At 48.9% G+C, this 54172-nt stretch carries 72 protein-coding genes (1 of these 72 cut by a window edge); 30 read left to right on the top strand and 42 right to left on the bottom strand.

From position 1 onward, the window contains the following. The 6 genes from HQN60_RS00340 to HQN60_RS00315 all read left to right on the top strand — a co-directional run. Window positions 1-372 carry the 3' portion of an arginyltransferase gene (locus HQN60_RS00340; RefSeq protein ID WP_173531822.1) on the top strand. It extends 357 nt beyond the left edge of the window, so the window shows 372 of its 729 coding nt (coding positions 358-729); the start codon falls outside the window, past its left edge; the stop codon is at window positions 370-372. A gap of 129 nt (window positions 373-501) precedes the next feature. Next, complete coding sequence (locus HQN60_RS00335) at window positions 502-1002, top strand: DUF697 domain-containing protein (protein ID WP_173531821.1); 501 nt, start codon at window positions 502-504, stop codon at window positions 1000-1002. A 48-nt stretch (window positions 1003-1050) separates the two neighbouring features. Next, window positions 1051-2052 carry a nucleoid-associated protein gene (locus HQN60_RS00330; protein WP_173531820.1) on the top strand — a complete coding sequence of 334 codons (1002 nt, stop codon included), beginning with the start codon at window positions 1051-1053 and terminating at the stop codon, window positions 2050-2052. 195 nt (window positions 2053-2247) lie between these two features. Beyond that, on the top strand, window positions 2248-2622 hold the full coding sequence (locus HQN60_RS00325; protein ID WP_173531819.1) for a hypothetical protein: 375 nt from the start codon (window positions 2248-2250) through the stop codon (window positions 2620-2622). A 146-nt stretch (window positions 2623-2768) separates the two neighbouring features. Further along, window positions 2769-4436 carry an energy-dependent translational throttle protein EttA gene (gene ettA / locus HQN60_RS00320; protein WP_173531818.1) on the top strand — a complete coding sequence of 556 codons (1668 nt, stop codon included), beginning with the start codon at window positions 2769-2771 and terminating at the stop codon, window positions 4434-4436. A gap of 271 nt (window positions 4437-4707) precedes the next feature. Then, on the top strand, window positions 4708-7764 hold the full coding sequence (locus tag HQN60_RS00315; protein ID WP_173531817.1) for a bifunctional diguanylate cyclase/phosphodiesterase: 3057 nt from the start codon (window positions 4708-4710) through the stop codon (window positions 7762-7764). A gap of 144 nt (window positions 7765-7908) precedes the next feature. On the opposite strand, the gene HQN60_RS00310 is transcribed toward HQN60_RS00315, so the two are convergent. Further along, the gene (locus tag HQN60_RS00310) at window positions 7909-8175 is read right to left on the bottom strand and encodes an acyl-CoA-binding protein (protein ID WP_173531816.1); all 267 of its coding nucleotides are present in this window, start codon (window positions 8173-8175) and stop codon (window positions 7909-7911) included. A 139-nt stretch (window positions 8176-8314) separates the two neighbouring features. Here HQN60_RS00310 and HQN60_RS00305 point away from each other — a divergent pair, with 139 nt between their 5' ends. From HQN60_RS00305 to HQN60_RS00285, 5 genes are all read left to right on the top strand, one after another. Then, window positions 8315-9190 carry a D-amino acid aminotransferase gene (locus tag HQN60_RS00305; RefSeq protein ID WP_173531815.1) on the top strand — a complete coding sequence of 292 codons (876 nt, stop codon included), beginning with the start codon at window positions 8315-8317 and terminating at the stop codon, window positions 9188-9190. Between the two features lie 5 nt (window positions 9191-9195). Continuing rightward, complete coding sequence (locus tag HQN60_RS00300; RefSeq protein ID WP_173531814.1) at window positions 9196-9495, top strand: YbeD family protein; 300 nt, start codon at window positions 9196-9198, stop codon at window positions 9493-9495. 9 nt (window positions 9496-9504) lie between these two features. Next, window positions 9505-10140 (top strand): lipoyl(octanoyl) transferase LipB, encoded by a 636-nt coding sequence (gene lipB / locus HQN60_RS00295; RefSeq protein WP_173534541.1) that lies wholly within the window; start codon window positions 9505-9507, stop codon window positions 10138-10140. A 22-nt stretch (window positions 10141-10162) separates the two neighbouring features. Beyond that, window positions 10163-11155 carry a lipoyl synthase gene (lipA, locus tag HQN60_RS00290; RefSeq protein ID WP_173531813.1) on the top strand — a complete coding sequence of 331 codons (993 nt, stop codon included), beginning with the start codon at window positions 10163-10165 and terminating at the stop codon, window positions 11153-11155. Between the two features lie 206 nt (window positions 11156-11361). Further along, entirely contained in the window at window positions 11362-11817 is a 456-nt protein-coding gene (locus HQN60_RS00285; protein WP_173531812.1) for an acyl-CoA thioesterase, read from the top strand. A gap of 325 nt (window positions 11818-12142) precedes the next feature. On the opposite strand, the gene HQN60_RS00280 is transcribed toward HQN60_RS00285, so the two are convergent. The 6 genes from HQN60_RS00280 to HQN60_RS00255 all read right to left on the bottom strand — a co-directional run bounded on the left by HQN60_RS00280 (window position 12143) and on the right by HQN60_RS00255 (window position 18666). Further along, window positions 12143-13051 carry an ankyrin repeat domain-containing protein gene (locus HQN60_RS00280; RefSeq protein WP_173531811.1) on the bottom strand — a complete coding sequence of 303 codons (909 nt, stop codon included), beginning with the start codon at window positions 13049-13051 and terminating at the stop codon, window positions 12143-12145. 120 nt (window positions 13052-13171) lie between these two features. After that, the gene (locus tag HQN60_RS00275; protein ID WP_173531810.1) at window positions 13172-14779 is read right to left on the bottom strand and encodes a sensor domain-containing diguanylate cyclase; all 1608 of its coding nucleotides are present in this window, start codon (window positions 14777-14779) and stop codon (window positions 13172-13174) included. A gap of 8 nt (window positions 14780-14787) precedes the next feature. Further along, window positions 14788-15204 carry a hypothetical protein gene (locus HQN60_RS00270; protein ID WP_173531809.1) on the bottom strand — a complete coding sequence of 139 codons (417 nt, stop codon included), beginning with the start codon at window positions 15202-15204 and terminating at the stop codon, window positions 14788-14790. Between the two features lie 6 nt (window positions 15205-15210). Next, complete coding sequence (locus HQN60_RS00265; RefSeq protein ID WP_173531808.1) at window positions 15211-16488, bottom strand: porin; 1278 nt, start codon at window positions 16486-16488, stop codon at window positions 15211-15213. 166 nt (window positions 16489-16654) lie between these two features. Continuing rightward, window positions 16655-18295: a chaperonin GroEL gene (gene groL, locus HQN60_RS00260; RefSeq protein ID WP_173531807.1), complete on the bottom strand. Its 1641-nt coding sequence runs from the start codon at window positions 18293-18295 to the stop codon at window positions 16655-16657. A gap of 86 nt (window positions 18296-18381) precedes the next feature. Next, window positions 18382-18666 (bottom strand): co-chaperone GroES, encoded by a 285-nt coding sequence (locus tag HQN60_RS00255; protein WP_173531806.1) that lies wholly within the window; start codon window positions 18664-18666, stop codon window positions 18382-18384. Window positions 18667-18973: 307 nt separating this feature from the next. Between HQN60_RS00255 and HQN60_RS00250 the strand changes: the two genes are divergently transcribed. Beyond that, window positions 18974-19474, top strand: coding sequence for a TlpA disulfide reductase family protein (locus HQN60_RS00250; RefSeq protein ID WP_173531805.1), 501 nt, complete (start codon window positions 18974-18976; stop codon window positions 19472-19474). 340 nt (window positions 19475-19814) lie between these two features. On the opposite strand, the gene ltaE is transcribed toward HQN60_RS00250, so the two are convergent. Continuing rightward, window positions 19815-20843, bottom strand: a complete 1029-nt coding sequence (gene ltaE, locus HQN60_RS00245; RefSeq protein ID WP_173531804.1) for a low-specificity L-threonine aldolase — start codon at window positions 20841-20843, stop codon at window positions 19815-19817. A 308-nt stretch (window positions 20844-21151) separates the two neighbouring features. Between ltaE and bioA the strand changes: the two genes are divergently transcribed. Together bioA and HQN60_RS00235 are read left to right on the top strand one after the other, a co-directional pair. Next, window positions 21152-22483, top strand: coding sequence for an adenosylmethionine--8-amino-7-oxononanoate transaminase (gene bioA, locus HQN60_RS00240; protein ID WP_173531803.1), 1332 nt, complete (start codon window positions 21152-21154; stop codon window positions 22481-22483). An 18-nt stretch (window positions 22484-22501) separates the two neighbouring features. Further along, on the top strand, window positions 22502-24067 hold the full coding sequence (locus HQN60_RS00235) for a cyclic-di-GMP receptor FimW-related protein (RefSeq protein ID WP_173531802.1): 1566 nt from the start codon (window positions 22502-22504) through the stop codon (window positions 24065-24067). 332 nt (window positions 24068-24399) lie between these two features. Here HQN60_RS00235 and HQN60_RS00230 read toward each other — a convergent pair whose 3' ends face one another. The 13 genes from HQN60_RS00230 to dusA all read right to left on the bottom strand — a co-directional run bounded on the left by HQN60_RS00230 (window position 24400) and on the right by dusA (window position 35358). Continuing rightward, the gene (locus tag HQN60_RS00230) at window positions 24400-25350 is read right to left on the bottom strand and encodes a tyrosine recombinase XerC (RefSeq protein WP_217390182.1); all 951 of its coding nucleotides are present in this window, start codon (window positions 25348-25350) and stop codon (window positions 24400-24402) included. Further along, window positions 25347-26060 carry a DUF484 family protein gene (locus HQN60_RS00225; protein WP_173531801.1) on the bottom strand — a complete coding sequence of 238 codons (714 nt, stop codon included), beginning with the start codon at window positions 26058-26060 and terminating at the stop codon, window positions 25347-25349. The genes HQN60_RS00230 and HQN60_RS00225 overlap by 4 nt, the downstream gene beginning before the upstream one ends. 15 nt (window positions 26061-26075) lie before the next feature. Then, window positions 26076-26906 (bottom strand): diaminopimelate epimerase, encoded by an 831-nt coding sequence (dapF, locus tag HQN60_RS00220; RefSeq protein WP_173531800.1) that lies wholly within the window; start codon window positions 26904-26906, stop codon window positions 26076-26078. A 145-nt stretch (window positions 26907-27051) separates the two neighbouring features. Beyond that, window positions 27052-27483 carry a CoA-binding protein gene (locus HQN60_RS00215; protein ID WP_173531799.1) on the bottom strand — a complete coding sequence of 144 codons (432 nt, stop codon included), beginning with the start codon at window positions 27481-27483 and terminating at the stop codon, window positions 27052-27054. Between the two features lie 16 nt (window positions 27484-27499). After that, complete coding sequence (locus HQN60_RS00210) at window positions 27500-27883, bottom strand: Rid family detoxifying hydrolase (protein ID WP_173531798.1); 384 nt, start codon at window positions 27881-27883, stop codon at window positions 27500-27502. 598 nt (window positions 27884-28481) lie between these two features. Beyond that, window positions 28482-29693: an ammonium transporter gene (locus HQN60_RS00205; RefSeq protein WP_173531797.1), complete on the bottom strand. Its 1212-nt coding sequence runs from the start codon at window positions 29691-29693 to the stop codon at window positions 28482-28484. Window positions 29694-29997: 304 nt separating this feature from the next. Then, window positions 29998-30564 carry a flavin reductase family protein gene (locus HQN60_RS00200; protein ID WP_173531796.1) on the bottom strand — a complete coding sequence of 189 codons (567 nt, stop codon included), beginning with the start codon at window positions 30562-30564 and terminating at the stop codon, window positions 29998-30000. Window positions 30565-30957: 393 nt separating this feature from the next. Beyond that, window positions 30958-32142, bottom strand: a complete 1185-nt coding sequence (gene hemW, locus HQN60_RS00195) for a radical SAM family heme chaperone HemW (protein ID WP_173531795.1) — start codon at window positions 32140-32142, stop codon at window positions 30958-30960. Between the two features lie 121 nt (window positions 32143-32263). Beyond that, window positions 32264-32788 (bottom strand): hypothetical protein, encoded by a 525-nt coding sequence (locus HQN60_RS00190; RefSeq protein ID WP_173531794.1) that lies wholly within the window; start codon window positions 32786-32788, stop codon window positions 32264-32266. Between the two features lie 82 nt (window positions 32789-32870). After that, a complete protein-coding gene (locus HQN60_RS00185; protein ID WP_173531793.1) occupies window positions 32871-33092 on the bottom strand; it encodes a hypothetical protein in 222 nt (73 codons plus the stop codon). Next, a complete protein-coding gene (rdgB, locus tag HQN60_RS00180) occupies window positions 33089-33688 on the bottom strand; it encodes an RdgB/HAM1 family non-canonical purine NTP pyrophosphatase (RefSeq protein ID WP_173531792.1) in 600 nt (199 codons plus the stop codon). The genes HQN60_RS00185 and rdgB overlap by 4 nt, the downstream gene beginning before the upstream one ends. After that, entirely contained in the window at window positions 33689-34348 is a 660-nt protein-coding gene (locus HQN60_RS00175; protein ID WP_173531791.1) for a retropepsin-like aspartic protease family protein, read from the bottom strand. 5 nt (window positions 34349-34353) lie between these two features. Continuing rightward, window positions 34354-35358: a tRNA dihydrouridine(20/20a) synthase DusA gene (gene dusA, locus HQN60_RS00170; RefSeq protein WP_173531790.1), complete on the bottom strand. Its 1005-nt coding sequence runs from the start codon at window positions 35356-35358 to the stop codon at window positions 34354-34356. 157 nt (window positions 35359-35515) lie between these two features. Here dusA and HQN60_RS00165 point away from each other — a divergent pair, with 157 nt between their 5' ends. Next, window positions 35516-36673 carry an integrase gene (locus HQN60_RS00165; RefSeq protein ID WP_173531789.1) on the top strand — a complete coding sequence of 386 codons (1158 nt, stop codon included), beginning with the start codon at window positions 35516-35518 and terminating at the stop codon, window positions 36671-36673. On the opposite strand, the gene HQN60_RS00160 is transcribed toward HQN60_RS00165, so the two are convergent. Continuing rightward, a complete protein-coding gene (locus HQN60_RS00160; protein WP_173531788.1) occupies window positions 36641-36892 on the bottom strand; it encodes an Arc family DNA-binding protein in 252 nt (83 codons plus the stop codon). The two genes, HQN60_RS00165 and HQN60_RS00160, sit on opposite strands and share 33 nt — an antisense overlap. A gap of 220 nt (window positions 36893-37112) precedes the next feature. On the opposite strand from HQN60_RS00160, the gene HQN60_RS00155 reads away from it, so the two are divergent. Next, window positions 37113-37343 carry a hypothetical protein gene (locus HQN60_RS00155; RefSeq protein ID WP_173531787.1) on the top strand — a complete coding sequence of 77 codons (231 nt, stop codon included), beginning with the start codon at window positions 37113-37115 and terminating at the stop codon, window positions 37341-37343. Between the two features lie 33 nt (window positions 37344-37376). Here HQN60_RS00155 and HQN60_RS00150 read toward each other — a convergent pair whose 3' ends face one another. The 19 genes from HQN60_RS00150 to HQN60_RS00070 form a co-directional block, all read right to left on the bottom strand. Beyond that, window positions 37377-37880, bottom strand: coding sequence for a hypothetical protein (locus tag HQN60_RS00150; RefSeq protein WP_173531786.1), 504 nt, complete (start codon window positions 37878-37880; stop codon window positions 37377-37379). Window positions 37881-37913: 33 nt separating this feature from the next. Next, the gene (locus HQN60_RS00145; protein WP_173531785.1) at window positions 37914-38546 is read right to left on the bottom strand and encodes a BRCT domain-containing protein; all 633 of its coding nucleotides are present in this window, start codon (window positions 38544-38546) and stop codon (window positions 37914-37916) included. Window positions 38547-38647: 101 nt separating this feature from the next. Then, on the bottom strand, window positions 38648-39367 hold the full coding sequence (locus HQN60_RS00140) for a Rha family transcriptional regulator (protein WP_217390179.1): 720 nt from the start codon (window positions 39365-39367) through the stop codon (window positions 38648-38650). A gap of 399 nt (window positions 39368-39766) precedes the next feature. Continuing rightward, window positions 39767-40387, bottom strand: coding sequence for a hypothetical protein (locus tag HQN60_RS00135; RefSeq protein ID WP_173531783.1), 621 nt, complete (start codon window positions 40385-40387; stop codon window positions 39767-39769). A 2-nt stretch (window positions 40388-40389) separates the two neighbouring features. Then, complete coding sequence (locus HQN60_RS00130; protein ID WP_173531782.1) at window positions 40390-40641, bottom strand: hypothetical protein; 252 nt, start codon at window positions 40639-40641, stop codon at window positions 40390-40392. Beyond that, window positions 40631-40822, bottom strand: coding sequence for a hypothetical protein (locus HQN60_RS00125; protein WP_173531781.1), 192 nt, complete (start codon window positions 40820-40822; stop codon window positions 40631-40633). Before HQN60_RS00125 ends, HQN60_RS00130 begins: the two co-directional genes overlap by 11 nt. Continuing rightward, a complete protein-coding gene (locus tag HQN60_RS00120; RefSeq protein WP_173531780.1) occupies window positions 40819-41208 on the bottom strand; it encodes a hypothetical protein in 390 nt (129 codons plus the stop codon). Before HQN60_RS00120 ends, HQN60_RS00125 begins: the two co-directional genes overlap by 4 nt. Continuing rightward, the gene (locus HQN60_RS00115; protein WP_173531779.1) at window positions 41205-41771 is read right to left on the bottom strand and encodes a 3'-5' exonuclease; all 567 of its coding nucleotides are present in this window, start codon (window positions 41769-41771) and stop codon (window positions 41205-41207) included. The genes HQN60_RS00120 and HQN60_RS00115 overlap by 4 nt, the downstream gene beginning before the upstream one ends. A gap of 163 nt (window positions 41772-41934) precedes the next feature. Beyond that, complete coding sequence (locus HQN60_RS00110; RefSeq protein ID WP_173531778.1) at window positions 41935-42534, bottom strand: hypothetical protein; 600 nt, start codon at window positions 42532-42534, stop codon at window positions 41935-41937. A 5-nt stretch (window positions 42535-42539) separates the two neighbouring features. Continuing rightward, the gene (locus HQN60_RS00105; RefSeq protein WP_173531777.1) at window positions 42540-42773 is read right to left on the bottom strand and encodes a hypothetical protein; all 234 of its coding nucleotides are present in this window, start codon (window positions 42771-42773) and stop codon (window positions 42540-42542) included. Next, window positions 42770-42901: a hypothetical protein gene (locus HQN60_RS16295; protein WP_256435133.1), complete on the bottom strand. Its 132-nt coding sequence runs from the start codon at window positions 42899-42901 to the stop codon at window positions 42770-42772. The genes HQN60_RS00105 and HQN60_RS16295 overlap by 4 nt, the downstream gene beginning before the upstream one ends. A 90-nt stretch (window positions 42902-42991) precedes the next feature. After that, on the bottom strand, window positions 42992-43246 hold the full coding sequence (locus HQN60_RS00100; RefSeq protein WP_173531776.1) for a pyocin activator PrtN family protein: 255 nt from the start codon (window positions 43244-43246) through the stop codon (window positions 42992-42994). Further along, entirely contained in the window at window positions 43243-43686 is a 444-nt protein-coding gene (locus HQN60_RS00095) for a hypothetical protein (protein WP_173531775.1), read from the bottom strand. The genes HQN60_RS00100 and HQN60_RS00095 overlap by 4 nt, the downstream gene beginning before the upstream one ends. Further along, window positions 43673-43882, bottom strand: a complete 210-nt coding sequence (locus HQN60_RS00090; protein WP_173531774.1) for a hypothetical protein — start codon at window positions 43880-43882, stop codon at window positions 43673-43675. The genes HQN60_RS00095 and HQN60_RS00090 overlap by 14 nt, the downstream gene beginning before the upstream one ends. Next, window positions 43879-44055: a hypothetical protein gene (locus HQN60_RS00085; RefSeq protein WP_173531773.1), complete on the bottom strand. Its 177-nt coding sequence runs from the start codon at window positions 44053-44055 to the stop codon at window positions 43879-43881. Before HQN60_RS00085 ends, HQN60_RS00090 begins: the two co-directional genes overlap by 4 nt. Before the next feature lie 110 nt (window positions 44056-44165). Then, complete coding sequence (locus HQN60_RS00080) at window positions 44166-45011, bottom strand: DUF2303 family protein (RefSeq protein ID WP_173531772.1); 846 nt, start codon at window positions 45009-45011, stop codon at window positions 44166-44168. Between the two features lie 7 nt (window positions 45012-45018). Further along, on the bottom strand, window positions 45019-45351 hold the full coding sequence (locus tag HQN60_RS00075; RefSeq protein ID WP_173531771.1) for a YfdP family phage-associated protein: 333 nt from the start codon (window positions 45349-45351) through the stop codon (window positions 45019-45021). A gap of 15 nt (window positions 45352-45366) precedes the next feature. Continuing rightward, window positions 45367-45489, bottom strand: coding sequence for a hypothetical protein (locus HQN60_RS16290; protein ID WP_255587593.1), 123 nt, complete (start codon window positions 45487-45489; stop codon window positions 45367-45369). Window positions 45490-45648: 159 nt separating this feature from the next. Next, window positions 45649-46383, bottom strand: a complete 735-nt coding sequence (locus HQN60_RS00070; protein WP_173531770.1) for a S24 family peptidase — start codon at window positions 46381-46383, stop codon at window positions 45649-45651. A gap of 75 nt (window positions 46384-46458) precedes the next feature. Between HQN60_RS00070 and HQN60_RS00065 the strand changes: the two genes are divergently transcribed. The 4 genes from HQN60_RS00065 to HQN60_RS00050 all read left to right on the top strand — a co-directional run bounded on the left by HQN60_RS00065 (window position 46459) and on the right by HQN60_RS00050 (window position 47822). Beyond that, complete coding sequence (locus tag HQN60_RS00065) at window positions 46459-46737, top strand: YdaS family helix-turn-helix protein (protein ID WP_173531769.1); 279 nt, start codon at window positions 46459-46461, stop codon at window positions 46735-46737. 111 nt (window positions 46738-46848) lie between these two features. Beyond that, complete coding sequence (locus HQN60_RS00060; protein ID WP_173531768.1) at window positions 46849-47301, top strand: phage regulatory CII family protein; 453 nt, start codon at window positions 46849-46851, stop codon at window positions 47299-47301. 132 nt (window positions 47302-47433) lie between these two features. Continuing rightward, window positions 47434-47640, top strand: a complete 207-nt coding sequence (locus HQN60_RS00055) for a hypothetical protein (protein ID WP_173531767.1) — start codon at window positions 47434-47436, stop codon at window positions 47638-47640. Then, the gene (locus tag HQN60_RS00050) at window positions 47637-47822 is read left to right on the top strand and encodes a hypothetical protein (protein WP_173531766.1); all 186 of its coding nucleotides are present in this window, start codon (window positions 47637-47639) and stop codon (window positions 47820-47822) included. Before HQN60_RS00055 ends, HQN60_RS00050 begins: the two co-directional genes overlap by 4 nt. On the opposite strand, the gene HQN60_RS00045 is transcribed toward HQN60_RS00050, so the two are convergent. Beyond that, complete coding sequence (locus tag HQN60_RS00045; protein WP_173531765.1) at window positions 47808-48149, bottom strand: hypothetical protein; 342 nt, start codon at window positions 48147-48149, stop codon at window positions 47808-47810. The two genes, HQN60_RS00050 and HQN60_RS00045, sit on opposite strands and share 15 nt — an antisense overlap. Window positions 48150-48538: 389 nt before the next feature. On the opposite strand from HQN60_RS00045, the gene HQN60_RS00040 reads away from it, so the two are divergent. From HQN60_RS00040 to HQN60_RS16050, 10 genes are all read left to right on the top strand, one after another. Continuing rightward, entirely contained in the window at window positions 48539-49009 is a 471-nt protein-coding gene (locus HQN60_RS00040) for a primase/helicase family protein (RefSeq protein WP_173531764.1), read from the top strand. A 44-nt stretch (window positions 49010-49053) separates the two neighbouring features. Beyond that, entirely contained in the window at window positions 49054-49704 is a 651-nt protein-coding gene (locus tag HQN60_RS00035; protein WP_173531763.1) for a hypothetical protein, read from the top strand. Beyond that, window positions 49697-49831 carry a hypothetical protein gene (locus HQN60_RS16285; protein WP_256435131.1) on the top strand — a complete coding sequence of 45 codons (135 nt, stop codon included), beginning with the start codon at window positions 49697-49699 and terminating at the stop codon, window positions 49829-49831. The genes HQN60_RS00035 and HQN60_RS16285 overlap by 8 nt, the downstream gene beginning before the upstream one ends. After that, a complete protein-coding gene (locus HQN60_RS00030) occupies window positions 49804-50130 on the top strand; it encodes a primase-helicase family protein (protein ID WP_173531762.1) in 327 nt (108 codons plus the stop codon). Before HQN60_RS16285 ends, HQN60_RS00030 begins: the two co-directional genes overlap by 28 nt. A gap of 22 nt (window positions 50131-50152) precedes the next feature. Continuing rightward, the gene (locus tag HQN60_RS00025; RefSeq protein ID WP_173531761.1) at window positions 50153-50527 is read left to right on the top strand and encodes a primase-helicase family protein; all 375 of its coding nucleotides are present in this window, start codon (window positions 50153-50155) and stop codon (window positions 50525-50527) included. Between the two features lie 10 nt (window positions 50528-50537). Next, complete coding sequence (locus HQN60_RS00020; RefSeq protein ID WP_173531760.1) at window positions 50538-50777, top strand: hypothetical protein; 240 nt, start codon at window positions 50538-50540, stop codon at window positions 50775-50777. Between the two features lie 454 nt (window positions 50778-51231). Beyond that, complete coding sequence (locus HQN60_RS00015) at window positions 51232-51486, top strand: hypothetical protein (protein ID WP_173531759.1); 255 nt, start codon at window positions 51232-51234, stop codon at window positions 51484-51486. 353 nt (window positions 51487-51839) lie between these two features. Next, a complete protein-coding gene (locus HQN60_RS00010) occupies window positions 51840-52424 on the top strand; it encodes a hypothetical protein (RefSeq protein WP_173531758.1) in 585 nt (194 codons plus the stop codon). Between the two features lie 323 nt (window positions 52425-52747). Continuing rightward, window positions 52748-53167 carry a terminase gene (locus HQN60_RS15985; RefSeq protein WP_217390177.1) on the top strand — a complete coding sequence of 140 codons (420 nt, stop codon included), beginning with the start codon at window positions 52748-52750 and terminating at the stop codon, window positions 53165-53167. A 49-nt stretch (window positions 53168-53216) separates the two neighbouring features. After that, entirely contained in the window at window positions 53217-54143 is a 927-nt protein-coding gene (locus HQN60_RS16050; RefSeq protein ID WP_254456647.1) for a phage terminase large subunit family protein, read from the top strand. Window positions 54144-54172: the final 29 nt, after the last annotated feature.

The raw sequence follows: 54172 nt of genomic DNA, 5'->3' as shown, positions 1-54172 counted from the left end.
CAATCGCGGCATAGCGGCGGTGGTATGGATCAAGACGGGCATGAGCAATACCGGGGGTTTATTTTAAAAAGCCAGGTCGCCAGTTTTTTGGCTGAATTTACCGAAAATGGCGTGGTCGTGATGGTCAGTTTGATTGATCAACTCGATGATGGGCTTTCGTCGGTGTATACCTTTTTTGATCCCGATTTACCTGCGCGTAGTTTGGGGGTTTTTAATGTGTTATGGCAGCTTGGTTTGGCCAAGCAGCTGGGTTTGCAATACGTGTATTTGGGGTATTGGATTAAAGATTGCCGCAAAATGGAATACAAAACTCAGTATCGACCGATTGAAGGCTTGCTCAATGGTAAATGGCAACTGCTAAAGGGTATTTAGTTCGCTACCAATATTGATATAGCCTAGAGACCAACACCGGCTAAAACCCTATGGGGAGCGCGGCATTGTTGGAACTCTTGATGGTTTGTTGAGTCTATCAGTCAGTGAATTTTGAAAAAAAGGCCCACAATGCAAACGATGACTTTGTCTGAAATCGAACAGCTTCGCGTTGAATGCCGCAACATGGTGGCCAAGCAATCGATGGTATCGGGCGCGATTGCCATTGTGCCGATCCCTGGACTGGATGTCGGTGCCGACGTTGCCATTATGTCGCGGATGATCGATCAGATTAATCAAAAGTTTGGTTTAACCCCCGCGCAAATTGAGCAACTCAATCCATTAATGAAACAGCGTGTTTTCGTTATTGTCAGCTCGTTAAGCTCGAGTTTAATTGGTAAATATCTCTCTAAAGAACTGTTGCTGTTGGCGCTCAAGCGTGTTGGGGTGCGATTGGTTAGTAAACAAGCCGCCAAATTTGTGCCGTTTTTAGGCTCAGCCATTGCGGCTGGAATTAGCTATGGTGCGATGCGTATGCTGGGTAATGCCCATATTGATGATTGCTGCCAAGTGCTGATTCAGTTGCAAAGCAGTACGACCTTTGAGCATGAAACGACAGCTCGCGATATCTAGTCACTGCATTCGGTGGGATAATGGGGAATCTGATTTAAGGATTCTTGCATGTCGACCTCACCCAATACCATCCAGCATTTAATCATTCATCAATTACATAAAGAGCCCAATGGCCCGGCGCGAGTGGCATTGAGCTCGACTGAAATGCCGATCAATAGTGCGGCGCAGCGTTTGGTCGACCATCTATGCCAACTTTACGGCAGTCGCAATGGCAAAGGCTTTGGCAAGTTTGAAGAGGACGAGCACGAATATCCAATGCCGGCCTTGGTACGGCGCTACGTGGATAGCTCGGATTTTCTTGGGTTTTCTCAGCAGGCGATCGCGCAGTTGCAAGTGCGTGCCGAGCAAGAACCAGAGGCCAGCGGCGCTTATGTATTGATGGCCCACGTGAGCAATAGCGCGATGGACTTTCTCTTTTTCGCCTTGGTCGGCGAAGTGATTGGCACCGCCGTCAATGCTGATATGCACCTTGAAGACAGCATTCACTTGGATATGGATCATTTGCGCGTTGCAGGGCGAATTGATTTGGGCGTATGGCAAGCCGGTGGCGAGCGTTATGTGAGCTTTTTGCGCGGGCGCGGTGATGTGGCAGCGTATTTCAAATTGTTCTTAGGCTGTAACGATATGGTGACGCCGCTTAAAGAAACCCAAAAACTAGTTAAAGGGCTGGAACAATTTGTCGAGCAGCAGGCCCTCAGCGCACAAGATCGTGACGAAGTGTTTCAGCGGGCGCACAATTTACTCGATGAAATGGGCAATGAGCAGGGCGAAGTGAATTTAGCCGAGGTCGCCAGTCAAATTTACCCGGATGCGCCACAGGCATTACAGGATGCACTACAGCATGACGACCTTGGGCTCGTTGATGGTTTTGTTCCGGATCGCCGAGCGATTAAACCACTGATGCGCTTTAAAGCCGCAGCGCCAGAATGGAAGCTGGAGTTTGATCGTGCCAGCTTACGCTCGGGCGCAGTCATTTACGACAAACACAGTGATACGCTGGTGCTGTCAAATATCCCAGACAAACTCAAAAAAGCCTTATTAGAGCAATAATTCAATCTACTTCGGGTATACGCTGCTTAAGCTTTTATACAGAGGCTTGGCAGCAAATACCCTGAATAAATTGTAATTTACCTACGATTCATCCTTGGTGACGCTGTTGTTTTGTAGAACAAACGTTCTTTTTTGGCTTGCGCCGATGGCGCGGCTCTTGTATTGTGAACGTACGTTCTATATGGAGTCGCCGTCATGTCAATCCGCTTTCGCTTGTCCGACCATGCCTTTTTGCAACAACAAGCTTTACGTATCCCGTTAGCACTGCTTGAAGTTTGGGTGCAACCGGCTTGGCGTGGCTCGGCGCAACTCTTATCAGCAAGGCATATTGCCCAATTGCCCGCCGCATTACGTCCGATGGCGCGGCGTTTTATCGGGCTGTATATCGTCAGTGATGGGCAAGGCACGATTACTCATATTGCGCAAATGACGCATCGCCTCGCGAACCCGGCACAAGAAGTTGACTATATCGCTACCCCACGATCGATCAAGCTGGCCAATGCGCTCACAGGCACTCAAGCCATGGTTTGGGGGCGCAATTCATTTAATGGCTCGGGTATTGCTTGCTGAGTAATTAAAAGTAAAGGCCACCGAGCAATACAGCGCTGCTGATTCAAAATAAGCCTTGGCTAAGACCGATATGAAAGATAGCGCGGCATGTACTGGGACTGGTAAACTCTAGCCCTATTATATTTCCGACTTTTTATAGGTTACTCATGGCTCAATATGTGATGTCTATGCTCCGAGTGAGCAAGATTGTTCCGCCAAAACGTCAAATTATTAAAGATATTTCATTGTCTTTTTTTCCCGGCGCAAAAATTGGTTTGCTGGGTCTGAATGGTTCGGGTAAATCGACTGTTCTAAAGATTATGGCTGGGGTTGAAAAAGAATTTGAAGGTGAAGTTCAGCATTTACCAAACATCAAAATTGGCTACTTAGCACAAGAACCTGAATTGAATGCTGAAAATACCGTGCGCCAAGAAGTTGAAAGTGGTCTCGGTGAAGTCTTTGAAGCGCAAGCCAAATTGGAAGCGGTCTACGTTGCTTACGCTGAAGAAGGCGCTGATTTTGATGCCTTAGCCGAAGAACAAGGTCGTTTAGAAGCAATTATTTCGGCTGGTGCCGGCGATAATTTAGAGTTGCAACTTGAAATCGCTGCCGATGCGCTGCGCTTGCCAGAATGGGATGCAATCGTTGGCCAGTTGTCTGGTGGTGAAAAGCGCCGCGTTGCTTTGTGTAAATTGCTGCTGTCTAAGCCAGATATGTTGCTGCTCGATGAGCCAACCAATCACTTGGATGCTGAATCGGTTGAATGGCTCGAGCAATTTTTGGTGCGCTTCCCAGGTACCGTCGTTGCCGTAACGCATGATCGTTATTTCTTGGATAACGCCGCTGAGTGGATTTTGGAGCTAGACCGTGGGCATGGTATTCCTTGGGAAGGCAATTATTCGACTTGGTTGCAAAAGAAAGAAGAGCGCCTCAAGTTAGAAGAATCACAAGAGTCGGCACGTCAAAAAGCCTTAAACAAAGAATTGGAATGGGTGCGTCAAAATCCAAAAGGGCGTCAAGCGAAATCAAAAGCACGTATTGCGCGCTTTGAAGAGCTCTCTAGCTTTGAGCATCAAAAGCGCAATGAAACGCAAGAAATCTTTATCCCAGTTGCTGAGCGTTTGGGCGATAAAGTCATCGAATTTAAAGGCGTCAGCAAAGCCTTTGGTGAGCGTTTATTGATTGATGATTTAAGCTTTAACGTACCCGCTGGCGCGATTGTCGGCATTATCGGGCCTAACGGTGCCGGTAAGTCCACCTTATTTAAGATGATTGCTGGCAAGGAAGCGCCCGATAGCGGTGAAGTTGAAATCGGTCAAACCGTGCAAATGGCGTTTGTTGAACAAAGTCGTGAAGGCTTAGAAAACGATAAAACGGTTTTCCAAGACGTTGCCAATGGCAATGATGTGATCAGCGTCGGCAAATTTGAAATGAGTAGCCGCGCTTACTTAGGTCGCTTTAACTTTAAAGGCGGCGATCAAGCTAAATTAGTTGGCAATCTATCAGGTGGTGAGCGCGGTCGTTTGCATTTGGCCAAAACGCTACTCAAAGGCGGCAATGTATTGCTGCTCGATGAGCCATCGAATGACTTGGACGTCGAAACACTACGTGCCTTAGAAGATGCCTTGCTGGAGTTTGCCGGTACTGTGTTTGTTATTTCGCATGATCGTTGGTTCCTTGATCGGATTGCAACGCATATCTTGGCTGCGGAAGGCAATTCACAATGGAATTTCTTTGACGGCAACTATCAAGAATATGAAGCGGATAAGAAAAAACGTTTAGGTGAAGAGGGTGCAAAACCAAAACGCATTCGCTATAAGCCAATTACACGTTAATCGTATTGATTAAAACAAGGAAGGGTGATCCCTTCCTTGTTTTTTTTTGCCTATCAATCGCCAATCCAATGTAGAAAATGAAATCTGCATTGATTTTATTGCAATAATCCTGCGTTTTTTTGTAGAATTTTTTATTTGCAAGAAACAATTGCGTCGCAATTCATGGCTAAAAAACCATGACTGATGGGTAATAGGTGTTTTTATATTCAGAATAAAGCACAATCTTGCTGCATTGAGGTTTCACTTTATTTATTTCATCGAGAAAGACTGCGTGGCCAATACCCTTTCTAATCCGGAGCAAGAAGAATCAAGAGATTCTTTAGGGCGAATTCGTCATGTTCTAGTTGCTGTGTTTGTCTGTGTTTTTGTTGCCACCTTGGCGATACAGGGCATTTCAATCTGGCGTAGCTATCAGGCAGCACTGGCCAAGGCTGAGCAAGAAATGTTGCTGCTAACGCGTGCGTTTGAAGAGCATGTCGGCCGCACGATGGAGTCGACGATGTTTGCCTTGTCGACGATTGAACAAGATGAAGTATTTCAATCCTGTGTCGCCGCCAAAGATACAGCGTGTTTACATGCCTATTTACAACGCGCTGTCATTCGTTATCCTCAGCTCAGCAGCATGGCTTTTGCTTTAGATTCTGGCGAAGTCGCTGCCTCAAATGCCAAGTACCCGATTGCAAACGTCAATGTATTCAATGCGCAGTTTTTTCGAGTGGCTCGCTCGCATCCCGCTACGCAATACTATATTGCCGAGCAACAGCGCGACCCGATTACGCAACAAAATATTATTCCATTTGTTACCGCCGTCGTGGATAAAAAGGCGAGTTTTTCTGGGGTGATCATTGCGGGTTTAAATCCGGATTATTTTCAAAAATTTTATAATTCGATGGCCAATAGTAAAAATATCGTAATTCGCTTATTTCGTGATGACGGTATTTCATTGGCGCGTTATCCCTATTTAGCTAGCGAAGTTGGTCGAGATATTTCGCATCAAGATTTCTTTGAGCGTATTTCTAGCGGTACCGAAAATGGTATTTTTTATGAGCCTGCTGCTTTGGATCAAGCGGCCAGAATTTATGGCTGGCATCGGGTTGTTGGCTGGCCAATGGGGGTTTCAATTGGTATCGATCGAGATGCTGTGCTGGCGACTTGGTGGCGCGAAACGTATATCACACTGGGTATTGCATTAACGTTACTGCTTGCCGGATCGGCTTTATTAATTTATGTGTTGCGGCAATTAACCCGATTAGAAAGAACTGAAGCCGATTTATATTTAACCAAAGTGGCAATTGAAAATGGCGCAGACATGGCCATTTGGCTTGATCCTGCGGGGCATATTCGTTATGTGAATGCCACAACATGTCATCGTTTTGGCTATTCCGAACAAGATTTATTGGCGATGCGTTTTCGCGATATTAATCCAAATTTTAAACCCGATAGCTGGCCTAAATTTTGGAATTTATTGCGGCAAGATCGACATCTATTTGATGAAATTTGCTTGAAAACCCGTACTGGAGAAACATTTCCGTGTGAAGTGCATTCCAGTTATATTTTATTTAAAGGCCAAGAATATAATTGCGCCGTTGTGCGAGATATTTCGGAACGGCGAATGCAAGAAGAGGTCATTGTGAAGTCCGAACAGCAATTGCGTTTGGCTTTAGAGGCTTCGAGTACGGGTTTGTTTGATATGCCATTAGACGGCCGCCGAACGGCGATTACCAGTCCGGAATATGATCGTTTATTGGGCTATGAACCGGGAGAGTTAGTCGAGACTTTTGATAAATGGAAAGAGCAGTTGCATCCCATTGATAAAGAGCAGGCCGTTGCCGCTTATCGAGATTACTATGCTGGGCATTCGGCGCAATTTGCGGTCGACTTTCGTCGTAAAATTAAGCGTGGTGAGTTTCGTTGGTTTCAAACTCGAGGCAAATTTGTTGATTTTGATGCAAGAGGTAAGCCCAGTCGTTTAATTGGCACCATGACCGATATTACTGAGCGTAAAGAAGCGCAAAATCGAATTACTGAATTGGCCAATTTTGATAGCGTTACCGGTTTGGCAAATCGTAATTTATTACGCGATGAGTTGCGTTTGGCCCTAGCCAGTGCGGAAAAATACAATCGAAAACTCGCGGTGTTATTTTTAGATTTGGATCGCTTTAAAACCATTAATGATTCTTTGGGTCATTCTGCTGGTGATATGGTTTTATCACAGCTAGCAACGCGTTTACGGCAGATTGTCGGTAAGCAAGATATCTTATCTCGCCTAGGTGGCGATGAATTTGTTTTGGTCTTGGCCGACCTGCCCAACCCCTTGATTGCCGGCGATGTAGCAGACCGGATTTTGTCATCGTTTCAGCAATCATTTACTTTAGACGCGGGTAATTTTGCAACGTCGACGTCGATTGGCATTAGCGTTTTTCCCGATGATGGGCATGATCCAGATGTCTTGATCAAAAATGCCGATGTGGCGATGTATCAAGCTAAAGCCAATGGCCGTAATAATTATCAATATTTTACTGCCGATATGAATGCGCGGGCTTCGGAGCGTTTGATTTTAGAAACCAGCATGCGCCATGCCTTAGAAAATAATGAATTTGAGTTGTTTTTTCAGCCGCAGGTGAGTCTTGAAACCGGTATGGTGATTGGTGCTGAGGCGTTAATTCGTTGGCATCATCCAGAAAAAGGCCTGGTTTCTCCAGTGAAATTCATCCCCATTGCTGAAGAGTCGCGAATGATTCTGCCCATCGGTAATTGGGTGATGCTCGAGGCCTGTCGCCGTGCGGCAGAATGGCAACGTGCCGGACTACCGCCGATTACCATCGCCATCAATATGTCGCCGATGCAGTTGCATCAGGCTAATTTATTGCAACTGATTCAATCGGCGCTAGATCAATCGGGTCTTGAAGCGAGATACCTCGAAATTGAAGTGACTGAATCGGTCATGATGCAAGAGGTGGAGCAGGTGATGCTCACGTTGCAGGGGATTAAACGGCTTGGTGTTAAGCTTTCATTGGATGATTTTGGTACCGGCTATTCCAGCTTGGCGTATTTAAAGCGCTTTGCATTTGATAAGTTAAAAGTCGATCAAAGCTTTGTCAGTGATATTGGCACAGATCCCAATGATGCGGCGATTGTTATGGCCATTATTGGCTTGGGCAAGACGCTGGGCATGTCGGTTTTGGCAGAAGGGGTAGAAACTGAGGCGCAATTGGCATTTTTGCGCTCGGCAGGAACGGATTCAATACAAGGCTATTTATTTAGCCAACCCATCACTGCCGCGCAATTTGAATTAATGCAAATACAAAAAAAGGGCTTAACCCTCTAGGGTTTGCTTGCTGTTGGCCTGAAGTAGCGTTACAAGGCACTGGCGTAGCATGATGACGCTGCGTGCCTTACCTCAGGCCAAAATTGCATCAGTGCGCTTGGCAAACCAAACGTCTACAGACCCTAGTAAATACCCCCTAGGGGTTTATTCGTCTTTGGCTTTTAAATCTTCAACGAGCGCAATATACGTCTCCATTGCGCTGTCAGTGCTGGTGCCAATTAATTTGGCCCATGCATCATATTTGGCTTGCGCAACAAATTGAATCGCAGATGGACGATCGCCGCTCACATCGCCTTCGCTACCTTGTTTATACAGCGCGTACAGGCGTAGCTTGGTTTGAACGTCGGGTGCATCATTGAGATTTACTACTTCATCTTGTGCGGTTTTGAAACGGGCAGCTAAGTCGCTCATGGATCCACCTTATGAAACGTTTGTTTGAAAATACCGCTGAGTATAGACTGAGAATACAAAACTCTCCAAGCCCTAGCGAGTCAATTGCGCCACATTGCGACGCAGTGTCGTAACGGTGCTTTATTTGATAGGATCTGCCATGCAAATACCTCATAAAATTGCGTTTTTAAATGGTCAGTTTGCGCCGTTAGCTGAATTAAAAATCTCGGTGATGGATCGTGGTTTTTTGTTTGGTGATGGCGTTTATGAAATGATTCCGGTTTATCAGCGAGTTGCTTTTCGCTTAGATGAGCATTTGGTGCGGCTGGCTAATAATTTAGCTCAAGTTCGAATTGAAAATCCGTATTCGATATCAGCGTGGCGCGAGCATATTCAAGCCCTGATCCACGCGCAAACGTTTGTCGATCAATCCATTTATTTGCAAGTCTCGCGTGGGTCCGCTTATCCGCGCCAGCATGCTTTTCCTTTAGAAGCGATGCCTACAGTATTGATGTTTGCTGATGAGCTTGAGCCGCCACCAGCGCTGGCCGTTGAGTGTGGCGTGAGTGCCATCACTTGCAATGATGTTCGCTGGCAGCGTTGTAATATCAAGGCCATTTCTTTATTGGCCAATGTGCTTGCTAAGCAAGAAGCGGTGGATGCGGGGGTTGCCGAGGCAATTTTATTGCGCGATGGCGATTTAACTGAAGGGGCCGCGAGCAATATTTTTATCGTCAAAGACGGCGTAATTTATACGCCAGCGCCGTCAAATTTGATGCTCACAGGCATAACCTATGACGTGATTTTAGAGCTGGCTCAGCAGCATGATTTACCAGTTACACTTGCGCCAGTAACGGAGCAGATGCTGCGCGATGCCGATGAGCTTTGGTTGACGTCTTCATCGAAAGAAGTCCTCGCGATTGTGAACTTAGATGGACAAGCAGTAGGAAATGGCCAAGTTGGCCCCATATATAAAATTATGTATGGTTTGTATCAAAATTTTAAAATGACGGTGATGCACCGTGGACAGGAGTAAGAATAATGGTTGGTTTTACGGATATACCTAGTCAGAAGCTTGAAGATTTAGTGACTTTTCCCGTCTTGATCCCTGTGAAAGTGGTTAGTCATAAAAGCATTAGCCATGCTGAATTTGTGAAAGAAATTGTCGAAGTAACGCAAGGGTTGATCGCTGATTTTGTAGAAGACAAAATTGAGCATCGCGCGTCCACCAGCGGTAATTACCATGCTCTAACGTTGATGATTACCTTTGAAAATGTCGAGCAAGTGCACGCACTTGATGCCGCTTTACGCGCGCATCATATGGTTCGTATGGTGCTATAAGTGCCAGATTTGATTGTAAAACAATTGGGGCAAGTCGATTATTTGCCCACCTTTGAGGCGATGCAAGCATTTACCAGTCAACGGGATGCCACAACACCCGATGAGTTGTGGCTACTTGAGCATCCCCCGGTCTTTACTCAAGGTTTGGCAGGTAAACCGGAGCATATTTTGAGTCAAAGCGCGATTCCGATTGTTCAGATCGATCGGGGTGGGCAGGTGACTTATCATGGGCCTGGGCAGCTGATTGCGTATTTATTGCTCGATTTACGCCGGCATAAGTTGGGCGTGCGAGACTTGGTGCGCTTATTAGAAAACAGCGTGATTGCGGTGTTAGCCGATGAAGGCATTACCGCCTATGGCAAAGTGGATGCACCGGGCGTGTATGTGATGCTGCACCGCGAAGGCTTTGATTTTGAAGCTAAAATTGCCAGCTTGGGCTTACGGATTAAAAATGGCTGTTGTTATCATGGCTTGGCATTGAATGTCAGCATGGATTTGGCGCCATTTCAGCAAATCAACCCTTGCGGTTATCAAGGCTTGCAAGTCACGCGCATGCTCGATATGGGGATTAACAAGACACCCGCAGATTTGTTCGGTAAAATGGCCGACAAAATTCTTCAACAAATCAAGCAATTACCCACATAAAAAGTACGGTAATTCGGACGATATGACAGATCAAATCAAAGAAGGGGCCAGCGCGCCCACCAGCAAGCCGGCCAGTAAAGAAGTCGGTGTTAAGTTAAAGGGTGAAGCAAAAACGGCCCGTATTCCGATTAAAATCGTTCAGCTTGAAACAAAAATCAAAAAGCCCGAATGGATTCGCGTGCAAGCGGCCAGCCATAACAGCCGTTTTTATGAAATCAAACAGATTTTGCGTGAGCAAAAACTGCATACCGTTTGTGAAGAAGCAACTTGCCCGAATATTGGCGAGTGTTTTGGTAAGGGGACGGCCACCTTTATGATCATGGGCGATATCTGTACTCGGCGTTGTCCGTTCTGTGATGTCGGCCATGGTCGTCCGAATCCGCTCGATGAGAATGAGCCGCGCCATTTGGGCGAAACCATTGCCGCCTTAAAGCTTAAATATGTGGTCATTACCTCGGTCGATCGGGATGATTTACGCGACGGTGGTGCCGCGCATTTTGCTGAATGCATTCAAACCACCCGTCAATTGAGCCCAGAAACGCAAATTGAAGTACTGGTCCCCGATTTTCGTGGCCGGGTTGAATTGGCGCTGGAAACATTCAAAGACGCTTTGCCTGATGTGATGAATCATAATTTAGAAACCGCACCGCGCCTGTATAAGCAAGCGCGCCCAGGCTCGGATTATCAGCATTCATTAGATTTACTCAAAGAATTTAAGCGTCTGTATCCAGCAGTTAGCACCAAGTCGGGCATTATGGTCGGCTTGGGCGAAACGGATGAAGAAGTGTTCCAAGTGATGGCCGATATGCGCGCGCATGATATTGATATGATTACCATCGGTCAGTACTTGCAACCATCGAATGGGCATTTACCAGTTCTGCGCTACGTGCATCCTGATCAATTCAAAGTATTTGAAAAACACGCGTATGAGTTAGGTTTCAAGCATGCGGCAGTGGGCGCAATGGTGCGATCTAGCTACCACGCTGATCAGCAAGCGCATGGGGCTGGGGTTTAACGACTTTTAATTCAGATCGACTTTAAAAACGGCGCAGCTTTTGCAATCGCAACAGCGCGCCGTTTTTATTTGGTGTAACGCGTCATGCGCCTGCAGGCCATAGGGTGTTGCTTTTTGTTAATGATTTTACGCCGTGGTTTTATGGGGTATATCGTGGGCTAGATTTTAGATGTTAAGCTAGCTGTATATACCTTGAGGTTTTGATTATGCATGATGGTCCAAAGCATCAAATCAGCATGACGGTGCTCATGACGCCTGATATGGCTAATTTTTCTGGCAAGGTGCACGGTGGCGCTTTATTAAAGCAGCTCGATCAAGTCGCTTATGTGTGTGCAAGTCGCTACGCTGGCGCGTATGCGGTGACTTTGTCGGTGGATCAGGTGATTTTTAAGCAGCCGATTTATGTCGGCGAGTTAGTGCATTTTTTAGCCAGTGTGAACTACACCGGTCGCACTTCGATGGAAATTGGCATTCGGGTGGTGGCAGAAAACATTTGCGAGCAGACTGAGCGCCATACCAATAGTTGCTATTTTACGATGGTGGCTATGAATGCCGAAGGCCAATCGCTGGCGATCGAGCCGTTAACCCCGAGTGATGACGAAGCGATGACGCGCTGGGAACAAGCAAAAGCGCGCCGTGCAGTGCGCTTATTGAAAAAATAAGTCGTGTTTTAGACATTTAACATTGTTTTTGCCATCAAATCGGTGCGATTTTTTGCTTGAAACAAGGCATGAAACGCGCCACATCGTCATGCGATGGCTGCGCTTCGTAAAGCAGACGCGGGCTAAACGTAAATAGAGAGTCTAAGCCGTAATGCCGTTCACTTAAGCCAAGTGAGCGGCATTTTTTTCCTCTATTTCATTACTGGTATCGCTTTTGACGCAAAGGTACAGAGAAAATCAATCGAAAAACCCTGAATTTCCTCCGCGTCTCTGCACCTCTGCGTCAGGTTTTCAAGGGTTGTCGTTAAGTGAACTGTATTTGAGTCTAAGCCGAGATCGGCTGTTGTTTAACCAACTGCCGGATTGCCAGATTGGGGTGTCGCGTCGCTAAATCAAAAGCACTGCATTGCTCTCGATTCAATAGGTGGGTATCTGCATGATGGTGAATGAGCGCCTGAGATACGTGCACATACCCTTGTGTGATGGCCTTATGCAATGCCGTGTTTCCTTCGGCATCTTGAGTATTTAGCGCAACGCCAGCTTCCATTAACCGCATTAAAGCATCGCGTTGTCCACGTGCCGCAGCTTGAATGAGTGGGGTTTTTCCTGCGTGGCTACTGAGGTCGGCGTTGGCGCCATGCTCGAGTAAAAGGCGAATGACTTCAGCGTGGCCATTGGCGGCCGCCCAGTGAATTGCGGTATAGCCGCCGCTATCGGCAAGATCGGTTTGGGCTTGATTGGCCAGTAGCAGGCCAACACAGGGCAGGTGACCAAACGATGAGGCCCAAATTAATGGTGTCTTTTGATGGTGATCTCGCGCGTCGATTTTCATGCCGGCTTTTAAAAACAGCACTAGCTTTAACGTCTCGCCGCGCTCAGCCGCCGCAAAAAAGCTCTCTAAATTAAAGGCTACGCCGCAGGCGTTTAAGTGATCACGGGCTTGTTTGACATGCTCCCACACGTCTGGCGCGGCTGAGTCGCTAAACCCTTGTTTTTTTTGCTCGCAGGCTTGAATTAAGCGAAAGATTTCCGAGATCACCACGGCTGAAAAACCTTGGCGATTGCCGCGTTGATCGATGAGTAAAGAGCGCAAATATTCTTCAAACTCATCGCTACCCGATGCTGCTGCAATCAAGTCGTGTAAATGCGGGTGTAGTTGTGCCAAATGATGCGGGTAGTCTGATTCTTGCCCATTGAGTAAATCAAGCAATTGCGGGTTCACAGCGTATTCCATTGAGCGAGCATGCCATGATATTTATGGCGAAACAAACCCTGCATTTTAACGGTTTAAGCGGCAATCGTCACAAAATACATTGGGCTAGGTGCGGCCTTGGTTTTGAATGACAGGCGAAGACTAATGGTCTAAGGAAGGATTGATGTGCTGTGAGGGAAGTTGTGGGGTTAAACGGTGTGGGGTGCCGTAAATACAAAAACCATTACGGCCAGAGCGCTTCACTTGATACATGGCTTGATCGGCTTTGTTGATCAACGTATTACTGTTGCTACCATGCTGGGGCGCTAATGCGATGCCAATGCTGGCGCCAACTCGATCAAAGCAATTATTGCTGATTTCAATCGGCCGATTGATGCTGTCAATCAGCGCTTGCACCATGATGGTGAGTTGCGCCGTGTCTTCAAAATAAGCCACGATCATAAATTCATCGCCACCTAAACGGGCAATTAAGTCTTCTTCACGGGTAAAGTGCTGTTTCATACGGCTGGCGCTTTCTTGCAGTACTTTGTCACCGGCTTCATGCCCATACGTGTCATTGATGTATTTAAAACGGTCTAAATCAATCATAAAAATCGCCAACTGATTTTTACTGGCAATGGTGTTGCTGAGTAAGTGCGCTAAGATTTTTTCGCTGGAGTGGCGATTATGTAAGCCGGTGAGGTGGTCATAGTCGGCGCTGCGCCGCATTTGTTCTTCGCGTTTTTTTCGGTCGCTAATGTCATAAATCAAGCATTGATAATAGGGGATTTGTTCGTCGTTATAACTGGCAGAGATAATCACGTGCAGCCAATCGTTGCAGGTTTGTAGATCGTTCGTTGTGGCTTGGTTACGCTCAAGGCTGGCGTAAATTTGCCCCCATAGTCGATAGGGCTGGGCAAATAATCGATCGATCCATTGTCCGCTGATTTGGGCCTGAGCATGGATGTTTTCTCCAAGCAGTTTGGCAAAAGCTGGGTTGGATAAGATAAGGCGGCCCGACTCATCGAGTAAACCAATACCCACATTGGCACTTTCAAAAATCCCCCTAAATTGCTGTTCAAGTTTGCTAATTTGTAAGCGCAGTTCACGTTCGGCATGAATGACGTCGCTCACCATATTGAGCAGGTAGTTAATATGATGCGTTAATTGAATTAACTCATCATATGCTTTGTCGTTTAATTTAGGCAGTCGATCATTGGTGGCGGGCTTGATGGTTTGTAATCGACTGGATAATTGGGTAAGAGGGCGGCTGAGCTTAAAAAATACGACAATATAAACCACTAAACCAATTAATAAAGACAGGATAAATAAGGAAATTGCCGTCTCGATGGATCGCGTTTTGGCACGGATATTCATTTCTGAGGTGTTGATTTCTAAGGTGATATATCCAGCAATACTGCGCTCATCTAAGGGCTCATAGAGCGGTAGTTTTAATTCAACATCGGTGGATTTTTTTCCGGCGCTAATTAGTAAGCGATTGTGGCCATTGATTGTAGCGTGCCGAATCAAGGGGTTGAGAATCAAACTATTGACCACATCAGTGGCGATTTGTTGATTGCCGCTAAAAGCGGCAACTGCCGCTGTTTTTTCAACTGCCGCCATTAGGTTTTTGATGTCGGAATAACTGTGCTTAATTTCGCTGGCGTAATTGAGTTGATACACAATAAAAGAAGAAATTGAAGCCACTAAAATCGCGCACAGAGCGATAGTCACTGAAAGTTTGTAATGAATGGTTTGTCGAAAAGCCATATTTATTCTTATTCCAGTTTAAGAACAACTTTTACCCCACTATTGCTGGGTAAGCTATTGGCCTCGATAAATCCGATTTGATCTTGATTGAGGCTAATGCTTTTAATGACTGAAGTTTGATCCGCAAGCCGCCGTGGCGGTTTTTGTTGACCGGCAAATTGCAGTCTAGCCCAATATGCATCAATTTTAACTAAAGGTTTGCCAGTGAGCGCAAAGTAAAACCGGCGCCGCAATTCATCGGAATTGATTTCAATGGGCTGTAATGGCGTGTTGTTGCCTAGTAGTCGGCCTAAATAGACGTCACTGACTTGTTGTGGGGTTAAAGTGGAAACGTTACTTTGCTGATTGGTAATCACCCAAAGTTCGGCGTTGGCTGAATTTATACACAGGGCCATGAGTGTGATGAGTAGGCTATTTTTCATCATGTCGGCCTAAAATAAACCGTCAAATGAAAGGCTAAAGATATTGGCTTTTAATGGCCCTGCCTGAGCATTGCCATTATCCCATAAGCCTTTGCCGCCATCGGCCGCGTGAATACGATCGTATTGAAATTTGAGCGCCATTCTGGGATGAAAATCCCAGCGAATACCAATGGAGTAGGTTTGTTGATCAGTATATAAACTGCCTAAAAATTGGTTAGCACCTGCAGCTAAAGCTTGGCTTGCCGCCGCCAATGGGGGGGGTAAAGGGCCTTTCGGTAATGGCGCACGATAAGGGGCGTTTTTCGATTTGGCTTGGCTGAGCGTGATATAGGGTTGAAAAGCGTCAATACGATAGGCCGCGCTAATATATGCTCCTTCCATATGGCCATAAATAGCCGTTTCTGAATGCACACGCCCCCATTCGCCTTGCAGCCACCAAGGGCCATTGTCATAACTAGCCCCCAGTAATAAAAACTTGAGGCGACCATTTATTTTTAAATCTTGCTGAATTTGATTCGCACTGGGCCAAAATGGGCTGAGTTGAGCGAGTCCATTCGACAGCAAATCGCTACCAGGCACCTTGCCTTGTAAATTCATTTGCCCGATTGAAGAGCGTAAATGAAAGTGCTCATCGCTCCATTCAAGTGAGGCGCTGGCTAATTGATCGCCGTGAACCCGAAAGTCACCCACACCACTGCGCAGGGTGGTGCTAATTCGACCCATATTCCCTTTGAGTTTGATTTCACCATCGCCCAATTGCTGACGATATTGAATATCGGCGCCGTTGTATTGAAAAAACGGGATTAAGCCATAAAAATCTTGCACTGGTCGCACCCAAGGGTAGGTGTAACCCACGTTGCGAAAATCGGACAACATAAACATATCCACGCTGAGTCGTCCGGCACGGATGCTCCAATTTTCATTCGGTCGATAACGCAAAAATGCCCAGTCGACGGCGTCGCCATTGGCATAGTCAACCCCTTCGCGTGCTGTGACTTGTAAGGCGGCACTCCATTGCGGGGTAAAATCGGCAAGTAGCTGTACGCCGACACGACTATCGGTGGTTGCTGAGGTTTGGCCATGATTGGTTCTTGATTGCGATAGGTCGCGTATATAGCTAGTTTGGCTGTCGTTGTGGTTAATCCCTAGGGAATAAAACCCACTTATACTGAAGATGTCAGCAGCGTTGATGTCTTTGTTATCAAGATTGAGCTCAGGCTGATTTTCTTCGGCACTCGTAGTCGCGGTGCATAGGATTAAAAAACTGAGGTAAATGAGAGTTTTCACAACTCAGCCTTTGTTATTGAGTTTTACGCTGCTCTCAATTTGGCTGATGAAGGGCCTATTTTCAAGGTAAGTTTTTATTTGCTTTGATGACAGCAATTGTTGGGCATAAAAAAAACCGGCGTTCAAAACGCCGGTTTTATCTTTTCTTGCCAAGGCAAGATGGGTATTACATACCCATGCCGCCCATACCACCCATGCCGCCCATATCTGGCATGCTTGGAGCGTCGTCTTTTGGCAATTCAGCAATCATGCAATCAGTCGTCAACAACAAACCAGCCACAGAAGCTGCGTGTTGCAAGGCTGAGCGCGTTACTTTAGCTGGATCGAGTACACCCATTTCAACCATGTCGCCGTATTCGCCAGTGGCTGCGTTGTAACCGAAGTTACCTTTGCCTTCCAATACTTTGGCAACGACAACGCTAGGCTCGTCGCCGGCGTTTTGTACGATTTGGCGCAATGGCGCTTCGATGGCACGTAGCACGATTTTGATACCAGCATCTTGATCAGCGTTTGAGCCTTTCAATTCAGTGATGGTTGAGCGTGCGCGGAGCAATGCCACGCCACCGCCAGCCACGATGCCTTCTTCAACCGCAGCGCGAGTTGCATGCAATGCATCTTCTACGCGGGCTTTCTTCTCTTTCATTTCCATTTCAGTGGCAGCACCAACCTTGATCACCGCAACACCGCCAGCCAATTTGGCTACGCGTTCTTGCAGTTTTTCACGATCGTAGTCGCTGGTTGAAGCTTCAACTTGTTGACGAATCGTCGCAACACGCGCTTTGATCGCTTCTTCTTGGCCTGCGCCATCGATGATGGTGGTGTTTTCTTTACCCACTTCGATGCGTTTAGCTTGGCCGAGCATCGACAATTCAGCTTTTTCTAGCGTCAAGCCAACTTCTTCAGCAATCACAGTACCGCCAGTCAAGATCGCGATATCTTCTAACATGGCTTTACGACGGTCACCAAAGCCAGGGGCTTTAACAGCAACAGTTTTCAAGATGCCACGGATGTTATTGACCACCAAGGTAGCCAGTGCTTCGCCATCCACGTCTTCAGCAACGATAAGCAATGGACGGCCAGCTTTAGCTACGCCTTCCAAGATCGGTAGCAAGTCACGGATGTTGCTGATTTTTTTGTCGAACAACAGCACGAATGGGTTGTCGAGCAAAGCGATTTGTTTTTCTGGGTTGTTGATGAAGTACGGGCTCAAGTAGCCACGATCAAACTGCATACCTTCAACCACGTCCAATTCATCTTCCAAGCCTGAGCCGTCTTCAACGGTGATCACGCCTTCTTTACCCACTTTTTCCATTGCAGCAGCGATTTTTTCGCCGATGATTTCGTCAGAGTTCGCCGAGATCGAGCCAACTTGGGCGATTTCTTTGCTCGTGGTGCATGGTTTAGAGATGTTTTTGAGTTCAGCCACCAAAGTGATCACGGCTTTGTCGATACCGCGCTTCAAATCCATTGGGTTCATGCCAGCAGCAACGTATTTCATGCCTTCTTGCACGATGGCTTGCGCCAATACTGTTGCAGTCGTGGTGCCGTCACCGGCGATGTCAGAAGTTTTAGAAGCCACTTCTTTCACCATTTGTGCGCCCATGTTTTCGAATTTGTCTTTCAATTCGATTTCTTTGGCAACAGAAACACCGTCTTTGGTGATCGTTGGTGCGCCGTATGAACGCTCAAGCACCACGTTACGGCCTTTAGGGCCCAAAGTCACTTTAACGGCATTGGCCAATACATTCACACCAGCAACCATTTTTGCGCGAGCGCTATCGCCAAACATTACTTCTTTTGCAGCCATTTTTTATTCTCCAATCATTATGTAGGGTGGATGAGCGCTGGCTTTGCCTGCGCGTAATCCGCCGAATTTTCGGAATTACTTATGTCTTATTCAACAATCGCGAAGATTTCTTCTTCGCGAACAACGATGAGTTCTTCGCCGTCAATTTTTACGCTTTGTGCGTATTTACCGAGCAATACTTTGTCGCCAACTTTAACTGTCAGCGCTTGAACGCTACCGTTTTCCAATACTTTGCCAGCACCAACAGCAACCACTTCACCCATGTCTGGTTTTTCAGCGGCGCTACCAGCGAGCAAAATGCCTGATGCAGTTTTAGCTTCAGCTTCAACACGTTTGATGACCACACGGTCGTGCAATGGACGAATTTTCATGGGTTTAAAACTCCTGAGTATTGAACAGTCGTTAGAGGTATAAATTTGTTTGTACAAGCAGGTGTTTAGCACTCTACTTGCCTGAGTGCTAAATGGTAGGGGCGAGGCGCAGCTTTTTCAAGAGCTGGCACTGTTTTTTTTATTGCGTCACGCTGAGCAGCGCGCGATTGGGGGGATGGGGCTGGGCCGTAAAAAAATCAATGCAAAGCATGCTATACGTTAAGGCGTTTTCCATTCAAAATGGCGCATTGTTTTTCAGTTGAAATGCCAAATGCTCGGTACTTTGGTCAAATTAAGGATGCTGTGAATGAAACTGGGTTTCAAAATTGCGCTCTCTGCGGCACTGATCGGTGCGGCAGCGTTAGTGTTTAATGCTTTTAGCGCCGCAGAAAAAATGCCGCTCAAGCAAACCATGACCACCATGGCCGGCAAGCCGATTCAAATTGCCGATTATCAAGGCAAGGTGGTGCTGGTTAATTTTTGGGCCACCAGCTGCACCGGCTGTATCGCCGAGATGCCCGGATTGGTGGCCGCGCAAAATAAACTGGGTAAAGACAAATTGATCACCATCGCGGTGGCGATGAGTTATGACAACCCAACGTATATTGAAAATTATTTAGCCAAAATGCCGCTGCCTTTTGAAATGGTGTACGACCAAAGTGGCGAGATTGCGCGTGCTTTTGGTGAGGTGCAATTAACCCCAACGTCGTTTTTACTCGACCCGAAAGGGCGGTTGATTAAAAAAATCGTGGGTGAGATCAGTGAGCAGCAATTGATTGATATTGTGAATGAGGCGCATGGCGCCTAGTTGGCCGAGTGCTGCGAGATGTAAAAAAATGGCGCGAAGTGATTCGCGCCATTTTTATGGCTATCAAACGTCAACAGACGAGTCAATGTGCAGATTTAGTGCTGATTGTGGTCAGAGTATCGCGGCATTCCCTCTCCCTTGATGGGAGAGGGTTAGGGTGAGGGTGATACAACGAAGTGCATTTTTTTAAGCTCAACACCCCCATCCCAGCCTTCCCCCATCAAGGGGGAAGGGGCTAGAGTCGATCTATTCAAACGCGTGCAATTAAAAATATCAACACTAAATCCAAAAAAAGACCCAGACCATTGGGTATCTTGATCTAATCTTTTTTTAATATGACTTAGCGAGCAATACCCGCCTCAATTGCTTGGCTGACGCGAGCGAGATCGGCTTCTTCAATTTGCCAGTGCGTTACCAAACGCATGGCGCCGTGCTCCGGTGGATTGGCTTTAATATTGGCATTGGCCAAGCTTTGCATTAGCTTATCGACATCAATCTCGCGGCTAAAGTTAAACCACACCATATTGATTTGCACCGAATCCAGATCGATGACAATGCCGTCAATTTTGGCCAATTGCGCGGCTAATAATTTGGCGTGGCGATGATCGTCCGCCAAACGCGCAGTCATTTCATTGAGTGCCAATAAACCGGGCGCGGCCAATACACCAACTTGGCGCATGCCACCGCCGAGCAATTTGCGTTTTTTACGCGCTTTGGCAATCAGCGCATGGCTGCCAGCCAAAATCGAGCCGACTGGCGCAGCCAAGCCTTTGCTTAGGCAGCACATCACGCTATCGCAATACTGGGTGATGGCTTTGACATCCACTTGTAAAGCGCTGGCGGCATTAAATACCCGCGCGCCATCTAAATGCACCGGCACGCCTTCGGCTTGTGCCACTTGCCAAATTTGCTGCATGGTCTCTAGCGCAATCACCCGGCCATTGGAATGGGCATTTTCGACGCAAATTAACGCGGTTTTAGGCTCGTGAATATCCACGCCATGGCGGATTTTTTTGCGGATTTTTTCGGCATTCATCGTCCCTAAATCACTGTCGATGGTTCTGAGCTGCACGCCACTAATCAAGGCGGCACCGCCAACTTCATGCCAAACAATATGACTATCGTCGCCAACAATGACTTCATCGCCCGGTTGGCAGTAACTCAAAATGGCCAATTGATTGCCAAAAGTACCGGTCGGGACAAATAAGGCCGCTTCTTTGCCGAGGCGCTCGGCCGCTGCCGTTTCCAGTGCAATCACCGTTGGGTCGTCGCCATACACGTCGTCACCGACAATGGCCTCGGCCATGGCAGTACGCATGGCAGCAGTAGGGTGGGTGACGGTATCGCTGCGTAAGTCGAGAATTTTCATCAGAAAGGCCAGAGTGAAACAGAGGAGTGCCTCAGTCTAAAGTTCGCCGCGCTGTGGCGTCAATCATTCTGGCCACGCGTGGGGGATGAATAATTACACTATTTAAAAGTTGTTGATACTCGGGTTTTGCAAACCGTAAGTGCGGGTTGAGGCTTAAGACATGGCCCGACAAGGCGTTGAGTCATGCTTTGAGTTGACTTGCGCCACTAAGCAAATCGTCTTGGTGCGCTGGGGCTAGGTCAACAGCGTTTAAGGCGGGGCAGGGGTGATACTGTTAAAATACTGGAATTGAAATTTTAGGTTTTGTTATGACTGAGCAAGCACTTGCACCTCACGCCAATCAAGCGTTACTCAATCGCAGTTTGGCGGCGGTTTGGCATCCCTGTACCCAAATGAAACGCCATGAAAGTTTGCCGCTGATTCCCATTGCCCGTGGCGATGGCGTTTGGCTGTATGACGCCGATGGCACGCGTTATCTGGATGCGGTATCGAGTTGGTGGGTGAATTTATTTGGTCATAATCAACCGCAAATTAAAGCGGCGATTACGCAGCAAATGGATCAGCTCGAGCACGTGATGCTGGCGGGTTTTACCCATGAGCCGGTGGTGGCGTTGTCTGAGCAATTGGCGGCGTTGACCGGTTTGGGCCATGCTTTTTACGGCTCGGATGGCGCGTCGGCCACCGAAATCGCCCTCAAAATGGCGGCGCATTATTGGCGTAACTTAGGACTGCCCGCCAAAAACCGCTTTGTGTATTTGCAAGACAGCTACCACGGCGAAACGATTGGTGCGTTATCGGTGACCGATGTGCCGATTTTCCGTCAAGCTTACTCGCCCTTGGTGCGTGACAATTTTGCCGTGCAAAGCCCCGATGCTCGGCAAGCCCAGCCCGGGCAAACTGCGCGCGATGTGGCGTTGTGGGCGATTGAAGACTTGGCCCGGGTATTGGCCGCGCATCATCACGAGATTGCCGCCTTGATTGTTGAGCCTTTGATTCAAGGCGCAGCGGGCATGGCGATGTACGATCCGATCTATTTACAACAAGCACGTGCGCTGTGTGATCAGTATCAGGTGTTATTGATTGCCGATGAAATCGCCGTTGGCTTTGGCCGTACCGGTACGATGTTTGCCTGCGAGCAAGCGCAAATCAAGCCCGATTTGATTTGCCTTTCTAAAGGCATTACTGGGGGGTATTTACCGCTAGCTGCTGTTTTATGTAGTGATGCGGTCTATACTGCCTTTTATGCTGATGAAACAGCCAGAGCTTTTTTGCACTCGCATTCATATACCGGTAATCCATTGGCTTGCGCTGCCGCGTTGGCGACGTTGGCGATTTTTCGCGATCAAGACGTGATTGCGCAAAATCAGCGTAAGGCCGCCGAGTTTAATCGCATTTTTGCACCACTGGCCGCGCATCCACGTGTTCGGCATTGGCGAAATTGTGGCATGATTTGGGCTTTCGAAATTGCTGACGCTCCGGCGCAATTTGCCACGCTTTTCTTTACTGAAGCCTTAAAAGAAGGCTTGTTATTGCGACCGATTGGTCATACGGTTTATTTTATGCCGCCGTATATTATGACGGCAGAAGACGCTCAATTTCTGCTAGCAGGCACGCTCAAAGCCTTGGCGCGCTGCTGCTAATCACCGAGCTTACTGTTTATGCCGTTATTTCTGACTTTACCTGATTTTGATCCTAAATTGGCGCGCTCTGTGGAAACTAATCCGCAGCAGCTGCGGCAATGGCTGATTGCTTTGCCGGTTGGCAATGTGCAAGAAGCTGGACGAATGCTGCTCGATGCTTTGTCGACATTAAATCGCATTAAGTTAGAGCCCGAAGAGCGGGTTAAATTACTGCAAGAATATCAAAACTCTCTGGACATGCTGACCGGCGCTTTTGAGTCGGCCTATGCTTCACCCGGCTTGCCAATGAAAGAGTCCGCACGGCAAGCGGCGCAGCTGGCGTTGAATTTATGGTGTGAAATTGCTTTGGGTTGGAAGCTGGCGTTAATGGATAAAGTGGAAAAAAAATTCACTTTTTTCACTTCGTCCAAAATGCTGCCGGTGCTACTGCAAGCGGTAATGTATAGCTTTTGGCGGGTTTACCAAGTATGCAGCCGGCTGTTTCAACCGATGCCCAGCGGCATGTGGGCCGAGATTCATCAGGTATTTCGTTATGCGGCGGAAAATCGCTTTTTAGATGAGCGCAAAACCGACAATCCCAAAGAAAAATCGGCCCGACCGCTTGCCACTTTATATAAGCAAATCTTATTGCTGGCCTTGGCCGATCCGCAGCGATTTTCTGGCGCTGAGCTGGATAAAATCATTGAAATCATCGACGGCTATGCGATGTATGCGCACTTTCAGCCAGTGAGTAAATTAAATTCTAGTGCCGGGTTTTTCTTGGTCGAGTTAGAGCTGGATCAGCCGCCGCATTTTGTTGGCAATCGCTCGCTTGAGCAATTGCCCGGTCAGTCGATTTTGATTGATACCATTGAGCTGGCCAAAAAACTGCATAAAGCCGAAATGAATGTTGAGGCCAAAGTACCGCTGGCCAATGATAGGCAAAAAGTACAAATGTGGTTAGAAATCCTGCGGCGGGTGATTCGGCAATGGAGTATTTCGCCGCAACGGCTGTATCAACGGATTCCTGCGCAAAGTTTGGTCGAAGTGGCGCTGGGGTTTCAGGCCACCGTACAGCAATTGAATGATGGTTTGCCGCTGAGCGCGGATAACACGGCCGACGTTGCCGAGCAATTAGCGGCGATTGGTGATTTAGAGCGCCGCGTGATGCCGTGGCAAGTGGTGAATGAAAGCCCCGGCGGATATGCCATCTTGGCGCGCGATTTGCCGACCGAGTTGGCTAAACCCGGTGAAGTGGTGGCGATTCGTGCCAATTGCGGCCAGAGCTGGATGGTGGCGTCGATTCGCTGGTTGCAACAACGCCATGACGGGGCGACCGAAATGGGCTTGCAAGTGATGAGCGCTAAGGCGCAACCGGTGTTGATGCGGCCAATGCAAAGTGGCGCCGTCAATCAAGTGGCGATTTTGCTGCCTGCCATTGCGGTGTTGCAGCAAGCGCAGCGCATTATTGCGATTAAGGGTAGCTATACCCCGCTGCGTGAATTTATGCTGCTCACCGCAGAAGGCGTCAGCATTAAAATTCGCAGCGCGAAATTGATCGAGCAGCAGATGGGGTATGACTTATTTGAATATACCAGTGCCTGACTGGGGCGATGTTTAGATTACGTGTGGAGGGTGATACAACGAAGTGCATTTTAATTCAACACCCCCATCCCAACCTTCCCCCATCAAGGGGGAAGGCGCTGCAGTCGATCTACTCAAGCACTGGTGATCTAAGCGATCAACAAATTTGAAAACAGTCAAAATAATGGCAAAATTTAGATTTGGTCTTGATGCTGAGCGCGCTCGGGTCTCTGTCGCGGACTGCGACTGTAAAACAATCTGCCGCAGGCACTTAAAACCATCAACACGTAATCTGAGTATTGCCTAAATAATCAATGTATATCGATGTAGGCTAAGATTTTTTTAGCTTGGAGCTAGATACCCTCAGTATCTTTGTCCGCCATCTTGGCTCTCGGGTGCGCTTTGTCGTAGCTTTCGGCTAAATGCTGGAAGTCTAAATGCGTGTAAACCTGCGTGGTGGCGATGCTGGCGTGGCCGAGTAATTCTTGTACGGCGCGTAAGTCACTCGACGATTGCAATAAATGGCTGGCGCAGCTGTGGCGGAGTTTGTGCGGGTAGAGTGGTTCAGTCAGACCGAGTTTTTCTTGCCACTGCCGTAGCCGCAATTGCACCGCGCGTGGGGTGAGCGGTGTGCCTTTATTGCTAACAAAAACGGTTTGTGAGTTGGGGTGAGCCAATTGCGTGCGAATCAATAGCCAGCGGCGAATCGCTTCTACGGCCATTTTACCGATTGGCACCAGCCGCGTTTTATTGCCTTTACCGGTCACCGTGGCCATGCCATGCAATAGATCGAGCTCAATCAGCTTGAGTGACACCAGCTCACTCACTCGTAAACCCGATGAATACGCGAGTTCAAAAATAGCTTTGTCGCGTGAGGCCAGTTGGTCTTCATCGGGCATGTGCTCTAAAAACCCCACCACATCATCGACATTCATTGCCGACGGCAAAGCTGGGCGATGCTTGGGGGCTTTGACGCCTTCAACTGGATTACTCGACCAATGAAAGTCGCGGCACATCAGCCGATAAAAAGCGCGCCACGCCGATAAGGTGCGCGCAATAGATCGCCCCGACAAACCGCGACTGGCCAATTGCCGCACAAACCCGCGCACCTCTAACGGGCTGAGCGACGCTAAATCGCGCGCGCCAACACTATCGGCCAATAGCTGTAAATCATGCTGGTAGGCTTGGTGCGTATGGGCGCTGGCGGCTTTTTCGCCGTGTAAATAGCGAAAAAAATGCGCGAAATGCGATGCCGTTTCGGGGTGTTGCTGCGCTATGTTCGTCGGGCGGCGAATCGGTTTCAAGTCAGTTCGGCCTCGACTTCGGCGGCGATTACCGTGTCGCTATGGTTCAGTATGGCTTGTGCCGGAACCACGCGGCGAATCACGGCGGAAACCAATTCGGCTAAACGTTGTAAGTACAGCGTGCCCATTTCCGGATAAAAGCGCTCAGAATCAGGGCTGGCCAACACCAAAATCCCAAACGGCAACTCGCCAGTGCGCAGCGCGCATTGGGCAAAAGATTTCAGATCGCCCGTTTCCAGCGCAAACCAATTTAATACATCATCGGTCACATACGGCCCGCAATACGGGCAGTTTAGATTGTCGACCAGTTTATGAATGCTGTCCTCGACGGGGGTAAATTCCAGCAGATTGGATTCAATATTGGGCAGCCATAAGCGCAGCGCCAAATGTGGCACCGCAAAGCGGGCTTTGAGGTGGTATTCCAAAGTGCCGATAATGCTCGGCAAGTCTTCGGCTTTCATTAAATCGACCGTGAGCTGGTGCAGCATGTCCGAGATATGGTCGTTTTCGATACCAAATTGCAGCAATTCACCTAGGCGCGCTTCGAGTAAGCGATTTTTATCGCGCAATGTGAGTAATTGTCGCTCAGCCAATGAAACGGCCTGACCGCGATGATGGTGCGGGACATAGATTTCGGCTAAAGCGTCGGCAAATTCGTCAAAAAAAGCGGGGTTTTGTTGTAACCACTGTACGACTTCATTGGCTTGCATATCAATATCCTTAGGTTAAACCTCAATCGTGCCGGCAAAGACGGTCACAGCCGGACCGGTCATCAGGACGGGATGCGTATCGCCCGCCCAGCTAATGGTTAAATCGCCACCTCGGGTATGCACAATCACCGTGGCGTCGAGTAAACCACGGCGTATGCCGGCAACGACAGCGGCGCAGGCGCCAGTGCCGCAAGCCAGCGTTTCGCCCGCCGCGCGCTCAAACACCCGTAGGCGAATTTCATTGCGGCTTAAAATCTGCATAAAGCCGGCATTCACTTTTTGTGGAAAGCGCGGGTGGTTTTCAATCAAAGCGCCATGCAGCGCCACTGGTGCGGTATCGACCGATTCCACCACTTGCACCGCATGCGGATTGCCCATCGACACCACGGAGATATCGTAAACCTGACCATCGACAATCAAAGGATCAATCATCGCTTCATTGGGGGCGATAAACGGGATGTCTTCGGGGGCAAAGCGTGGCGTGCCCATATTGACGGTGACATTGCCATCGAGCTCAAGGCGCGGGTAGATCACGCCTTTGGCGGTTTCCACAGCGATTTCGGTTTTGTCGGTTAAGCCTTGCTCAACCACAAAGCGCGCAAAGCAGCGTGAACCATTGCCGCATTGCTCGACTTCGGAGCCATCGCAATTAAAAATGCGATAGCGAAAATCGATGCCCGGCGTAGTGCTGGCTTCAACCAGCAGCAATTGATCAAAACCAATGCCAAATTGCCGATGACCAAGCTGCGCAATTTGTTGGTGACTGAGTGCCACGGTTTGGCGCACGCCGTCGATCACCATAAAGTCATTCCCGAGGCCGTGCATTTTGCTGAAGTTGAGTTTCATGATTTTGGCGATATTTTAAGGTGTGCTAAGGCTACGCTGAGCCTGCCTGTCAGTGCAAGCTTGTTGAAATAGAATAATGAAAAATGCGGCGAAATCGGCGGCTGGCCGCGGCGGCATGGCTTTAAAAAGCGTTGCGCCGCTTATTTTAAAGCATTCTTTCAGGAAATAAACGCTGATATTCGGTCATTAAACAGCGATCCATCACGATGCACAGCCCCGCCGCTTGGGCGCGTAAGGCGGCGGCTTCATCCACAATCCCTTTTTGCAACCAGATCAGCTTGATGCCCAAGGCAATCGCTTGATCTACGACGTCGCCGACGATTTCGCTGCGCACAAACACATCCACACAATCGATGGGCGTGGTGACGTCACTGAGTTGTCGATACACCACCGCGCCTAAAATCTGCGCCTGAGGCTTGGCGGTGATCGGAATAATGTCAAAACCCCAAGTTTGCAGCCGCTGGCTAACGATATAGCTGGCGCGCTGCGGCTTGTCCGACAGCCCAACGACGGCAATGGTGCGCGTCATGTGCAGCAAGGCTTTAATTTGGGCGTCGGTTGGGTTTTGGAATGGCATCTTGATAGCTTGAGTTTTAGTTGCTTAAAACCATAACGGCATCGGCTTCAACCAATGCGCCTTTGGGTAGCGCAGCGGCTTGAACTGCCGCGCGCGCTGGAAAAGGTGCGCTAAAGTATTCGCTCATAATGGTATTGAGCTGGGCAAAGTTGGCCAAATCCACCACAAAAACGCCCAATTTGACGATATCGGATAAATCGCCGCCGGCCGCTTGGCAAACCGCGCGTAGATTTTGAAATACACGATGCGCTTGCGCTTCAAAGCCATCGAGCAAGACGCCTGACGCTGGATCAAGCCCAATTTGGCCGGATAAATACACGGTGTTGCCTACTTTTACCGCTTGCGAATACGTGCCAACAGCGGCGGGGGCTTGCTCGGAATGAATAATCGATTTGCTCATTTGGAGCGCTCCTAGAGAGAGGGAAAATCGCCCGCTGCAGCGGCGGCGATGATATTTAGTGGGGTTTATTTGGAGAGTTTACTGCAATTTGACTTGATTTTGACAGCGCTCGGTGTAGTAAAAACATTGAGCCGACATCGCTGTCGGCTCAAGGCTGGTAGGGCAACTTCGGTTCAATCCTGTATCAAGACCACGTTGGCGCAATAGATATTAATGAGGTATAGCTTTGTTTATTAATGATCATCTCAGTCATGGCTCAATACCCCATGGTGAAGTGGCGTTGTTTAGATTACGTGTTGATCGTTTTTTAAGTGCCTGCGGCACATTGTTTTACAGTCGCAATCCGCGACGGGGACTTACTTTCTTTGCGTCGCCAAAGAAAGTAAGCAAAGAAAGGCGACCCGAGCGCGCATCGGTCCCCGATGCCCTCGATTGTCGTGAGCCAAACGATAAAACCGTTTGTCTCACTTCGCACTCGGTGCGCTTGAACGGGATTTTAAGCCCCAGCTCGACGAGCGCGGCACAGCATTAACACAAAATCTGAACATTGCCGGTGAAGTTGCTTCAATCGCCCAGCCAGTGAACCAATCTCAACGCCTTAGTTGTCTTTATCAAAAAAATACGCCCGCTCGCCGTGTAAGGCTTCGTCGAGGCCTTCTTCTTCCTCGGCTACGCTCACGCGTGGTTTGTGGATTAATTTCATAATCACCCAAGTAATGGCAAAGGAATACACCGCCACTAACACCACGGCAATCAATTGAATAATGAATTGATGCAAGCCGCCGCTCACGTCGTCAATCGCGTGGTTGGCTAAAATCCCCACCAACAGTGACCCCGTCACACCGCCCACACCGTGCGCGCGAAAGACTTCGAGTGCGTCGTCGTATTTAAAGCGCGATTGCAAGGTCTTAGCAAAGTAGCATGCCGTGGCACCAATCGCGCCAATCAATACTGCCGCCCAAGGCTCGACATAGCCTGCTGTTGGCGTAATGGTGGCTAAACCGGCGACGCCACCGACTAAAACGCCAGAAAAACTCGGTTTGTCTTCAAAGCGCCAAGCGAGCATGAGCCAAACCACCATCGCTACCGCGCCGGCTACTGCCGTGTTGACAAAGGCATACGCAGCCAAGGCATTGGCGGCATACGCGCCACCGGCATTAAAGCCAAACCAGCCAAACCACAATAAACCCGCACCCACGGCCACCAGCGGTAAGCTGCTGGCTTCAGGCTGGTCATCGGGCGCAATATCGCGCTGCCCCAAAAACATCACTGTGGCCAAGGCGGCAAAGCCAGCTGAGGTATGCACCACAATCCCGCCTGCAAAGTCGATGACGCCGAGTTTGGCCAAAAAGCCACCACCCCAAATCCAGTGCGCCACGGGGATATACACCAAGAGCATCCACAGCACGATAAATTTGAGATACGCCTTAAAATCAAAGCGCTCGGCAAACGCGCCAGTAATTAGTGCTGGCGTGATGATGGCAAACATCATTTGATAGGCAAAAAACATAATAAACGGAATCGATGGCGCGTAATGCGGGTGAGGCATGCCGCCAATGCCGCTAAAGCCAAAGTAAGTTAAATCGCCAATCACACCGCCGACATCGGGACCAAAGGCCAAACTAAAACCGCCAAAAATCCACACAATCGAAATCACCCCCATGGAGATGAAATTTTGCATCATGATCGACAGCATGCTGCGGCTGCGAGTTAGCCCGCCATAAAACATGGCCAGCCCTGGCGTCATCAGGCACACCATCGCCGTACATAAAATGATAAAGGCGGTATCGCCGGTATTAATGAGGTACATGCTGCTCTCCTATTTACGATTGATTCGCTGGGCAACAACGATGCCGCGCTGGACCACTGCCTTGTGGCCTCGGCTGCTGACGGCTGCTTAGATTATGGTACAGCGCACTTGAAACTGCTGGCTTGGGCTAATTGTAATCTTGTAGATTGCTTGGTGAAATAAATTAAGACCGTAATTATTGCAATTAATGATTCAATGCTTTTTGATTGCGTAATTAAGTAGAGCGATGCGCGGGACGAAAAAAAACCGCAACGGCGTGAGTGCGGTTGCGGTTTGTTGGATGAGGTTGCAGCGGTATGGCGATTTAGGGGCGCTTATTGGCGTTGATCGCATACGGCTCGGGGTGAACGCGGCCATTGTGTAGTAGGTCATCGGCGGCATAGATATGCACAATTTCAATCAGCAATAAATCGGCGGCAATCGGTTGGCCGACTTCGATATGCTGCATTAAACGCCCTTCGAGAGCGACGGCGCAATTTTCGATACGCGGGGTTTTTACGGCTTGTGAGGCGGCAAACATCAAGCCGAGTGCATCAATTTGCGCTTGGTTCGGTGGGGTGCTCGAACCCGTGGCGTGTACTGCCGGCGCATGATCGTGTGAGGGAATATGAATCACGCAATCGCCACCATTGAGTAGATTTTGCGCGGTGTCTTTTTGCTCGTTCAAACCGCTTTGATCTTGGCGGCGATTGACACTGAGCGACACAATCAATGGCTCGCTACTGACAATATTAAAATAAGAAAACGGCGCGATATTGATGCTGCCATTGGCATTGGTGCTGGTCACCCAAGCAATTGGCCGTGGTACCACGCAGTCAGTAATCAGATTGTATTTTTCACTTGGCGAGAGCGCCGTAACAGGCCATTCCATTATTTAATCCAGTGGTATATGGCGCTAGCCATTGATTATTAATTGTTAGGTGAATATACCCAGATGTTCAACCACAGGCAATTGGCTTAAGCCGCAAATAAAGCCAAGCGCATGGTGGCGTTCACTTAAAAAATCTTTTTGACGCAGAGGCGCAGAGACGCGGAGCAAAACCAAAGCAAAACCAAAGCAAAACCAAAGCAAAACCAAAGCAAAACAAGACCAAGTCGCCGCTTCACACGTCGTGTTTACACGCGGTTTGAACCCTGAGTTGGTTTTTCTCTGCGCCTCTGCGTCTCTGCGTTGGCTTTTCAATGTCTCTGCGTCGGCGGTTTTCGCTGAAGTGAACACAGCTCGTCGCATCGCTATGCGGTGCATTGTACTGTGTGCCGCTATTTAGTCTGGTAAAAATCGTTCCATCAGCACATTTAAAAAGCGCTGGCCTTTGAGCGTTGGGCGTACATGGTGCAAATCGCGCTCGAGTAAACCCTCAGTGCAGGCACGCTCAATTTCGTAAACAATTTTACTCATCGGCAAGCCGGTGCGCTCGCTAAACAGTGCAATCGGAAAACCACCGGTTAAGCGCAGCGTGTTGAGCATAAATTCAAACGGCAGCGCCGATTTTTCGATGATTTCTTCGCTTTGAATCGCCGAGCCCATCGCCATTTTGGCTAAATATTCGGTGGGCTGCTTATAGCGCGCTTGGCGAATGATTTTGTCGTGAAAACTGATTTTGCCATGCGCACCAGCGCCAATGCCAAGGTAGTCACCAAATTGCCAGTAATTTAAATTATGTTGGCTGCGGTGATCTTTAGTTGGGTGTTGCTTATAAAAAGCACTGGTTTCATAGTGGCCAAACCCAGCGGCGGCGAGCTTGGCTTCAATCATTTCTTGCATATCGGCGGCCAAATCGTCATCAGGCAAGGCTGGCGGATAGCGGTGAAACAGCGTATTGGGTTCGAGCGTTAAATGGTAAGCGCTTAAATGTGTTGAGCCGCAGGCAATGGCTTGGTCGATATCGGCCTCGGCCTCGGCCAGCGTTTGCTTGGGCAGGGCATACATTAAATCGAGATTAAAATTATCAAAGTGCTGCGCAGCGATTTCAATGGCGCGCAAGGCTTCGTCGCGATTATGAATGCGGCCTAAAGCACTTAAGTGCGTGGCATTAAAGCTTTGAATGCCGATGGATAAGCGATTAATCCCCGCAGCGCGGTAGCCGGCAAATTTTTCGATTTCAAAGGTACCCGGATTGGCTTCAAGGGTGATTTCGGCATCGGGGTTGAGCTTGATCCGCGCGCGAATCGCCTCTAGCAGGCGATCCATACTGGCGGCTGAGAACAAACTCGGCGTGCCGCCGCCCATAAAAATACTCGATACCGATCGGCCCCATACTTGCGGCAGATTGCTTTCTAAATCGGCAATCAGCGCATCGATATAGCGCTGCTCTGGTATGCCGTCTTTGACCGCGTGCGAATTAAAATCGCAATACGGGCATTTGCGCACACACCAAGGAAAGTGGATATAAAGTGCCAACGGGGGCAGGGCGGTTAGGCCCGATTGCGAGAAAGAAACGGTTTGCATAGGGCCTAACAAATTAGGGCTGAGCAAGGCCAGCCCTAAGGTAAGAAATAAAACGCGGGTTCAGACGTCAATCATCCGTTGTGTGGGCGGTTTGATCCGGCCCAACAACGGTTGAAAGGGCTTATTTTACTTTTTGGCTATTGGCAAAATTGAGCATGTCATTGAGGGTTTTAAAGTCTGGTGAGCCTTTTTTGATGTCCATCTCGCCCGCTGCTAAATAAGTAAAGTAGCGTTGGCAAGCTTTGGTTGGACCATCTTTTTTGGTCATGTCTTCAATGATTTTATTCGATTGATCGTTATTGGCTTTGAGTAATTCGCCGCTAATTTTTTTGGCTTCGTCGGCGCCGGCGGTTTCTTTGACGTAATCCAGAAAGGCCGTGACATAACCATAATGCATACCAAGGTAGGCTTTATTGCGTTCGATATAGCCTTTGGTGGCCGAATTAATCAGGCCTTCGGTTTGTTCGATTTTGCAGTTTTTGGCCATTTTTTGCATCACAACCAAAGACGTGCTTAAGTTGCCCGCGGCTTTATTGCGCTCGGCGGTGAATGGCGATGCAACTTCGGGTTTGGAAGCATCGCTTGCTTTGGCAGCAAAGCAAGACAGTGGCAACATCAGGGCAAGGGCAAGTAATGTTTTTTGCAATTTAAACTACCTTATTAAAAATGTAACCATCAAGACAGCAACTGGCTAGTCCTGCTTAGAGCCGGATCTTAGCTGGCATCACTTATTTTTGATAGGGATTATGCACACTCTGCACGAGGCGCTGGAGTACATCACGCATTTGGGCTTCGGATACTTCCATCAACACGCCATCCTCAAATAAGTCTTGCGCCATTTGGAGTAGCTCATCGAGGTTTTCGTTCATTACTTTTACTTTTTCGGTGCACGATACCACGCTGCCATCGTCTCTTACCCAGCGGGCCCAACGACTTTCATCCTGACTCACAGCCCAGTTTCCTTCAGTTGTTCAATTAATTTGTTGAGCGCTTTGGCGCGATGCGAAATCAGTGCTTTCTCGTTGGCCGTCATTTGCGCCACGGTTTTCGCAAAATCAGCGCGCCAAAACAGCGGATCATAACCAAAACCGCCGTCACCCAATGGGGAATTTAAGATTTCGCCAATGCAAATACCATCAGCAATCAATGGCTGTGGATCGTGGCTGCTCCGCACCAACACCAAGGCGGCATAGTACCAAGCGCGGCGATCAGCGTGCGCTGCCATTTGCTCAAGCAATTTACTATTATTGCGCGCATCTGATTTGGGCTCGCCCGCATAGCGTGCCGAATACACCCCCGGCGCGCCACCCAGCGCATGCACACACAAGCCAGAATCATCGGCCAGCGCCGGTAAACCCGTTACCCGTGCCGCATGCCGTGCTTTGGCGAGGGCATTTTCGACAAAAGTATCAAAGGGCTCCGGGCATTCACTCACGCCAAGCTCGCCTTGCGGGATGACCTCTAAATCAAAGTCGGCCAATAAATGATTGAATTCTTTCACCTTACCAGCGTTATTGCTGGCTAACACAATGCGTTGCTTTGCCATTTAATAGGCCTTTTTACTTAAAATCATCAGTTCTTGTTCGCGCTTCATTTGAAAACGGTTGAGCGTGCTCATGCCGATTAAAATCGGGCTGGTGTCGTTGCTATCGCGCACCACCAAATCGAGATTATACAGCGTTACATTGCCGATTCTGGCCTTGGGCAACACAATCAGCCACGAGCGAATCACGCCATTGGCGGTGTGTGAGCGCATCGGCTGGCCGTTTTGATAGTTCAGTTTGAGCTGGTTGGCCACATTGGCCGACATCGACAAATGCGTAGCACCGGTATCAATGACCCCAGTTTGGGTTTGGCCATTAATCCCCACCTCGGTGAGGTAATGCCCGCCTTGGCTGGGCGAGAGCACCACGCTGCTGTCGCCATCGGTGGGGGTGGCCGCCGAAATTACATAGCCTTCACCCAAACCTAATCGCCGTTGCCGGCCATTACTGGCCTCAATCACCGCCGAATCGGCTGCAATCGAAATCACCTTAATACCGCCCACGGTTTGGCCGATTTGCAGGGTTTTCTTTTGCCCATTCAACTGAAAAATCGCCTTACTGCCCATGGTGGCCAAGAGTGTCATTTCATCGGCCATAGCCAAGGTCGTTAATGCCAATAACAAGCCAGCACAGAGTGCAGTGAGGGGGCGAATGGGCAGCATGGGTTTTAATCCTGACGAGATTCGACAATATTAAGCGCTTCTTCAATCAAGCGCCAATCGGCGTTTTTCAGCAACGCCGCATCCGACAACATCCGCCGCCAATGCCGCGCACCGGGCCGGCCTTGGTACAGCCCTAAAATATGCCGCGCCACATAGCGTAATGGCGTACCTGCCGCGAGCTCCGCTTCGACAAAACCGCGTAAGTCTTCCATCACCGCGCGGCGGGTGGTTTCAATGTGCGGCGCACCATAAATGGCGGCATCCACTTCGCTTAAAATCCACGGGTTATGATAAGCCTCGCGTCCGAGCATTACGCCATCGACATGCTGCAAATGCATTTGGCTGTCGGCAATGGTGGTAATGCCGCCATTAATAATGATCTCTAGCGCGGGGAAGTCTTGCTTGAGCTGATAGGCATAAGCATATTTAAGCGGCGGAATATCGCGGTTTTCTTTCGGGCTGAGGCCTTTTAAAATCGCGTTTCTGGCGTGCACAATAAATGTGCTGCAACCGGCATCGGCCACATGGCCAACAAAATCCCGAACAAAGCTGTAATCCTCAATCTGATCAATGCCAATCCGGTGCTTCACCGTAACGTCGATACTGCACGCATCGCGCATGGCTTTAACCGCATCGCTGACTAAATCGGGCTCAAGCATCAAGCAAGCGCCAAACGAGCCCGACTGCACTCGCTCGCTAGGGCAACCCACGTTTAAATTGACCTCGTTATAACCCCATTGCTCGGCCACCTTGGCGCAATGCGCCAAATCAGCCGCATTTGAGCCACCCAATTGCAGGGCAATCGGGTTTTCAGATGGATCAAACCGCAAATGCCGCATCGGATCGCCATGAATAATCGCCCCGGTATTGACCATCTCGGTATACAGCCAAGTGTGTTGGCTCAATTCGCGGGCGAATCGACGGTAAAAACGGTCTGTCCAATCGAGCATTGGCGCAATACAGAATCTTCTACTTGCTGATGTGTTTGTATGTTCTTGATTTTGTTGCATTTTGTTGCCTTGTTGCGTTGTTTTGTGATTTTATTTTATGCTTATTTTGAATGATTTTTAATCATTTTCAATCGTTTTTGTTGGCTTGGTGCTACAATTTTGCTACACGGTGCGCTGTGTAGCACCGGATTATAAAGTTGTGTAGCACTGAGGGTATATGGCAACAATTACAAAGCGTACCGGGCGCGATGGTACATTATCTTTTAGGGCGCAGGTAAGGGTTAAGCGCGACGGTAAAGTGATCTATTCCGAAGTTAAGACTTTTGATAAAGAAAAGCTAGCTAAAGACTGGGCCGCGAAGGTTGAGGCGTCATTAAAAGCGGATGGTGCGATTGATCGCCGCAAGATTGCCAGGCTGACTGTCGGTCAATTGTTGCGACGTTATATTGATGAGATTGGCGAGACGCAAAAGTTCGGTCGCACTAAACGCTATACGATGGAAAATTTGATCAATAAGCCCATTGCGAAAATCTTGGTTTCGGATTTAACGCCGGCTGATATTGTAGAGCATTGCAAATTGCGCCACGTTGAAGGCGCAGGCCCAGCGACAACATCGCAAGATGTGATTTATCTAGGCTCGGCATTGGGTGTGGCACGGCCATTGTGGGGTTTGGCGATAGATAAGAAGCCGGTTGAAGACGCCTACCCGATGCTGCATAAATTGAAATTGATCGGCCGCTCAGACGTCCGCGATCGGCGAATTACGGCAGCCGAGTTAAAGGCTTTGCTGGAATACGAACCTAAAGCATTTCAACATGGGCGAACACCGCCGATGTCCGAAATTATTCAATTCGCGATTTGGTCTTGTATGCGGCAAGAAGAGATCCATAGATTGCTGTGGATGGACGTGGATGAGAGCAAGCGCACCGTGATGATCCGCCAGCGCAAAGATCCGGGTAAAAAAGAGATCAATGATCAAATTGTGCCGCTGCTCGGCGATGCATGGACGATTTTGCAGCGTCAGCCCAAAACAGACGCGCGGATTTTTCCGTATAACGGCTGCAGTACCGGTGCGGCGTTTCGGCGAATGTGCAGGGCACTAAAGATTGAGGCACTGACTTTCCATGATCTACGCCATGAAGGGATTAGCCGCTTATTTGAAGCTGGGTATCAAATTCAAGAAGTGGCGATGGTGTCGGGGCATAAGACCTGGGGTAGCTTGCGCCGATATACTAATTTAAGGCCAGAAGATTTACATGATAAGCATGAGCTGCAAATGATTGCAGCACGACCCAGTGATGCTGTGGTGCCTGAGCCAGCGTTGTTGCTAGAGCCGCCTAAGTTAGCTGATGTTCTTAGAAGTGACCGCCGCTAACTGTTGGTTTAGTTGGCTAATTAGCTCGAGGAGTTCTTGGTTTTGCGCTTCGATGCGGGCCAATCTGGGGGCGAGTTGCGTTTCGTCATTGAGCGATGCGTGAATGCGCCGCACCATTTCGTGGTTCAGCGAGGTTTTATTTTTTTCGGTGGCCGCGATGAGTTGTTCATGTACATCATTGGGTAGCCGAATTTGGGAGCGGACATAATCTTGGGTCATCGTGCGATGGTCGGGTTTTTATTACGGCTTTGTCTAGTGTCATTGTGCCCCTATTTTCTGTGGTTTTATGGCCTTGCGGCATGAATTGCATGTTATGATTTGTAGTGAAATTGCAACAAACTACAGGGCTACGTCAGCATATTGACTGGCCAATAAAAATGCCCATGCTGCGCTAACAGCATGGGCATACATAACAGACCCCTCGCGAAAAGGAATCATTTTGAATCATAGTGATACTACTGATGTTGCACAAGATAAAACATTGCCATGCTGTAATGATGGCGTTGATTTTGTGTTAGAAATCACCATTGAATATTTGCCAGGTCGGTACGTTAAAGTGCCGATTAGCCCATATTTATCGCAAGCTGAACTGCAAGAATCACAACGATATTTAGCTGGGCAATGCTTGGATTTTGCTGGTGTAAAAGTGAAAAAACTGGCTGCGATTTAAAGCTAAGCCGCCTGTAGGCGGCTTTTTTGTGTCTTATGCGTTGCAAAATGGTGGCATTTGGCCGCTTGGTCTACTTGATTCGTACGAGGTGTAGTAAGTGCAGAGCCAATTGCTAGTTTCTATCGAGCTGGCTATCGGCTCGCTTTGTGCGAATAACTGGTGATAAGTGACTTGTTGCCAATCTGGCGACAGCTTGTCTTTATCAAGTCGAATTTGCGCCCACTGTGCGTTTTTGTTGGCAGGCGAATTAAAGAAAATATTCAGTTTGCTGGCGTTGGGGTGGGTAAGGATCAGCTTGGCCAGTTGGGCGTTGGTGGTTGCAATCGAATTCCATTCCACGCCGCCGCCTGTTGCTGGGTCGTCTTGGTATTGAATATCAATGCGCATTCGACCGTCGGTTTGCTGGTGTAGTTCAACACCGCTAATTGCGGGGTCAACCGCTTGAATTTCGGATGCGGTTATATTTTTAATTGCTTGGGGAGCTTCACCGCAGCCAAGTAGGGCCAAAGTGAGTAGCAATGCACTGTATTTCTTCATTGTAGTTATCTTATAAAAGCGTGATTCGGCGTGTTATTTGATTTGGCTTAGCGCCTCAACCCATTGTTGTTCGCTAATGAGCGCGATACCACAGCCTTTTTCAATGTAATTCATCGCGGTTTCGATCTTGTTGCCATAACTAGAGTGCTTCCAGTCGGCATTGATTTGACTGCCAACTACCAGGTAATCGACATCTCGCGTTACATAGCCTTTGGTTTGTGCCGTTAGTTTTTCGACTGCACGTTCGCACGCTGATCGGGTGCCGAAATAAAAGCTGCCAGTAAAGCAAAATAATCGGTCATCAAAAATAATGTGCGGGTCATCATCGAAAGGAATGCCAATCGGCATGGTTTGCGCATCGCCAGTTTCGGCAAAGTCGTTATTGCAAAGCGAAGTGAGCGTGCCGATTAAAGATTCACGTTCTTCTTTGGTAATGACGCCATCAAATAATATTTCATGCAGCCGACGAGCAATCGTTTTGCCCGGCCAATTTTCGGTGACCGCTGGATTTTGTTTAACCCAATTGCTCAAAAAGTGGATTTCTTGGTCGCTAAGCACTTGATCGGCCATGATACCTTGGCAGATTCCGAGTAGATGTTCGGTCGCTTTTTTTGCGTTTTGATGTGCCAGCGATTTGATCACACTTGCATTGGCTAAGTCGTCCATGCCCTTTCTCCTGAGTCAGTTCAGGGTAATTTACCAGCCTGACAGATAAAACAAAACCCGCCGAAGCGGGTTTGTGTGGTGAAAGTGCGTTACATCAAAATCTAATCGACCTTACGCAGCACATTCAGCGGTACTTTGGGCATGGCTTGGTTAAAGCGTTCGCGCATTTGTTCGCGCTCGTTGCGATACATGCTCAACAACCGTTCAGTGGCGGCAAAGAAGGCTGCGCCAACGGGTTCGTTCACCGCAAATAGGCCCGTGGCCACTTTTTTAAGCGTGTCGTGAATAGCTTGTTCGTCGATGTCACGGCTGCCTTTGGGTGCGCAAGCGGCGGTGGCGGCGCAGATGGCATTTTCAGCGTTAATCTGTTGCGTTAACCGCGACACCACCAGCAAATCAATCTGCCGCTCGGTGAGTTGATACAGTGGGCCAGCGTAGGCGGGTACATCGTCGAACTCGGGTGGCACAATCGACAGCGGTCGTAAGCTGTCTTCCATCGCGTTAAAGGTTTTGATGTATTGGACTTTCCATGCCAAAGCCTCTTTACCTGTAAATCCCATTGCCAGCAAGGTGAAGCCATCGCGGGTGATTTGATAAGCGGGGTCTTTGCGTGTGCGACCAAGCCCTAGATTGGCGTCAATTTGTATGGGCTCAAAATTGAGCTGATAGAAATCGGCAGGCAAATCCGCCTTGAGTGCCTCAATGTCGCGCAGCACATTCTTATGAAGTTTGTGGAAAAATGCCGCAATGGCTTTGCTGGTGGTAACGGGTTTGCCGTTAATGATAGAAACGTCAGGCGAAGTGAGGGTATTGAGTGACATAGTCAGACTCCTATTCATGGAATTAAATCCGCGCCTCTAACGCCAATTAGAGGTGGGCGGAACTGTGCAGATTGGCGTATCGGGAATAGGAACCGACGCATCCGAAGATGCTCCACACAGTCCACCCATAGGGGTATGACCATGCAACGGGCGTAAAAAAACCGCTATATGCGGATACCCGCTATTCATCCGAGACGCCAATCTCGTGTTGCAGGATTGACTGCAACACCCGCACTGTAAACCACCAGTATCGTTTTTGGCAAGATTTGCGTTACAGGCAGAAGGTTAACGGGGCGCTTTGTACGCTGCCACATCGAATTCGGCCTGTTTTTGATGACATCTCGAATTTTTTTAGATTTCAATTGATGGACTGCCATTTTTCAGACTTTCTTGATTGAATTAGTACGGTGACAATGTTTTGCGCCACTCAATAAAAGCTGGCCATATCCGTTGCTGCCATGAATCTTGTCTGTAGGCCTCTGCCAATATGTTTAGCGCAAGGTCTACATTGCCTTGCTTGTTAGCTCGGTTAATCTCGAATTCACGATGGAAATCAAAGCACCAATCATTAAAATCAGACTGCTTACTGATGTTCCAACGGTGAGATATAAATGCCAGCAAATCACTACAAAGTTGCATCATCTCGGCGGCGTCAGGCGCTAGCGGCCGCAATATCTCGCGAATTATTTTTCCCTCGATCGCTTTTTCTTCAGCCACACGCTTGGCCGTGTGCTCCTTTTTTATTTTTTCGCCCTTACGCTGCGCGACTTCAAATTCATTACCCAGTCTGGCCAGCAGCGCGGAGGCATCGAGCAAGGTTTTTACGTCACCCGCCCATAGTTTGGCATCCATTTCGTTATGATTGAGCACGGCGGCAATCTGCGCCAATACAGTACTGGCTGTGCGCGCTTTGCCGCGATACGTCTTAGCGACCTTGCCGCCATCCCACTTTGACCAAGTTGCCCAGCGTTCAGTCATATTGAGAATTCTGGCTTCGCTTTTATCGATTGGTTTAGTCATTCTTAGCTTTCCTTGGGCCGACGCATCATTATGGCAAGAAGCTTTTTTGCTGCATCTTGAAAAGCTGTAGCGGCTGAAAGCGCTTCTGCTTCGGTTTTAAAATGGTTTTGATTCGTTTCAGGATGGCTGACAGTTACGCTGTCAATTTTCGCTACCCATCCATCCATAAAATCCCCATCAACGTAAACTTCTTGCGCTACAGCGTGGGTTTTGCCTGTTGCGCGTGCTTCTAGTCTTTTAATATCAAGTGCCATGATTCGAGTTTCCTTGGTTGTTAATGACCAGCAATGCCGCATTGACGCCGCAGGCGATGCCGCAAAATAGCGTTAAGCCAATAAAGATGCCGCGCCAGATGATGCTGGGTTCGAGTAGGGTGATGGGCAATAAAGTCAGCCCAAGCACTAGCCATGCCGCCGCGTAAAAAAGTGATCTCATGGTGCGGTGTCCATTGGGTGACGTGGAATGTCCATCCAGTGCGTGGGGATTTCGGCGCACGGATCGCCGCTGGCGTAAAACCATTGCTGGCCAATGCGATAGCCCGGCCAAACTTCATGGTCTTTGAGTGCCATAAGGACGGTGGTTTCGTCATCGAGGCCGCCTTCAGTGGTGGCAGTCCAGTTTTCCATTAAAGTCAGTAGGGCTTCGACTGCATTACCGTGGTCGGCTTGGGTGCTGAGTAGATCGTTTGTCAGCTCGATGTTGTCGGCGTGAAGACGGCGCAGCTCGGCGGCGGCACCGTATGCGGCATTTACTTTTGGGATTGGTAAATCGCTGGGGCTTAAACGATCTAAAAAATCAGCATATCTTAGTGCGGCGTTCATATTTCACCACCTTCGCTTTCTACATCGAATGAATAGCGTTTGCATGATGCGTTTTGAAGGCATTCCCATACGGTTTTGGTGGCGTAGCAGTCGGCGAGGGCGCGGTGGGCTTGGCCTTCCCATACGTGGCCGAAGCGTTCTGCTGCGACGGTGAGCTTTTGCCATTTGTAGTCGCCGCGTTTTTCATCCCATACGCCGTTATATGCGGCGAAGCGGTGCATGGCGCAAAAAAGCCTAACGTTTCGGTCAAATAACGATTGACAAACTAATTGAGGTAAAAAGCTCCAATCGTAGTCAAGGTTATAAATCACCAACCCGTCGCATTGGCTGAGTGCAGCGTTCAGGCGAGGGGTGATTTGCTCTAGCGTGGGCGAGGTGGCAACCATGCCCGGGGTAATGCAATGGATCGCTTCGGCCTCGGGCCATGCGGTGTGGGCAGTCGGGCGCAGCAGGCTGTGCAGGATAATTTCGCCGTCTTGGTCGATGATGGCGATTTCGACGATCTCGTCTTCGCCGTTGCGGTTGAGGCCAGTGGTTTCGGTGTCGAGATAGAAGGTTTTCATGATTTTGTTATTCCGTATTTTGTTTGACCGCACTGACATTGATAGAAACCATTCCAAGATATTTTCATTCTTGTACTTTGGTGATTAATGGTCGCGCTGCGACGTTCAACATTTCTTACGAATACCCATTTATGTTTTTCGCTGATGGTGCAGGGTTTAATTTTCATGGCGCTACCCCCAACGCTTCGGCTTGGTTAATAATTGAATTGAAATCAAACTGGATGAAATGCGTCCAATGTTCTTCTTCAAAATTACTTTCTTGAGAGTTGCCAATAAAAGTTTCAGGGCATTCTTCAAAGGTGTGGAAGTGAAACCAAATTACATCGTGATAATCTTCGTGGTATTCACTGGCTGGTTGTAAGGCTGGTCTGGCATGGTCTGGATAGGTGAACCGCCCAGTGAAGTGTGGCGATGTTGGGTCGGCCTGTGGTTCGATCGATTGCTCGTTGTCTTGTCGACGAGTGATGCAGTGACGTAAGAGGCTATTGCTGACCGCCGATTGGATATGACCTTTGTCGTTGATCTCAACAATCTCCGCATCCGAGAATTTGACGATATTGGTGTGGCCAGCGTCTTCGCGGGATTTATAGCCGTCGCTCCATGCGCCAAAAAACGGGACTAATTGGCCGACTTTGTCGGCGTACCACATTGCCGCGTCGGTGCATTGGTTGATGCGTAGCATGCGCTGCACGAGGGTAAAGCGGCGGTCTTCAGCGCAGAGTTTTAACGGCTGGGCTTCGCCTGATAAAAATATAATGTCCATTTTGGTCATGCTTGATCTCCTCCGGTGATGTATTGATCGGCAGAAACGTAGTGATATTCGCCTCGAAGACAGTTCATGCCATTAGGCATGGTGTCGTAAGTGTCGCAGTCACTAGCAGGCATGGCGCATCGGCTGCAGCTCAGGTTCTGGCCGTTAGGGAATGAGATATCGGCTTCTAATTTGAGCCGCCCTAGCTGAGGCAGGGCGTGAAAGCGAATGATGATGGGGCTGAGGCTCATGCGGCACCGCCAAAGAGTTTTAAAAAGCGATACGCGCCGATGCCCATGACCGCCAGTAGCGCGATGTTGGCGATGGCGATGGTGTAGGCGCTGTAATACAGAATTTTTTCCAAAAGTTTATCGGGCATGGCGCTGCTCCAAAAAATAAGCCAGTCGGCGCGCGCGGCGTTGGGCTTGGTTTAAATGGCGGGTGAGGTGATGACGACGCATGGTTTTCCTTAAGCTTGGCTCTTTTCCCACGCCCTTTTTGCTGTGGCGCGTACTTTGTCGATGTGCTCTGCTAGGTCATCAATGTGCACTAGCAGCGGGGATTTATTGCTTTCACGCAGCCGAAACGTAGGGATCGGCAGGTTATTCATCAGGGCTTCGCGCTGGGCGACGGGGACGGTCATGCCCAGGTATTGCTCGGCGATTTCAGATAGCGGTACGGTGGCGCGCTCGTATTGCGCCATCAGCAAAAAGGCAGTTTTCATGCGGCTTGCTCCAGTTGAATGGCGATTTGCTCGGTGACGGCGTAGCTACGAATGCGGTAGACGTCGAGCTGGCGATAGATGGTCCGTTGCTGCATGACGCACAGCTGCACGCTGGCTACGTCGCTCAGGCGCAAGATTTCATTGCTGCTGAGCTTGTTGATTAAGGTGGTGAGCGCAGATTGATCCAGTTCAAAGCCAAAGCCATCGGCAAAGCGTTGCCAAACAGCGATCCAGCCTTCGAGTGGCGGAATCATTGGCTCGACACCAGATCGGGTACGAAATACCGGCATGTCGACGCCGTTGTCGCAGGCGTATTCCAGCTCACCGGCGATGAGCTGGTCGACCATTTGGTCGATGAGCTCAAATGCTTGGTTAACTTCAAAAATAGTAGGGCGAACGATGCGGCCGCGTGGTGCTTGGCTGTGTTTACGCGAAGTCATAATTGGCCTCGACCGTTTTGTTGACTTGATTGAGCTGCGCTTGTAATTCCCGCAGGCCCTTGGCTGTTTTGACCCATTTTTGATGCAATACTTCGGCTTCGGGGTTGTTGATCCAGCGGCCTTCAAAGGTGTTGGCGGCTTTGATGATCTTGGCTTCGTTTTCCAGCATGTCGGCCGCGCTGATGAGTAAGCTCATTGCCATACCTCTTTGTTGCGTTGATCAAATTCATGCCGCTCTTGCAAGGCATTACGTGCGGCTCGGCGCTGGGCGAACTTCTCGGCGTGGGCTTGGGTAATCGCAATCTCGTGCTGGCGCTCGCTGGCTTCCAAATCACGTTGCTGCTTGAGGGTTTTGTAATTGGTTCGCATGGATTTACCTATGGGTATATTGCTGTAGGCTATTTATTATTTGGCTTGGTGGTTTATACCTAGCTCACTATTGCCCACCGCATGATGGGCAAAGGTCAGTTAGTTAGGGCTTAGGCGATACCGAAATAAACCGGTACTTTCGATAAATCTTTAACGAGGTCGATCATTTGTTGGGTGGCAATTTCTAGTGCTTTATCTGGGCGCTGTAATTCAAACCACAGTGACAAAGAGCCGCTTTCACGATTGATACGAAAGCGCAACTTGGCCTCGATAAAGAAAGCAGGCCCGCTGCCAATAAACGGCTGAACGCCAATCCCAAATGTTTCAAATAGCGCGAGCTTCCCCTTGGTGGCTGAATCGCCTTCTTCGATATATTCAAATTGAACCTGGCCGTTTTGTACTTTGGTGCTGCTACGGAAACGGACTGTGCTGGTCGATTCGAGGTTGGTACAAAATTCGAGCAAATCGGCGGCGCTTGGGTATTTCTTGTTGGGCTCGTTCGGGTTGAGATCGGCGATGTTGGCAATATTGTTTTCAAGGAAGTGGGCAAATTGTTCTTGGCCCATTTTGCTGCTGTTCCCGTCCAGCCAGTTTGCCCAGTCAACGGTTTTTGCTGGTTCGTATTGAGCCAAAAAGTCTGCAAAACCAGCTTGTTCTCCGGTGTGGCCGTTCAGAATTGCCGTGAATTTCACTTTGTTTTTGCCAAAATCGGCATCAACGATGATTTGACTGCCGCTTTCGGTGTGTTTGCCAACAAAAGCTAAAAAACTGCTGATCTCGGTGAGCTGATGAGTACCTTTTTTTCGTGCGGGTTGGGTGCGAAGTGCCGGTAGTTCTTGCATTTTCCAGCCGCCTTCGCGTTCAGGCGTGAATGCAATTACGGCGCCATTCAATTCTTGAATAAAAGGCTTTTGTGCTGCGTTGAGTGCGGTTTGAATTTGATTTTCTGGGGTCATGATTGCCTTAAGCTGCTTTATGAAGTGGGGAAGTGGTTGTGGTCACTGCTTGCAATTCCAGATTGCGCTGGCGTGGATCTTGGCGTGACAAGCTGCCGTCAAAGCTGGCAAACATCAGCGTTTCTGATTTGGCCAGTTGTGGAATGTTGGCTTTGATTTCATCAATCACCGTCACGGCGCAATCGCCTTTACTAGCTGGGCTGATTGAAATCTTGATGCTGATGTGGCCTTTTTTGCCGGTAGCGACGACGGCATTGGTGAGGTCGGCTAGGTTTTGGCCGAGTTCGTCGACCATTTCTCCTCCGCGAATATCGCGAATTACATCTGTTGCTGTACGCATAGCTGCTCCTTGGGTTTACTGGGGTTTGGTGGCGATAAAGACTTCGCCGTTGGTAGTGACGCGCCAGCCGGCGGCGACTAAAGCAGCGATTTCTGCGTAGTCGTCAGCGACGTTGTCGTAAGGGATGGTTTGGCTCATTACATGCTCCAATTAGTTTGCATGTAGCCAATATACAAGCGTGCATGTAATTACGCAAGCGAGAAATACAAGGTCGCTTGTATTTTGTGCGAAAAAAAACCGCCGAATGGCGGTTTATGCTGGTAATGAATGAATAAATACTTGTTTTTTGGTGCTTATTTAAATGCCACCGCTCACTGCGATGATGCGGCCGATGATTTGAATGCTGTCGATATGCTCTGCAGGAATGATTTTATCTGGGTATTTATTTTTGTCGGCATTGTCGGAGCTGATGCGTAGCGCACCACCGGCTTCTTTATGAATTCGTTTTACGAATACTTCGTTTTCAATGGCTAATGCATAAACTTTGCCGTCGGCAATGATGTTTTGGCAGTAGTCCACAACAAGACTATCGCCGTCAAGAATGCGTGGCTCCATGCTATTGCCGTCGGCGGTCATGGTGGCGGCGCAGGCTGGATTGATGCCGACGCGAGTGGCCCAGGCGCGGCGAAATGCTTGCTGTTGGTTTTTAGTATTTACCTCCCAAATCACGTTGCCATTACCTGCTGAGAGTTTGATGTCGAGTGCGGGAATAAATATATATAGGTCAGGATCAAGCTCGTCTTCGTTGTCCCATGCGGTGATGGGCTGCAACGCTGGGTTGATTTTCATTTCGCCATTGCCGGTGGCGAGCCAGACGGAATTGAGGCCCGTAGCGGCGGCAATAAACGGGGTCAGGCCACTGCTGCGTGCGGGCTTGCCGCGCGGCGGGGTCTCATCGCACAGGTATTGAATGGCCTGTGGATTGACTTTAGCCCCTTTGAGTTGGCTGACTAGCTTGGCGAGCTCGGTCTGTCCGCCGGCTTGCTCGACTGCGTAGCGCATTCGTTCTTGGAATGTTTTCATAGCTGTCATATTACAAGCCTCCTTGTTTTGCTGCGAACATGCATTCTTGTTGCTTAATTACATGTATGCATGTAAAGTGAGGGCATGTGCAAAAATAATCTGATCGCTGCAGTTGAAGTCATGGGTTCGCAAACTGCGCTCGCTGAGGCATTGCGTGCTGATGGTCATCACCATATCAAGCAGCAACATATTTTTAATTGGCTAACGTCTAAGCGTCCTGAGTTGATGCCACCGGCTGAGTTTTGCCGCTCGATTGAAGCGGCGACTCGGGCTAAGGGCATGCCAATTTCCCGTTACGAATTGCGTCCTGACGTGTTCGGCGCAGATCCCAAAGTTTCCTCCTCTGGCGTTGCATCCGCTTGAACGCTGGTTTTGCCAGTGCTTTTGCCTGGCTTTTTTATTGATGCTACAGGGTGGACTTTAGACCATGTGGCGAGTTTTAAAAACGTTTGTTGAATAAGGGAAAAAAACGTGATGCTGATCACCAGTGTTGAAGATGCGGCCTATCACGCTGCGCACAATTATCCCGGTGGCGTTGAATCGTTGGCGCCACGGATGAGAGTAGGCGCGCAGGTGTTGCGCAATAAATTGAATCCTTCCACCCGCACCCACCATTTAACGCTGGCCGAAGCGGATAGCTTGATCGGCTTGACTGGCGATAAATCAATCTTGCATGCGCTGGCGATCAATCACGGCATGGTGTGTGTGCCGATGCTCAATGATGGTGAGTTTGCTTGCGATGTGACGGTGTTAGAAACCGTGACGCGCTTGTGGCGCTTGGGTGGTCATGTTGGGCAGGCCGTGGATGAGACGCTGGCTGATAACAAGGTGGAACGCATCGAAGTACAGCGGGTGCGTGAGCATGTTTATCGCAATATCGCCGCGCTGCATGAGCTGGTGGCGTTGCTCGATGGGATGGCTGAGTAATGCCGCCGCGCCCGTTTCAGCAGCAAAAGTTGGTGAGACAGGCGTGGGGTATTCGACGAACGCCCAGTAAAGAGAAGAAGGCCGCTGTGTCGGCGCTGGTTTCTGGTTTGAAACATTTGTTGGAACAGGCTAATGGCCAATATGTACAAAGACCCGACGTTTGACATTGTGGCTGGCCGTGAAGCAGCAGCGCAACGGCGGCAGCGATTAGAGTCTGAATGGCAAGAGCGCCAAGCGGTACGGCGCGCTGATCCAGCTTATCGGGCGATGAAAGCCAGGCGAATTCAACGGTTAGTGCGTTTGGCACTGGCTGGAAAGTTAAAAAGGACGGAACGATGAGTTTATTAGCCCAACTGGTTGTTGCCCAATTTACCCCTGGTGCCGAATTAAGAGCCGAATTTGAACGCATTGAGCAACAGCGTTTGCGTTTGAATCAGCAGCAAGATCGTCGAATCAAAATTACGCGGCGGCGCGCAGGGGTGGCTAAATTTTTATTAACGCGGCGTTCAGATTGGCGCTGACGGCTGGGTGTTGATTTCAATGACGGCGTTTTCGATAAACGTTTGGTATTGATTGAGGGTGTTTTGCGGCAGTGTGGATTCGGCGAGCAAAGTCGAAATTGTGTCTTCGGTTTCGAGTTTGAGTGCCGCAATAAATTGTTGTTGATCCGGTAGGCAACGCACCAGCGCGACGGTCATCGATTGTAGGCCTATGAAGTTGCCGATTTGTTGTGCGTATTGTTGCTGCTGTTGTTCGAGTATTTGCTGCTGCAGGTTAAATGATTTTTCTAGCAATTCGTTGCGTTGTTGTAGCTGCGTGAATTGCTCTGTCAGTTGTTCGAGTCTCATGGTGGGCTCCTTGAGCTACCAGTTTAAAGCATAAGCGGGGAAGTAATGGGTGCATTAATCGATGGGGTGTTGAATCAATTTCGTGATCGGGGCATGCCAGATATTGGCAGCACTGATTTAAAAGCTGATGGGCATAAAAATGTATACGGCCCCAAGAAAAAAGCCTGGTACCGCTTGAATGAATATGTTTCGCCAAAATCGGGCAAGGTGTGGGTGTCTGGCTATTTTGGCTATAAGGATGAATTTTGGAATGTTGAGCATGAGGGCTTTGAGGCCGTGTCGCCTGAAGAGCGCCAGCCGCTCAAGCTGAGTGGGCTAAGAAAGAACAAGACTACCAAGCCAAGCAAAAAAAGCTGCGTACTGATGCCGCTAATCGTGCTAAAGCGCAATTGCATGCTGCAGTGCGTAGTGGTGAGTCGGCGTATTTGGCGCGCAAGCTGGTTAAAAAGCCAGAGTCGGTGCGATTTATGCAGGGCGCTAATGCCGGTTGGATTATTTTGCCGCTGATTCATTATGGCCGTGGCGAGATTGTCGGCTCGCAAAAAATTGCACCGACGCCATTGACTGATGGCAATGACAAAATTTTTAATAAAGGCATGGATGTGGTTGGCGCGGCTTGTCGGCTGGGCGATGAGCCACTGGATGGTGATCTGATTTTGATTGCTGAGGGCTATGCAACAGCGGCAACTGGGCGTGAGGCGGTGGATTATCTGCATCCGGTGTTTGTGGCGCTTAATAGTGGCAATTTACCGCATGTGGCGCGCATATTGCGGGCGAAGTATCCAGCGAGCCCGATACTCTTTTTGGCGGACGATGATTATTTGCCGACTAAGAAAGGCGATGATAATCATACCGGCTAAAGAAGGCGAAGGCCGCAGCGCTTGAGGTGGGCAATGCGGGGTATGTGCTGCCGACCTTTAATGTGGAACGCCGTGCGCTGGATACGGATGATTCATTACCTAAGTTGACTGATTTTAATGATTTGCATGTGGCTGAAGGAATTGCGCTGGTAACACAGCAGATTGATGCCGCGATCGCGAGTTTGCAAGTGCCTGTTGTGCCGTCTGCTGTTGTGGCTGTTGATGATGTAGTGCCTGCCATCTCCGCACCTCTGCCTGATACCGCTTTCGCCGCGCCTGCTGCGGCCAACGGGGGGGCGGGGGAGGACGGATTTACGCTGGCTGGTTTATTGGCGCGATTTTCATTGATTATTGGTGAGCGACGGGTTTGGGATTCGGTCGAGCAAATGGTCATGAAGTGGCCAGCGTATGCGGCCTTGGTCGGTCGGGGTTTGGCTTCTGAATGGGAGGCGCGAATTGATAAGCGCACGATGCGCCAAAGTGATTTGCCAAAGATTAAACGTGGCAAGGCGGTTGATGAGGCGACGATGAGTACCAGCGCGATGTTGTTGGCGCGTTATACCTTGCTCTATGGTACTGAGACTGTTTGGGATGCTGAGAATCGGATGGTGCTGAGTTTGTCAGCGTTGCGTGCGGCTTACGGTGGTGATTCGGTTAAGTTTTGGCAAGAGAATTTATGTCGAAAAAATGATTAATGCCGAAAATCTGGTGTTTGATCCTAAGCAGCTGGTCGATTTGGAAACGCATGTTAATTTATTTGCTGGTGTGCCGTTAAAGCTGTTTTTGATGAAGATTTGGCAGATCCTATTATTGGCTTGGTGATGCATCTGTGTAATTTTGATCAGAAAGTTTACCATTGGTTAATGCAGTGGCTGGCTTTGCCATTGCAGCAGCTGGGTAGCAAAATGGATACATCGGTGCTGATGTTTGGTGAAAAGCAAGGAACAGGTAAATCACTGTTTTTTGAGGGAGTCATTAAGAAGATTTACGGTGAGTACGGTACGACGATTGGTCAGCACCAATTAGATAGTCAGTTCACCGCTTGGCAATCGCGGCGTTTATTTGTTTTGGCTGAAGAAGTGGTGGCCGTGCTGAGAAGTACAGTCATATCGGTACGATAAGCATTTAGTCACTGGCCGCACCGTGCGTATTAATGAAAAAAACATGCCTGAGCGCGAAGAGGCCAATTACGCCAACTTGGTTTTTTTAAGTAATGAGGTGCAGCCGCTGCATTTAGAGTTAGATGATCGGCGCTTTATGGTGATTGAGCCAAAAACATTGCTGACGTTACAGAATCAAGAGGTGATTAAATCGGCGATTGAGCTTGGGGCTGTTGCTGCATTTTATGGCTATTTGCTGCGTTATAAAATTGATGAAGGCTTTAATGAGCGTTCTAAGCCGGTAATGACCGATGCCAAAGAGCGATTGATTGGCTTTGGTTTGCCGCAATGGCAAGTGTTTTATCGCCAGTGGGTGAATGATGAATTATGGGTGCCGTATTGCTCTTTGCCGCACTAAGGATTTATTTGTGGCGTATAAGAAGTGGTTGGTGGATGAGTCTGGATCGTGTAAGCTGACGTTGACTAAGTTTTCGATGCTGATGTCGTCTCGATTGAATAAGTCACGTGAGCATTTGCATGGTGGCTATGATCGCAAAAAGGCGATGGTCTTTATTGTGGGTGCGCCTCCAGAGGGCGTTAGTTTGTCGAGCTGGTTAACCGCTGAGTGTCAACGATTTGAAGATAGAATCAAGGGTGATTTCACTTAATATGGGTCAGAGTGGACAGGGTTTGTGGCATAGTTTTTGACTAACCCTGACCCACGACAAACCAAGGAACGGCGCGGCTTCGCGCCGTTTTTGCGTTTTTGGCAGGGTTGGCGCGATGGTTTCCGTGTGCGCGTATATCTGTATTTACTCCTTACCTCTATTTAGTTTATTGGCGGTAAAAAAATATATACACGGTAACTTCTATTTAAACCCTGTCAATCTGACCAAATAAAGGTTAAAGCTAGTAAACGTAAGGCTTTAGCTTGGGTCAGGGTTGATTTAAAACTATGCCCCAAGGTCTGTTACCCCTGCCCCAAATGAATTGGCTGTGCTTTTTTTAGTTTAAAATCGAGATATATATAAAGCTGGGCATTGATCTGGCTAGGGAGTCCTCCAGCGGGTATCACGGAGGCGAACGTGTTAATTAAAATCTTTGGATGAAGCGAGCTCAGCATTGGATAATTGGGCTCGGTATTTTATGGCGTTTGATGGTCGGGCTAAGTCTTCGGGCTATGCTCAATATATGAGCCCAGAAGAGCGGGCGATTTTGGGGCCTGCTGATCGACCGAGTAATCGAGTTGATGAGCAAGCGGCAATGCGGGTCGATGCGATTTTATCAGTGATGTTGAGGCGGCCTGAGTTGGCGATGTTTCTCGTTGCTGAACGCGCATTATTTACAGAAGCTGAATCCAGCGGTGGTGTGTCGTAAAGAGCGTTTGCCGTTGCGAGATTATGCTGAGCATGTTCGACAGGCTGTTTAAGGCGTTTCAGAATTATTTTAATTACTGGGGCTTGACGCCAAGTAAAGAAATCAGGAAGATGTCGCTTAACAATCTACTACCGCTTCGGCGTGAACGCACCCCAGTACGGGTGCTTTGTTGCGCCCAGTGAAACCAAACCCGCTCTTGTAGCGGGTTTTTTGTTGGGCGCTCGTTATGCAGAAGTCGTTTGAATCAGATCTACAGCGGATTATGCGTACGCTGAATGCGTTGGAAAAAAAGCAGCTGCCGTTTGCTGCGAGCCAAGCGTTGAATAGAACCGCTAAGCAAGTGCAAAAAGCGAATGCTAAAGCAGTTAGGGGCTGATATTCAAAGCCCAACGCCATTTACTCAGCGTGGTATTGCGGTAAAACCATCAAGTAAACGTAATTTGATTGCGACTGTGGGCTGGCTGCCAAAGCAGGCTGAGTACATGCGCTATCAGATTCAAGGTGGCGCACGCGGCCCACGTAAGACCGCGTTGCTGATGCCTGGTAAAAGCACTCGGCGTAATCAGTACGGCAATGCAACGAATAATTTCATCAAACGCATTCGGGCTGAGTTGGCATCGCAAGCTGGCTTTACTGGTCCGCGTCGTAATCAACTACAGCAGTTTAGAAGTAAGAATGGCAAGGTGAAGCAGTTCGCTGCGGCAGAGGCTGATCGTTTGTTTGTGGGTCAGCCAGTTGGTTACGATGGTGGTGCAGGTATCTGGCGGCGCATTAACAAAGGCAATCGTCCTCGAATCGTGCAGGTGTTCTCGTTTCGTGATGAGGCGAAGTACACGCCGAGCTATCGAATGCCGCAAGGTATTGACCGCGATGCACAGGAAATCTTCATTGATGAGTTCAAGAAAGCGCTCGCTGCTGCCGTCGCCTCGGCGCGGTGAGCGCGAACTCTTGGTCGTTATCAGGAAAATGTGTGGAAATCTGGGGTTTTCTGGCTTTCTCCCAGAAATCAGCGGGTCCTTCCCAGCCCTCCGCCAGCATGGGTCATTGGCAACCCCGCGCCTTCTCTAGCTGCGAGCTTGCTATAGCCTTCCTTCCTATTTGATGTAAAAAAAGTCTTATTAAACATGCACTTATAAACCATAAAAATGGCCGGTTTGGCCTACCGGCAGATCATGGGAAAAATCGTAAATAAAAATGAACTGGCGCAAATCGTCGGGGTGTCTGAAAGGACGCTAACTGAGTGGCAGCGTGCAGTATGCCGATGGTGCTTTCAAAGGGCCGTGGCACCTCCAATCAATATGACACCGCCCAAGTTTTGAGCTGGCGAATCGCTAAAGCGCTGACTGGTTCATCGGAATCAGCAAAAGATCGTCTTGATCGCTTGCGCGGTGACCAGATTGAGCGACAAATGGAAATCGAAGCCAGGCAACTGGTGACGGTGGCGGATATTGAGCCAGCGCTATCGCAATTCTTTTCTGACGCGGTGGCCTTATTGACGGGCCTACCAGATAAATATGCACAAATCTTTGAAACTGCGGAGAGTTTGGACGCTAAACATGCCGCACTTGAAGACATGATCGCCGAGATTCGGCAGGCATTAGGTGACTATGAATACTGTACCCACGTTGCCCAAGAATACGGCGAAGGCTTTAATCTCCACATTATTGAAGAAGATCGTTAGACCGCCACCTCGGATTAGCCCTGCAGAATGGGGCAAGCAATACAGGCGCATGAGCGCAAAAGAATCGGCCATTGTTGGCCGTTTTTCGTTTTATGTGAATCCATATCTGGAATGGCTGCTCGAGCAAATGATGCGGCGCGATGTGAATCGAATCGTTTGCGTTAAATCAGCCCAGGTCGGCTGGACGCAAGCGGCCATTTTGAATGTGTTGGGATGGTTGATTCATATCCGCAAAGGCACGGCGATTGTGATGTTTCCCAAAGAGGGCGCAGCGCAATCGTTTAATTCTGAAAAATTCGAGCCGATGATCGAGGGTACGCCTGAATTATCGGAAATTATTCCAACCAAGAGCCGCACTAAAGACAATAAGCAGCTGTTTAAAAACTTTGTGGGTGGCTTTGTAAAGTTTGTTGGCAGTAATTCGATCGCGGACGTGAAATCAACCTCAGCGCGTTATTTATTTGTCGAAGAGCCTGACGATTGCAATTTGAATCTGCGTGGCCAAGGCGATGCGATCAAATTGCTCGAGGAGCGCGGCAAATCTTTTCGCGATATGAAAATGCTCATTGGTGGTACGCCATCAATCAAGGGCATTAGCAGTATTGAGGATGAATATGCTCACAGCAATCAGTGTTATTGGTATGTACCCTGTCCTGATTGCGATGAATTTCAGCCGCTGGTGTGGGAGCAAGTAAAGTGGAGTAAAGATCCAGAGCTCAACGATGAACATCTAGGCCAGCATAAACCAGCTACGGCGCATTATGTTTGTCAGCATTGCGGCTCGCACTGGAATGATGTGCAAAAAAACGCTGCGATTCGGGCAGGCAAACCCGTCGAAACGGCACCATTTCGGGGAACGGTGGGTTTGGCGCTGAATGAGTTGTACAGCCAAATGCACAATAGCCGCTTGAAGTACTGGTTGAGAAGTTCATCAAAGCCAATAAAAAGCTCAAAGGCGGTGATGCTGCTGAAATGATCGTGTTTTTTAACGCGACCTTGGGGCTT

It is taken from the genome of Deefgea piscis (assembly GCF_013284055.1).
Lineage (GTDB): Bacteria > Pseudomonadota > Gammaproteobacteria > Burkholderiales > Chitinibacteraceae > Deefgea > Deefgea piscis.
Note: the sequence above shows the minus strand (reverse complement) of the source record. Positions and strands in the feature narration are given on the sequence as shown.

Excerpts from the sequence above, each read along its gene's own strand:
- HQN60_RS00335 (WP_173531821.1), top strand. The coding sequence starts at position 502 with ATGCAAACGATGACTTTGTCTGAAATCGAACAGCTTCGCGTTGAATGC.
- HQN60_RS00330 (WP_173531820.1), top strand. The coding sequence starts at position 1,051 with ATGTCGACCTCACCCAATACCATCCAGCATTTAATCATTCATCAATTA.
- HQN60_RS00325 (WP_173531819.1), top strand. The coding sequence starts at position 2,248 with ATGTCAATCCGCTTTCGCTTGTCCGACCATGCCTTTTTGCAACAACAA.
- ettA (WP_173531818.1), top strand. The coding sequence starts at position 2,769 with ATGGCTCAATATGTGATGTCTATGCTCCGAGTGAGCAAGATTGTTCCG.
- HQN60_RS00310 (WP_173531816.1), bottom strand. The coding sequence starts at position 8,175 with ATGAGCGACTTAGCTGCCCGTTTCAAAACCGCACAAGATGAAGTAGTA.
- HQN60_RS00305 (WP_173531815.1), top strand. The coding sequence starts at position 8,315 with ATGCAAATACCTCATAAAATTGCGTTTTTAAATGGTCAGTTTGCGCCG.
- HQN60_RS00300 (WP_173531814.1), top strand. The coding sequence starts at position 9,196 with ATGGTTGGTTTTACGGATATACCTAGTCAGAAGCTTGAAGATTTAGTG.
- lipA (WP_173531813.1), top strand. The coding sequence starts at position 10,163 with ATGACAGATCAAATCAAAGAAGGGGCCAGCGCGCCCACCAGCAAGCCG.
- HQN60_RS00285 (WP_173531812.1), top strand. The coding sequence starts at position 11,362 with ATGCATGATGGTCCAAAGCATCAAATCAGCATGACGGTGCTCATGACG.
- HQN60_RS00280 (WP_173531811.1), bottom strand. The coding sequence starts at position 13,051 with ATGGAATACGCTGTGAACCCGCAATTGCTTGATTTACTCAATGGGCAA.
- HQN60_RS00275 (WP_173531810.1), bottom strand. The coding sequence starts at position 14,779 with ATGGCTTTTCGACAAACCATTCATTACAAACTTTCAGTGACTATCGCT.
- HQN60_RS00270 (WP_173531809.1), bottom strand. The coding sequence starts at position 15,204 with ATGATGAAAAATAGCCTACTCATCACACTCATGGCCCTGTGTATAAAT.
- groL (WP_173531807.1), bottom strand. The coding sequence starts at position 18,295 with ATGGCTGCAAAAGAAGTAATGTTTGGCGATAGCGCTCGCGCAAAAATG.
- HQN60_RS00255 (WP_173531806.1), bottom strand. The coding sequence starts at position 18,666 with ATGAAAATTCGTCCATTGCACGACCGTGTGGTCATCAAACGTGTTGAA.
- HQN60_RS00250 (WP_173531805.1), top strand. The coding sequence starts at position 18,974 with ATGAAACTGGGTTTCAAAATTGCGCTCTCTGCGGCACTGATCGGTGCG.
- ltaE (WP_173531804.1), bottom strand. The coding sequence starts at position 20,843 with ATGAAAATTCTCGACTTACGCAGCGATACCGTCACCCACCCTACTGCT.
- bioA (WP_173531803.1), top strand. The coding sequence starts at position 21,152 with ATGACTGAGCAAGCACTTGCACCTCACGCCAATCAAGCGTTACTCAAT.
- HQN60_RS00235 (WP_173531802.1), top strand. The coding sequence starts at position 22,502 with ATGCCGTTATTTCTGACTTTACCTGATTTTGATCCTAAATTGGCGCGC.
- HQN60_RS00225 (WP_173531801.1), bottom strand. The coding sequence starts at position 26,060 with ATGCAAGCCAATGAAGTCGTACAGTGGTTACAACAAAACCCCGCTTTT.
- dapF (WP_173531800.1), bottom strand. The coding sequence starts at position 26,906 with ATGAAACTCAACTTCAGCAAAATGCACGGCCTCGGGAATGACTTTATG.
- HQN60_RS00215 (WP_173531799.1), bottom strand. The coding sequence starts at position 27,483 with ATGCCATTCCAAAACCCAACCGACGCCCAAATTAAAGCCTTGCTGCAC.
- HQN60_RS00210 (WP_173531798.1), bottom strand. The coding sequence starts at position 27,883 with ATGAGCAAATCGATTATTCATTCCGAGCAAGCCCCCGCCGCTGTTGGC.
- HQN60_RS00205 (WP_173531797.1), bottom strand. The coding sequence starts at position 29,693 with ATGTACCTCATTAATACCGGCGATACCGCCTTTATCATTTTATGTACG.
- HQN60_RS00200 (WP_173531796.1), bottom strand. The coding sequence starts at position 30,564 with ATGGAATGGCCTGTTACGGCGCTCTCGCCAAGTGAAAAATACAATCTG.
- hemW (WP_173531795.1), bottom strand. The coding sequence starts at position 32,142 with ATGCAAACCGTTTCTTTCTCGCAATCGGGCCTAACCGCCCTGCCCCCG.
- rdgB (WP_173531792.1), bottom strand. The coding sequence starts at position 33,688 with ATGGCAAAGCAACGCATTGTGTTAGCCAGCAATAACGCTGGTAAGGTG.
- HQN60_RS00175 (WP_173531791.1), bottom strand. The coding sequence starts at position 34,348 with ATGCTGCCCATTCGCCCCCTCACTGCACTCTGTGCTGGCTTGTTATTG.
- dusA (WP_173531790.1), bottom strand. The coding sequence starts at position 35,358 with ATGCAACAAAATCAAGAACATACAAACACATCAGCAAGTAGAAGATTC.
- HQN60_RS00165 (WP_173531789.1), top strand. The coding sequence starts at position 35,516 with ATGGCAACAATTACAAAGCGTACCGGGCGCGATGGTACATTATCTTTT.
- HQN60_RS00160 (WP_173531788.1), bottom strand. The coding sequence starts at position 36,892 with ATGACCCAAGATTATGTCCGCTCCCAAATTCGGCTACCCAATGATGTA.
- HQN60_RS00150 (WP_173531786.1), bottom strand. The coding sequence starts at position 37,880 with ATGAAGAAATACAGTGCATTGCTACTCACTTTGGCCCTACTTGGCTGC.
- HQN60_RS00145 (WP_173531785.1), bottom strand. The coding sequence starts at position 38,546 with ATGGACGACTTAGCCAATGCAAGTGTGATCAAATCGCTGGCACATCAA.
- HQN60_RS00140 (WP_217390179.1), bottom strand. The coding sequence starts at position 39,367 with ATGTCACTCAATACCCTCACTTCGCCTGACGTTTCTATCATTAACGGC.
- HQN60_RS00135 (WP_173531783.1), bottom strand. The coding sequence starts at position 40,387 with ATGACTAAACCAATCGATAAAAGCGAAGCCAGAATTCTCAATATGACT.
- HQN60_RS00130 (WP_173531782.1), bottom strand. The coding sequence starts at position 40,641 with ATGGCACTTGATATTAAAAGACTAGAAGCACGCGCAACAGGCAAAACC.
- HQN60_RS00125 (WP_173531781.1), bottom strand. The coding sequence starts at position 40,822 with ATGAGATCACTTTTTTACGCGGCGGCATGGCTAGTGCTTGGGCTGACT.
- HQN60_RS00120 (WP_173531780.1), bottom strand. The coding sequence starts at position 41,208 with ATGAACGCCGCACTAAGATATGCTGATTTTTTAGATCGTTTAAGCCCC.
- HQN60_RS00115 (WP_173531779.1), bottom strand. The coding sequence starts at position 41,771 with ATGAAAACCTTCTATCTCGACACCGAAACCACTGGCCTCAACCGCAAC.
- HQN60_RS00110 (WP_173531778.1), bottom strand. The coding sequence starts at position 42,534 with ATGGACATTATATTTTTATCAGGCGAAGCCCAGCCGTTAAAACTCTGC.
- HQN60_RS00105 (WP_173531777.1), bottom strand. The coding sequence starts at position 42,773 with ATGAGCCTCAGCCCCATCATCATTCGCTTTCACGCCCTGCCTCAGCTA.
- HQN60_RS16295 (WP_256435133.1), bottom strand. The coding sequence starts at position 42,901 with ATGCCCGATAAACTTTTGGAAAAAATTCTGTATTACAGCGCCTACACC.
- HQN60_RS00100 (WP_173531776.1), bottom strand. The coding sequence starts at position 43,246 with ATGAAAACTGCCTTTTTGCTGATGGCGCAATACGAGCGCGCCACCGTA.
- HQN60_RS00095 (WP_173531775.1), bottom strand. The coding sequence starts at position 43,686 with ATGACTTCGCGTAAACACAGCCAAGCACCACGCGGCCGCATCGTTCGC.
- HQN60_RS00090 (WP_173531774.1), bottom strand. The coding sequence starts at position 43,882 with ATGAGCTTACTCATCAGCGCGGCCGACATGCTGGAAAACGAAGCCAAG.
- HQN60_RS00085 (WP_173531773.1), bottom strand. The coding sequence starts at position 44,055 with ATGCGAACCAATTACAAAACCCTCAAGCAGCAACGTGATTTGGAAGCC.
- HQN60_RS00080 (WP_173531772.1), bottom strand. The coding sequence starts at position 45,011 with ATGACCCCAGAAAATCAAATTCAAACCGCACTCAACGCAGCACAAAAG.
- HQN60_RS00075 (WP_173531771.1), bottom strand. The coding sequence starts at position 45,351 with ATGCGTACAGCAACAGATGTAATTCGCGATATTCGCGGAGGAGAAATG.
- HQN60_RS16290 (WP_255587593.1), bottom strand. The coding sequence starts at position 45,489 with ATGAGCCAAACCATCCCTTACGACAACGTCGCTGACGACTACGCAGAA.
- HQN60_RS00070 (WP_173531770.1), bottom strand. The coding sequence starts at position 46,383 with ATGACAGCTATGAAAACATTCCAAGAACGAATGCGCTACGCAGTCGAG.
- HQN60_RS00065 (WP_173531769.1), top strand. The coding sequence starts at position 46,459 with ATGTGCAAAAATAATCTGATCGCTGCAGTTGAAGTCATGGGTTCGCAA.
- HQN60_RS00060 (WP_173531768.1), top strand. The coding sequence starts at position 46,849 with ATGCTGATCACCAGTGTTGAAGATGCGGCCTATCACGCTGCGCACAAT.
- HQN60_RS00055 (WP_173531767.1), top strand. The coding sequence starts at position 47,434 with ATGGCCAATATGTACAAAGACCCGACGTTTGACATTGTGGCTGGCCGT.
- HQN60_RS00050 (WP_173531766.1), top strand. The coding sequence starts at position 47,637 with ATGAGTTTATTAGCCCAACTGGTTGTTGCCCAATTTACCCCTGGTGCC.
- HQN60_RS00045 (WP_173531765.1), bottom strand. The coding sequence starts at position 48,149 with ATGAGACTCGAACAACTGACAGAGCAATTCACGCAGCTACAACAACGC.
- HQN60_RS16285 (WP_256435131.1), top strand. The coding sequence starts at position 49,697 with ATGATTAATGCCGAAAATCTGGTGTTTGATCCTAAGCAGCTGGTCGAT.
- HQN60_RS00010 (WP_173531758.1), top strand. The coding sequence starts at position 51,840 with ATGCTAAAGCAGTTAGGGGCTGATATTCAAAGCCCAACGCCATTTACT.
- HQN60_RS15985 (WP_217390177.1), top strand. The coding sequence starts at position 52,748 with ATGGTGCTTTCAAAGGGCCGTGGCACCTCCAATCAATATGACACCGCC.
- HQN60_RS16050 (WP_254456647.1), top strand. The coding sequence starts at position 53,217 with ATGAGCGCAAAAGAATCGGCCATTGTTGGCCGTTTTTCGTTTTATGTG.